The organism is Stenotrophomonas sp. Sm10, from assembly GCF_030985515.1.
Taxonomy (GTDB): domain Bacteria; phylum Pseudomonadota; class Gammaproteobacteria; order Xanthomonadales; family Xanthomonadaceae; genus Stenotrophomonas; species Stenotrophomonas hibiscicola.
The window spans coordinates 55,549-102,282 of the sequence record NZ_JAPTFO010000005.1 but is presented as its reverse complement, the minus strand read 5'-3'; the positions used below and the strand labels follow the sequence as shown (position 1 = coordinate 102,282).

At 66.4% G+C, this 46,734-nt stretch carries 48 protein-coding genes (1 of these 48 only partly in view); 25 read left to right on the top strand and 23 right to left on the bottom strand.

Annotated features, from left to right (window positions below):
- Nucleotides 1-176: 176 nt before the first annotated feature.
- On the bottom strand, nucleotides 177-818 hold the full coding sequence (locus tag O0J15_RS02840) for a hypothetical protein (RefSeq protein WP_019659059.1): 642 nt from the start codon (nucleotides 816-818) through the stop codon (nucleotides 177-179).
- Nucleotides 819-965: 147 nt separating this feature from the next.
- Here O0J15_RS02840 and O0J15_RS02835 point away from each other — a divergent pair, with 147 nt between their 5' ends.
- Nucleotides 966-2,267, top strand: a complete 1,302-nt coding sequence (locus O0J15_RS02835) for an MFS transporter (RefSeq protein WP_019659058.1) — start codon at nucleotides 966-968, stop codon at nucleotides 2,265-2,267.
- Here O0J15_RS02835 and O0J15_RS02830 read toward each other — a convergent pair.
- From O0J15_RS02830 to O0J15_RS02820, 3 genes are all read right to left on the bottom strand, one after another.
- A complete protein-coding gene (locus O0J15_RS02830) occupies nucleotides 2,248-2,709 on the bottom strand; it encodes a bacteriohemerythrin (RefSeq protein ID WP_019659057.1) in 462 nt (153 codons plus the stop codon). The genes O0J15_RS02835 and O0J15_RS02830 overlap by 20 nt on opposite strands.
- Before the next feature lie 86 nt (nucleotides 2,710-2,795).
- Nucleotides 2,796-4,139 carry a diguanylate cyclase gene (locus O0J15_RS02825; protein ID WP_026346917.1) on the bottom strand — a complete coding sequence of 448 codons (1,344 nt, stop codon included), beginning with the start codon at nucleotides 4,137-4,139 and terminating at the stop codon, nucleotides 2,796-2,798.
- A gap of 101 nt (nucleotides 4,140-4,240) precedes the next feature.
- Nucleotides 4,241-5,776: an MASE1 domain-containing protein gene (locus tag O0J15_RS02820; protein WP_021203552.1), complete on the bottom strand. Its 1,536-nt coding sequence runs from the start codon at nucleotides 5,774-5,776 to the stop codon at nucleotides 4,241-4,243.
- Between the two features lie 345 nt (nucleotides 5,777-6,121).
- Between O0J15_RS02820 and O0J15_RS02815 the strand changes: the two genes are divergently transcribed.
- A complete protein-coding gene (locus tag O0J15_RS02815) occupies nucleotides 6,122-6,541 on the top strand; it encodes a hypothetical protein (protein ID WP_227853851.1) in 420 nt (139 codons plus the stop codon).
- Nucleotides 6,542-6,649: 108 nt separating this feature from the next.
- Here the strand turns inward: O0J15_RS02815 and O0J15_RS02810 are convergent, their stop codons facing one another.
- The 3 genes from O0J15_RS02810 to O0J15_RS02800 all read right to left on the bottom strand — a co-directional run bounded on the left by O0J15_RS02810 (nucleotide 6,650) and on the right by O0J15_RS02800 (nucleotide 11,328).
- Complete coding sequence (locus O0J15_RS02810) at nucleotides 6,650-8,239, bottom strand: MASE1 domain-containing protein (protein WP_308305036.1); 1,590 nt, start codon at nucleotides 8,237-8,239, stop codon at nucleotides 6,650-6,652.
- 191 nt (nucleotides 8,240-8,430) lie between these two features.
- Entirely contained in the window at nucleotides 8,431-10,038 is a 1,608-nt protein-coding gene (locus O0J15_RS02805; protein WP_308305035.1) for an MASE1 domain-containing protein, read from the bottom strand.
- 51 nt (nucleotides 10,039-10,089) lie between these two features.
- Nucleotides 10,090-11,328: an FAD-binding oxidoreductase gene (locus tag O0J15_RS02800; protein WP_308305038.1), complete on the bottom strand. Its 1,239-nt coding sequence runs from the start codon at nucleotides 11,326-11,328 to the stop codon at nucleotides 10,090-10,092.
- Nucleotides 11,329-11,528: 200 nt separating this feature from the next.
- Here O0J15_RS02800 and O0J15_RS02795 point away from each other — a divergent pair, with 200 nt between their 5' ends.
- The 3 genes from O0J15_RS02795 to O0J15_RS02785 all read left to right on the top strand — a co-directional run bounded on the left by O0J15_RS02795 (nucleotide 11,529) and on the right by O0J15_RS02785 (nucleotide 14,885).
- Nucleotides 11,529-12,290 (top strand): gamma-glutamyl-gamma-aminobutyrate hydrolase family protein, encoded by a 762-nt coding sequence (locus O0J15_RS02795; protein ID WP_308305034.1) that lies wholly within the window; start codon nucleotides 11,529-11,531, stop codon nucleotides 12,288-12,290.
- Nucleotides 12,287-13,684, top strand: a complete 1,398-nt coding sequence (locus tag O0J15_RS02790; protein WP_021203558.1) for a glutamine synthetase family protein — start codon at nucleotides 12,287-12,289, stop codon at nucleotides 13,682-13,684. The genes O0J15_RS02795 and O0J15_RS02790 overlap by 4 nt, the downstream gene beginning before the upstream one ends.
- Nucleotides 13,685-13,775: 91 nt before the next feature.
- Entirely contained in the window at nucleotides 13,776-14,885 is a 1,110-nt protein-coding gene (locus O0J15_RS02785; protein WP_019659050.1) for a polyamine ABC transporter substrate-binding protein, read from the top strand.
- 38 nt (nucleotides 14,886-14,923) lie between these two features.
- Here the strand turns inward: O0J15_RS02785 and O0J15_RS02780 are convergent, their stop codons facing one another.
- Nucleotides 14,924-16,306 (bottom strand): NAD(P)-binding domain-containing protein, encoded by a 1,383-nt coding sequence (locus O0J15_RS02780; protein WP_308305033.1) that lies wholly within the window; start codon nucleotides 16,304-16,306, stop codon nucleotides 14,924-14,926.
- Between the two features lie 291 nt (nucleotides 16,307-16,597).
- On the opposite strand from O0J15_RS02780, the gene O0J15_RS02775 reads away from it, so the two are divergent.
- From O0J15_RS02775 to O0J15_RS02760, 4 genes are all read left to right on the top strand, one after another.
- Nucleotides 16,598-17,734 (top strand): ABC transporter ATP-binding protein, encoded by a 1,137-nt coding sequence (locus O0J15_RS02775; protein WP_005415926.1) that lies wholly within the window; start codon nucleotides 16,598-16,600, stop codon nucleotides 17,732-17,734.
- Entirely contained in the window at nucleotides 17,731-18,663 is a 933-nt protein-coding gene (locus O0J15_RS02770) for an ABC transporter permease subunit (protein WP_049469494.1), read from the top strand. Before O0J15_RS02775 ends, O0J15_RS02770 begins: the two co-directional genes overlap by 4 nt.
- Nucleotides 18,660-19,502, top strand: coding sequence for an ABC transporter permease subunit (locus O0J15_RS02765; protein WP_021203562.1), 843 nt, complete (start codon nucleotides 18,660-18,662; stop codon nucleotides 19,500-19,502). Before O0J15_RS02770 ends, O0J15_RS02765 begins: the two co-directional genes overlap by 4 nt.
- An 83-nt stretch (nucleotides 19,503-19,585) precedes the next feature.
- A complete protein-coding gene (locus tag O0J15_RS02760) occupies nucleotides 19,586-20,950 on the top strand; it encodes an NAD-dependent succinate-semialdehyde dehydrogenase (RefSeq protein WP_308305032.1) in 1,365 nt (454 codons plus the stop codon).
- A 167-nt stretch (nucleotides 20,951-21,117) separates the two neighbouring features.
- Here the strand turns inward: O0J15_RS02760 and O0J15_RS02755 are convergent, their stop codons facing one another.
- From O0J15_RS02755 to O0J15_RS02720, 8 genes are all read right to left on the bottom strand, one after another.
- Nucleotides 21,118-22,140: a magnesium and cobalt transport protein CorA gene (locus O0J15_RS02755; protein ID WP_134734922.1), complete on the bottom strand. Its 1,023-nt coding sequence runs from the start codon at nucleotides 22,138-22,140 to the stop codon at nucleotides 21,118-21,120.
- Between the two features lie 6 nt (nucleotides 22,141-22,146).
- Entirely contained in the window at nucleotides 22,147-23,397 is a 1,251-nt protein-coding gene (locus O0J15_RS02750; protein WP_019659044.1) for a DUF4105 domain-containing protein, read from the bottom strand.
- A complete protein-coding gene (locus O0J15_RS02745; RefSeq protein ID WP_019659043.1) occupies nucleotides 23,394-24,275 on the bottom strand; it encodes an HlyC/CorC family transporter in 882 nt (293 codons plus the stop codon). Before O0J15_RS02745 ends, O0J15_RS02750 begins: the two co-directional genes overlap by 4 nt.
- Nucleotides 24,276-24,339: 64 nt before the next feature.
- Nucleotides 24,340-24,927 carry a hypothetical protein gene (locus tag O0J15_RS02740; protein WP_209020378.1) on the bottom strand — a complete coding sequence of 196 codons (588 nt, stop codon included), beginning with the start codon at nucleotides 24,925-24,927 and terminating at the stop codon, nucleotides 24,340-24,342.
- On the bottom strand, nucleotides 24,927-25,535 hold the full coding sequence (locus tag O0J15_RS02735; RefSeq protein WP_308305031.1) for a hypothetical protein: 609 nt from the start codon (nucleotides 25,533-25,535) through the stop codon (nucleotides 24,927-24,929). Before O0J15_RS02735 ends, O0J15_RS02740 begins: the two co-directional genes overlap by 1 nt.
- Nucleotides 25,536-25,613: 78 nt before the next feature.
- The gene (locus O0J15_RS02730; protein ID WP_019659040.1) at nucleotides 25,614-26,219 is read right to left on the bottom strand and encodes a hypothetical protein; all 606 of its coding nucleotides are present in this window, start codon (nucleotides 26,217-26,219) and stop codon (nucleotides 25,614-25,616) included.
- Between the two features lie 47 nt (nucleotides 26,220-26,266).
- On the bottom strand, nucleotides 26,267-26,752 hold the full coding sequence (gene ybeY, locus O0J15_RS02725) for an rRNA maturation RNase YbeY (RefSeq protein WP_019659039.1): 486 nt from the start codon (nucleotides 26,750-26,752) through the stop codon (nucleotides 26,267-26,269).
- A complete protein-coding gene (locus tag O0J15_RS02720; RefSeq protein WP_019659038.1) occupies nucleotides 26,749-27,735 on the bottom strand; it encodes a PhoH family protein in 987 nt (328 codons plus the stop codon). The genes ybeY and O0J15_RS02720 overlap by 4 nt, the downstream gene beginning before the upstream one ends.
- A 441-nt stretch (nucleotides 27,736-28,176) precedes the next feature.
- On the opposite strand from O0J15_RS02720, the gene O0J15_RS02715 reads away from it, so the two are divergent.
- The 3 genes from O0J15_RS02715 to O0J15_RS02705 are packed head-to-tail and all read left to right on the top strand — an operon-like array spanning nucleotide 28,177 to nucleotide 31,186.
- Nucleotides 28,177-29,133: an HlyD family secretion protein gene (locus O0J15_RS02715; protein WP_021203568.1), complete on the top strand. Its 957-nt coding sequence runs from the start codon at nucleotides 28,177-28,179 to the stop codon at nucleotides 29,131-29,133.
- A gap of 20 nt (nucleotides 29,134-29,153) precedes the next feature.
- The gene (locus O0J15_RS02710; RefSeq protein ID WP_111097895.1) at nucleotides 29,154-30,077 is read left to right on the top strand and encodes an ABC transporter ATP-binding protein; all 924 of its coding nucleotides are present in this window, start codon (nucleotides 29,154-29,156) and stop codon (nucleotides 30,075-30,077) included.
- Nucleotides 30,074-31,186, top strand: coding sequence for an ABC transporter permease (locus O0J15_RS02705; protein WP_308305030.1), 1,113 nt, complete (start codon nucleotides 30,074-30,076; stop codon nucleotides 31,184-31,186). The genes O0J15_RS02710 and O0J15_RS02705 overlap by 4 nt, the downstream gene beginning before the upstream one ends.
- A gap of 73 nt (nucleotides 31,187-31,259) precedes the next feature.
- Here the strand turns inward: O0J15_RS02705 and miaB are convergent, their stop codons facing one another.
- Nucleotides 31,260-32,678, bottom strand: a complete 1,419-nt coding sequence (gene miaB / locus O0J15_RS02700) for a tRNA (N6-isopentenyl adenosine(37)-C2)-methylthiotransferase MiaB (RefSeq protein WP_308305029.1) — start codon at nucleotides 32,676-32,678, stop codon at nucleotides 31,260-31,262.
- Between the two features lie 206 nt (nucleotides 32,679-32,884).
- A complete protein-coding gene (locus O0J15_RS02695; protein WP_058979542.1) occupies nucleotides 32,885-33,505 on the bottom strand; it encodes a glutathione S-transferase family protein in 621 nt (206 codons plus the stop codon).
- A gap of 80 nt (nucleotides 33,506-33,585) precedes the next feature.
- Between O0J15_RS02695 and O0J15_RS02690 the strand changes: the two genes are divergently transcribed.
- The 7 genes from O0J15_RS02690 (at nucleotide 33,586) to O0J15_RS02660 (ending at nucleotide 39,632) form a co-directional block, all read left to right on the top strand.
- Nucleotides 33,586-34,554 carry a WYL domain-containing protein gene (locus O0J15_RS02690; protein WP_308305028.1) on the top strand — a complete coding sequence of 323 codons (969 nt, stop codon included), beginning with the start codon at nucleotides 33,586-33,588 and terminating at the stop codon, nucleotides 34,552-34,554.
- A gap of 45 nt (nucleotides 34,555-34,599) precedes the next feature.
- A complete protein-coding gene (locus O0J15_RS02685; protein WP_019659031.1) occupies nucleotides 34,600-35,520 on the top strand; it encodes a lytic transglycosylase domain-containing protein in 921 nt (306 codons plus the stop codon).
- A gap of 184 nt (nucleotides 35,521-35,704) precedes the next feature.
- Nucleotides 35,705-36,325, top strand: a complete 621-nt coding sequence (gene petA / locus O0J15_RS02680) for a ubiquinol-cytochrome c reductase iron-sulfur subunit (RefSeq protein WP_004151998.1) — start codon at nucleotides 35,705-35,707, stop codon at nucleotides 36,323-36,325.
- On the top strand, nucleotides 36,325-37,584 hold the full coding sequence (locus O0J15_RS02675; protein ID WP_019659030.1) for a cytochrome bc complex cytochrome b subunit: 1,260 nt from the start codon (nucleotides 36,325-36,327) through the stop codon (nucleotides 37,582-37,584). Before petA ends, O0J15_RS02675 begins: the two co-directional genes overlap by 1 nt.
- Nucleotides 37,577-38,326: a cytochrome c1 gene (locus O0J15_RS02670; protein WP_058979545.1), complete on the top strand. Its 750-nt coding sequence runs from the start codon at nucleotides 37,577-37,579 to the stop codon at nucleotides 38,324-38,326. Before O0J15_RS02675 ends, O0J15_RS02670 begins: the two co-directional genes overlap by 8 nt.
- A 134-nt stretch (nucleotides 38,327-38,460) precedes the next feature.
- Nucleotides 38,461-39,096 (top strand): glutathione S-transferase N-terminal domain-containing protein, encoded by a 636-nt coding sequence (locus O0J15_RS02665; protein WP_021203577.1) that lies wholly within the window; start codon nucleotides 38,461-38,463, stop codon nucleotides 39,094-39,096.
- A gap of 83 nt (nucleotides 39,097-39,179) precedes the next feature.
- Entirely contained in the window at nucleotides 39,180-39,632 is a 453-nt protein-coding gene (locus O0J15_RS02660; RefSeq protein WP_019659028.1) for a ClpXP protease specificity-enhancing factor, read from the top strand.
- Between the two features lie 46 nt (nucleotides 39,633-39,678).
- Here O0J15_RS02660 and O0J15_RS02655 read toward each other — a convergent pair whose 3' ends face one another.
- The 4 genes from O0J15_RS02655 to O0J15_RS02640 all read right to left on the bottom strand — a co-directional run bounded on the left by O0J15_RS02655 (nucleotide 39,679) and on the right by O0J15_RS02640 (nucleotide 42,391).
- Nucleotides 39,679-40,029, bottom strand: coding sequence for a DUF3301 domain-containing protein (locus O0J15_RS02655; RefSeq protein ID WP_049423257.1), 351 nt, complete (start codon nucleotides 40,027-40,029; stop codon nucleotides 39,679-39,681).
- Nucleotides 40,030-40,096: 67 nt separating this feature from the next.
- The gene (locus O0J15_RS02650; protein WP_111097901.1) at nucleotides 40,097-41,098 is read right to left on the bottom strand and encodes a DUF2272 domain-containing protein; all 1,002 of its coding nucleotides are present in this window, start codon (nucleotides 41,096-41,098) and stop codon (nucleotides 40,097-40,099) included.
- 175 nt (nucleotides 41,099-41,273) lie between these two features.
- Nucleotides 41,274-42,125 carry a carboxylating nicotinate-nucleotide diphosphorylase gene (gene nadC / locus O0J15_RS02645; protein ID WP_021203580.1) on the bottom strand — a complete coding sequence of 284 codons (852 nt, stop codon included), beginning with the start codon at nucleotides 42,123-42,125 and terminating at the stop codon, nucleotides 41,274-41,276.
- Nucleotides 42,122-42,391 carry a Trm112 family protein gene (locus tag O0J15_RS02640; RefSeq protein WP_019659024.1) on the bottom strand — a complete coding sequence of 90 codons (270 nt, stop codon included), beginning with the start codon at nucleotides 42,389-42,391 and terminating at the stop codon, nucleotides 42,122-42,124. The genes nadC and O0J15_RS02640 overlap by 4 nt, the downstream gene beginning before the upstream one ends.
- Before the next feature lie 58 nt (nucleotides 42,392-42,449).
- Here O0J15_RS02640 and purE point away from each other — a divergent pair, with 58 nt between their 5' ends.
- The 3 genes from purE (at nucleotide 42,450) to O0J15_RS02625 (ending at nucleotide 44,565) form a co-directional block, all read left to right on the top strand.
- Nucleotides 42,450-42,953 (top strand): 5-(carboxyamino)imidazole ribonucleotide mutase, encoded by a 504-nt coding sequence (purE, locus tag O0J15_RS02635; RefSeq protein ID WP_005412808.1) that lies wholly within the window; start codon nucleotides 42,450-42,452, stop codon nucleotides 42,951-42,953.
- Nucleotides 42,950-44,098, top strand: a complete 1,149-nt coding sequence (locus O0J15_RS02630) for a 5-(carboxyamino)imidazole ribonucleotide synthase (RefSeq protein ID WP_308305027.1) — start codon at nucleotides 42,950-42,952, stop codon at nucleotides 44,096-44,098. The genes purE and O0J15_RS02630 overlap by 4 nt, the downstream gene beginning before the upstream one ends.
- Before the next feature lie 125 nt (nucleotides 44,099-44,223).
- Nucleotides 44,224-44,565, top strand: coding sequence for a carboxymuconolactone decarboxylase family protein (locus tag O0J15_RS02625; protein WP_019659022.1), 342 nt, complete (start codon nucleotides 44,224-44,226; stop codon nucleotides 44,563-44,565).
- Nucleotides 44,566-44,639: 74 nt separating this feature from the next.
- On the opposite strand, the gene O0J15_RS02620 is transcribed toward O0J15_RS02625, so the two are convergent.
- Complete coding sequence (locus tag O0J15_RS02620; RefSeq protein ID WP_058979595.1) at nucleotides 44,640-45,218, bottom strand: superoxide dismutase; 579 nt, start codon at nucleotides 45,216-45,218, stop codon at nucleotides 44,640-44,642.
- 121 nt (nucleotides 45,219-45,339) lie between these two features.
- Here O0J15_RS02620 and grxD point away from each other — a divergent pair, with 121 nt between their 5' ends.
- The 3 genes from grxD to O0J15_RS02605 form a co-directional block, all read left to right on the top strand.
- Nucleotides 45,340-45,660, top strand: coding sequence for a Grx4 family monothiol glutaredoxin (grxD, locus tag O0J15_RS02615; RefSeq protein ID WP_005408852.1), 321 nt, complete (start codon nucleotides 45,340-45,342; stop codon nucleotides 45,658-45,660).
- Nucleotides 45,657-46,433: an SDR family NAD(P)-dependent oxidoreductase gene (locus O0J15_RS02610; protein ID WP_111097902.1), complete on the top strand. Its 777-nt coding sequence runs from the start codon at nucleotides 45,657-45,659 to the stop codon at nucleotides 46,431-46,433. The genes grxD and O0J15_RS02610 overlap by 4 nt, the downstream gene beginning before the upstream one ends.
- A 232-nt stretch (nucleotides 46,434-46,665) precedes the next feature.
- Nucleotides 46,666-46,734, top strand: the beginning of a protein-coding gene (locus tag O0J15_RS02605; protein WP_021203584.1) for a carboxypeptidase regulatory-like domain-containing protein. It continues 3,153 nt past the right edge of the window; 69 of the gene's 3,222 nt are visible here — the first part of the coding sequence; its start codon is at nucleotides 46,666-46,668; the stop codon falls past the right edge of the window.

Genomic DNA, 46,734 nt, shown 5'->3' with positions numbered 1-46,734 from the left:
TGGCCAGAAAGCTGGCCAGGATCGCTTGGGGCGTCTTCAAGAGCGGCCGGGACTTTGACCCGGCCATGCTGAAAGTGGGTCAAGCCTGCTTCCAGCAGGCTTGACCACGAACATAGGATCTCGGCTCTACAAAATGCGAAAAGCCGTCGAGCAAGCTCGACGCCACAGTAATGCGACTACCGGCAACGCGCGCTCACCTGCAGCACCGCCGCACGCAGCATGTCGCGGTCGGCTTCTTCGACGGCGTTCTGGAAATAGTCCATGTCCTGCTTGCCCAGCTGGCACGGGTCGACGATGTAGCCCGGTGGCCACAAACCCAGCAGTTGCGCGACGCCATGCACAATCTGCTCGGGGGTCATCTGCCGACGGATCGGGAAGTAGTTGCGGCGCGCCGCGAATGCCGGGTGTATCTCGCGGCGACCAATAAGACGCGGAGCGACACCCGCAGCGCTGATGCCGTCACCACCGTCGATGCTGCCCGCAGGCAGACTCAGGATCAGTGGCGCCACCGCAGCCGCGTTTTCCGCGGCAGGCTGGGCGCTGTCTGCCTGCGCAACCGGGGCAGGGCGGGGCATCACGGATGCGGCCGGACGCGTCATCTGTGCGGAGGGCAAGGTGGGCTGCTTGGCTACCGGCGTCGGCAGTTCCGGTGGCAGCCAACGCAGCAAGATCCGTGGGCCGTCGTCGCTGCGCAGTTCGATCCGGCCGCTGTCCAGCAGCCACAGAGCAAGCCCGCCATGCACCAGCAGTACCACCAGCCACGCCGCCATCCGCGGCAGCTTCGGCGAATCGGACCACGACAGCGCGACTGCAGTCATCGGCAAAGCGTCCATGCAGGGACCGGTGGCGCAGCCTAGCGGGTGGCCCGAAAAATTCCGTTGGCATCGGTGTCGGCTGAAACCATCGCCCCGTGCGGCCATCGGCCCGTGGCAGAATCGGGCGATCCGCCGTTACCCGTGTTGCCGATGTCGACGATCACCGCTGCCGCGCCGTCCGTGAATTCCCCCCGTCGTGTCCTGCTGGCCAGCCTGATCGGCACCACCATCGAATTCTTCGATTTCTACATCTACGCCACGGCCGCCGTGCTGGTGTTCCCGCACCTGTTCTTCCCGGACAGCAGCGAGCAGGCGGCGCTGCTGCAGTCACTGGCAACGTTCGCGGTCGCGTTCATCGCGCGCCCGGTGGGCTCGGCAGTGTTCGGCCACTTCGGTGACCGTATCGGCCGCAAGGCCACGCTGGTGGCCGCGCTGCTGACCATGGGCCTCTCCACGGTGCTGATCGGCCTGTTGCCCACCCATGCACAGATTGGCCTGTGGGCCCCCGCGTTGCTGGCGCTGTGCCGCTTCGGCCAGGGCCTGGGGCTGGGTGGCGAGTGGGGCGGGGCGGTGCTGCTGGCCACTGAGAACGCTCCGCCGGGCAAGCGCGCCTGGTATGGCATGTTCCCGCAGCTGGGTGCGCCGCTTGGCTTCCTGCTGTCGGCCGGCATTTTCCTGGTGCTCGGCCGCTGCCTGAGCCAGGACGACTTCCTGCAGTGGGGCTGGCGCATTCCGTTCGTGGCCAGCGCGTTGCTGGTCGGCCTCGGCCTGTGGGTGCGCCTGAACATCCACGAGACCCCCGATTTCAGGCAGGCGCTGGAGCGCAAGGCGCCGGTGCGGCTGCCGATGTGGACGGTGCTGCGTGACCACCCGGTGCCGATGCTGCTGGGTACCCTGGGCGCGTTCGCCACCTTCGTGCTGTTCTACCTGATGACCGTGTTCAGCCTCGGCCATGGCACCGCCGTGCTGGGCTACAGCCGCGAGCAGTTCCTGCTGATGCAGATGGCCGGCATGCTGTTCTTCGCGCTGGGCATCCCGCTGTCGGCACGCTATGGCGACCGCTGGGGCACGCGTCGCACCATGATCGTCGCCAGCGTGCTGATTGTCGGCTTCGGCGTGCTGTTCGCACCGCTGTTCCAGCCGCACAGCCCATGGCTGGTCACTGCGTTCCTGTGCCTGGGATTGTTCCTGATGGGGCTGACCTACGGCCCCTGTGGCACCTTCCTGGCCGAAATCTACCCGGTGGAAGTGCGCTACACCGGCGCCTCGCTGTCATTCAACCTGGCCGGCATTCTGGGTGCGGCGCCGGCGCCGTACCTGGCCACCTGGCTGGCGGAACGCTTCGGCCTGGTCGCGGTCGGCTACTACCTGTGCCTGACCGCGGTTGCCACCCTGTGCGCGCTGGTGGCACTGCACCGGCGCGCGCTGCGGCTCAACCAAAGAAGCGCTTGAGCGTGCGACCCAGCCAGCCACCGCCCTGGTGTTCGCGGGCGAACTGGTTCAGGTGCGCCTTGACCTGTTCGGCATAGGCCTGGTCATCACCACGGATATGGTTGAACAGCCAGCGCGAGAGCATGGTCCGTAGTTCGTCGCTGATGTCCTCGCCGGCCTGGAAGCGCATGCGGTATTCCGATACCCGCTTGATGAAGACCTCGTGCACGCGCTTGTGCGCGGCACAGAACGGATAGCCCGCCTCTTCCATCAGCTCTTCCTCGAACGCGAAGTGCGACAGGGTGTAGTCCACCACTTCGTCGATCACTTCACCCACCGCCGCACGCTGCATGCTGGCCTGTGCCACGTGCAGGTGGTTGAGCATCTCGATGATGCGGCGGTGTTGTTGGTCGATCACATCGATGCCGATGTTCAGATCGTCCTGCCAGACCAGTAGTGCCATCCCCCGGCTCCCCTTCATGCGTATGTCGGGGCCGACTGTAGAACTGCCGCGCGGGTGCGGCGTTGATCTGGATCAAGGCGGGCCGGTCAAGGCAGGGCAGGCTCGCGGGGGCGCAGCGGGCTGGCCACCGTGGTGCAGCTGACCCGGTTGCGGCCACCGGCCTTGGCCAGGTACAGCTGGCGGTCGGCCTCGGAGATCAGCCGGTGCAGCGCATCGCGCTGCGGGCGCAGGCAGCACAGGCCGATGCTCACGGTCATGCGCAGGGTAGCGCTGCCGATGTCCACTTCCAGCGCAGCGATGCGCTGGCGCAGTTCCTCGAAGTACAGCAGCGCCTCGTCCTGTTCCATGTCCGGCACCAGCAGGCAGAACTCCTCGCCACCGAAGCGTGCGATCAGGTCCTGGCTGCGTGCATGTGCGGCCACCGCGCCGGCCACCGAGCGCAGCGCATCATCGCCGGCCTCGTGGCCGTGGGTGTCGTTGATGTGCTTGAAGTGGTCGATGTCGATCATCGCCACCGCCACGCACTGGCCATGCAGCTGCAGCTGTGGCAGCTGGCGCTGGCTCTGTTCCAGGAAGAAGCGTCGGTTGGGCAGCCCGGTGAGGAAGTCGCGGGTGGCCAGATCCTGCAGAGTGCCGATCAGCTCCAGCTGGTCCACGTTCTGCGAGACGCGGCAGAAAAACTCCTCGCGCGAGAACGGCTTGCGCAGGAAGTCGTTCGCACCGTTCTTAAGGAAGCGTGGGATCAGCGAGGCATCGGTATTGCCGGAGATGCCGATCACCGCCACCTTGTCGCGCGAGCGCAGGGTACGCAGGCGGCGGGTGAACTCCACGCCCTGCATGCCGGGCATTTCCTGATCGACCACCGCCAGGCGGATTGCCGGATGCGCCTCGATGGCAGCCAGGCCCTCGTTGCCGTCGGCGGCTTCATGCACCTCATGGCCGTACATGCGCAGCAGGGCCGCAGCGTAGCCACGCGCAGACGGCGAATCGTCCACCACCAGCGCGGCGATGCGGCGGTTGCGTTCCAGCCGCTGCACCAGCCACACCAGGTAATCGATGCTGCCGGGGGTGTTCTTCAGCACGTAATCGATGATCTGCTGCTGCAGCACGCGCTTGCGCAGGTCCTCGTCGTACACGCCGCTGACCACCACCGTTGGCAGGTCGCGCTTCAGGAAGAACTCGACCACCGCATCACGGTCGCCGTCGGCCAGCACCAGCCCGGTCAGCACCAGGAACCAGCCGGCACCTTCGCTGAGCAGGCGATCGGCCTCGGCGAGGGTGGAAGCGATCACCACCGGCAGTTCCAGGCGCTGTTCGATGGCTTCGCGCAGCATGCCGGTGAACGCACGGGAATTTTCGACCAGCAGGATCCGCTGTGGCAGGGGATCGGCCAGGTCGCCATCGACGGCGGCCTGCGGCAGGACGGGCATGATGCGGTGGCTCACGAAGGAGGGCTCGGCACGGATAGCGGCGGTTTCGGGTGTAACTTTAGCGGTCCATGGCGGGTGTGTCTGGCGATTTGTAGCTCAGATTAAGGAACGGTCGATGATGGTCTCTGTGTGGGCTCAGATAGCGCGATCCGGAGCCGATTGTGACGGCACTGCACCGCGCCGCCGTAGGGCAGGATTCGGCCAGAGAGTCGTTCAACGGCCTGACTCATGGTGTGAGTCGACAACCCTTGTCTGCGATCGAGCAGGCCCACCACCACGACGATGCCGCGCTGACGTCCGGCAACGCCACAGCGAGCCCGGATGCAGATCTGACCGGATTCCAATTCCAGCAGAATCGATACTGCTTCGATCACGGTGCGGTAGATCGCCAGTTGAAGCTCTACGCTCAACAGGCAGGGGTTGCCGGCAAGGTCATGCACCGTGACGCGATCGCTGTTCTTCCAGACTCCACTTGCGCCACCTGCTTGCAGGGTGACGTAGAGCCCGACTTGCTCCAGTCCGGTCGGATAAACCAGGCTGGCCTGCTCCCGGAAAAGGCGTGAATGCACGGAGGAGGCATGTAGCAGGCTGCTCGCTACCGCGTGGTGGCCTTGGGATTTCAGCCAGTTGACCATCTCGCCGAGCGAGCTGTCCATGCCTTCTCCCAAGTGCTTGAGATGGATGGCCCGTTCACGCAGCTCACGTTCGCTGGTTTGGTGGGAACTGCGTGCCAGACGTAGTGTCGTTTCCTCGGCCAGGCCGCGGGATCGGGCGCGCTGATGGTGATAGCTGATGCTGGAACCGAGCGCAAGCAACGCGACACTCATCACCGCCATGTTCTGTTGGGTGGAAAACGTGCCCAGATCGAACGAGGCCGGCAGGCCGGTGCTGGGGGTGGCGAAATGAAGTGGAAGGTTCAACAGTGGAATCGCGATGGCAGCGCCACGCCATCCATGCATGAAGGTCAAGGTGATGGCGGGCAATGCCGCCAACAGCACAAGGTGCGTACGGGTCGAATGGGCATTCGTCGAAATCAGCTGCATGCATAGCCCCAAGGCCAGCATCAGGGCAATGGCCACGAGGGATGGAACGAGCAACCTCTTCTGCCATGGAGAACCGGAGCGCCGCCGGGCCCAAAGAAGGGCCAGTGGAGCCATGGTGATGATCGCGGCAAAATGACCAAATACCACTCTTTCGGCAGCATCCAGCAGCGTATCTGGGGGAGGAACTGGCCACAGCAGGCGAGAAAGACTCAGGTTGACACCGGTGACCGCAACTGCTGCCGACGTTGAGAGGGACAGCAGCCAGAATCCGGTGGCTGCCTCGGATATGGTTTTTCTCAGATGGAGGTGAACTATCAGCATCGCCATCGGCATCAGCAGCGTGGACGCCAGGATGACCCATTCCAGGCCGTACTCGTCGATCGTAGGGATGCGCAGATATGCAAAGTAGCCCCATTCTCCCAGCAATACATAAGGCCATCGACGTTGTGGAACGATCAAAAGCGCTGCCACCCGGATACCGGCAGGAAGGAAAAACTGGTCCAGGGAAAACTGTCGGGCGGATATGCAGGCAATAGCGTAGGCGGCAGCCAAGAGAAGCCCGGCCGGGTGCACCGGAATGCCGGCTAGTGCCATGTTCTTCACGGCGCTCCATCTCGGATGGGCTGGTACGCGAGCAACGCTCACATTCTCTCGGGGCGGTAACGGTCCAGCGGCGAAAGTAGCGATACTTCGCGGGGTGTGCAACGGTATTGGCAGAAACTCCGCCGTTGTACGTATCCACGTAGGGCGAGTGATGTGAACGGCGGGGTTGTGAGTGGCGCAGGTATGCTGACAGGGAGGCGAATCCTGAGATTGTTCACGTCGCCATGGGACACTCAGGGGATATTGCACTATCTGCCAGGGGCGCGCCTGTGTTGCCTTGATGTTGTCCACCTTTCAATCATGGAGATGCCTGTGAGATTTTCCCGGTTGTCGAAGTTGAGCGCCGCTGCTGCGCTGCTTGTCGTTCCTGCGCTGTCGTTTGCCTGCTGTCCGGGCGGAGGGCAGGGTGTGCCACTGGCAACGGCTGGGTTGGGTGAGAGCCAGCCCGCAGCACTCGATCTGAGTTCAGATCCCGCATGGCTTGTCTACGCATTCGAGCGGGATGGGGTGTCGTACTACCAGGTCAATGATTTGACCGGCCAGGTCAATCTGATCGTTGCCAACATCGAATCGACGTTCTGGGCCTTGCCGGCCGGCAAGACCGTAGCTCGCGTGTCGCTGCCGTCCAAGCCTCTGGCGATACCGAAGAATGCTCGCCGCAGCGTTGTCTTCCGCGGGCCTGATTTTTCTCTGGTCGTCTATGGAGAGGGGCGTGGGGCAGTCTGGTCGGTCGAGCGCGGGGTCAGTAACAAATGACGGGCTGAATACAGGTGGCCTGCCTGTGGCTTGCTTCGCAGAGGGAGGAAACACCTCTACGGGGGCGAGCCACAGGCGTCGCCTGGGCTATTGATCGTCCGCCTGTGATCACTGGCGCGCGGGCGTCTCGCAAATGTCGTTTCGCTTGTATGGAAGTGTTCCGCGCTCGGACTCGCCTGCAGTGTCCAGCAACACCATGGTGATGCGGTGGCCCCGGCATTGCACGCGTCCCGAATAGGCGTGCACGCGTGCAGAGAGTCGATCAATGGCGCTTTCCATGGTTCGCGAGGCGAGTGCGCGATGTCGGTCCAGCAGCGCGACCCTCAGCACGATACCGTGCATGCCTCTATAGCGACCGCAGCGAGCGCTGATCTGGATCTGGCCGGTTTCGTCCTTCAGGAAAAGCGATACGGCTTCGGCAAAGGTGCGATACGCGGCAAGTTGCAGGCCCATGCTCAGCTGGCATGGATCCCCGCCAAGTATCGGACGGACGATCCGATGGCTGGCGTTCCAGGTTTCGCTGAGTCCACCCGCACGCAAGGCGACATAGAGGCCTGCATGCTCGAGCTCCGTGGGATAGACCATACTGGTCAGTTCACGGAATCGCCGTGAGCGTTGCGAGAAGGTGCGGAGCAGGTCAGACGCAGGAACTTCATGGCCATCGGCCTTGAGTTGTTGCACAGTCTCTCCCAGAGCCTCTTCGATGTCATCTGCAATCTGGCGCAGGCCCAGCGCGCGTTCGCGCAGGTCCTGCTCGTTGGCAAGATGCGCCGAGCGCGAGAGTGCATTGACCCGTGATGCTGACATCGCTACAGGTGTGCGCTGATTGTAATGATGGGTGATGCGCGGTCCCAGCGCGATAAGCGCTGTACTGGTGATGGCAATGATCTGCTGGGTGAAGAAGGTGGTCTCGTCGAATGAGCCGGGGAGACCCGTGGTCGGCATGGTCTGGCTGAGGATGATGTTCATCAGCGGAACACCTACAGCGGCCCCCCGCCAACCGTGCATGCAAGTCAGTGCGATGACTGGCAGCACCAGCAACAACTGCAGCGTTGCTCGTGCAGAGTGATCCCCCGTGCCGACCTGGAGCAGCAGAGCGCCCAGCATGCCCAGCGAAGTGAGGGCAGCGATGGTCGGTCGGCGTCGCCAGGTCGTCCAGTCGTAGCCGCTGTGTCGGCGTATCCAGAGCAGCGCCAGGGGCGCGACCGTAAGGATTGCAATGTAGTCGCTGAGCACGTAGAGCATCGCGTTCGTGTAGAACGGCATGCTCGGTGGAGCTGGCCACAGCATGTGAATCAGACCGAGCTTGAGAGAAGTGGCCACCAGCGCAGCGGATGCCGCGATCGAAAGCAACCAGCTTTCGGTGGTGGAAGCTATCAGCTTGTGGTGAAGATGAACGATCAGCGCCACCGCGGGTATGAGGCACGCAGATCCGAAAATGACCCAGGCCATTCCGTAATCTTCAATCATCGGATAGCGCATGTGGGCGAAGTAGGCATACTCGCCAAGGACCAGATACGCCCACATTCGCTTCGGGGTCAGCAAGAGCGCCGCAACACGGATTCCAGCCGGAAGGAAGAACTGATCGACGGAAAGGTGCCAGGTGGCCCAGCACGCGACAGCGTAGAGTACCGCCAGCGCAAGGCCTGCCGGGCGGATACGGAAACTCAGCTCAAAGCCATTTCTCAGCCACTTCAAACGCAAGCCTCCCCTGCTCGTCGAACACTATCGCTGTCCAGTCGATACATGACGCACTCCCTTTAGCGCGACAGTATCGATAGATTCAGATGGGTGCAATCTCACCCTTCTATCCGTGATGCGGACATACGAAAAGGAGACTTGGGGAATGTCACTGCAAGGTTGTGATATTCATCGCATTTTTCACCTGGCTACCAAGAGTGGGGGGCTGTCCCAGGCGGCTTCAGTCCGGCAGGTACACCGGTTCCCCAGACCAAGGCCTCTTCGCCCTGTGATGCATCGGCTGCTTCAATCAGCATCAGCCTGATTCTCCTACGGCCACAATGCAGCGCACCACGATAGGCGGTTATCCGAGCCGATAATTGGGACGTCGCAAGATCGAAGGTTGCCGTTGACAGCGTCTGATGCGGATCCATCGCCGCAACCACAACGACGATGCCGCGGTGACCGGCACGTTGCCCGCAGCGGGCCCGGACCATGAGCTGGCCTTTTTCGCTGCCCAGGAGGATCGAAACCGCTTCGACGATCGAGCGATAGGCTGCCAGTTGCAGACCGGGGCTGAGCTGGCAGGGATCACCCATCCACCTGGGTTGCCCGATTCGATGCGTGGCGTTCCAAGCCTCACGCACCCCACCGGCTTGCAACGCCACATACAAGCCCAGTCGTTCCAGGGCGGCGGGATAGATCATGCTGGCCTGGGCCCGGAACAGGCGTGAATGCACCTCCGAGGTATGCCGCAGGCTGTCAGCCACGGCGTGATGGCCCTGCGCATGCAGCCAGTTCACCATTTCGTTCAGCGACAGGTCCATGCCATCGCCCAACTGGCGCAGATGGGCCGCGCGCTCACGCAGGTCCATTTCGCTGGCCAGATGTGAATTCCGTGCAAGCTGCAGTGCCGCTCTGCCATCTTCCTCGCGCAACCGGTGCTGGTTCTGGAAGTGCGTGATGCGCGCGCCCAGCAACAGCAGGGCGATGCTGGCGATGGCCATGGCCTGCTGGGTAGCGAAGGTCGCCTGATCGAATGACGCCGGGTGGTCCGAAGGGGTGCTCAGGCCAAGGATCATGTTCACGGCGGCGACACCGATGGCCGCACCGCGCCATCCCAGCATGCAGGTCAGGGCGATTGCGGGAATAGGCAGGATCAACAACAACTGCAGCGAGCCTTCGGCCATGATCGAAGTGGGAACGGGCGTCGCCTGCAGGCCAATGACCAGCATGGCTCCGACTGCTCCGACCGTGGCCGCAACAGACCGGGTCGTCCATTTCTCCTCGGCGCGGCGTATCCACAGTAGTGCCAGAGGCGCCAGGATCAGGATGCCAGTGAAATCGCCCAGCGCATAGCGCAGCACGTTGGTGAGAAATGTCTCTTCATGCAACGGTTCCCAGATCAGGTACGAGATGCCCAGGTTGAGCAGGCTGACGACCGTCGCGGCGCATACCGCAATGGAGATCACGCCGAGGATCGTGGTGCGCGCCAGCAGCTTCCGATGCAGGCGCACAATCAGCATCACGGCGGGCATCAGGAACACCGAGGCCAGGATCACCCAGGTCAGGTTGTATTTGCTGATCAGGGGGATGCGCAGATGCGCGAAGTAGGCGTATTCACCCATCAGCAGGTAGGGCCAAAGACGGGGCGGGCACAACAGCAATGCGGCCACCCGCACGCCGGCGGGCAGGAAGAACTGGTCCAGTGACAGCTTGCGCGCACCCCAGCAGGCGACGGCATAGACGAGTGCCAGCGCCAGCCCTTCGGGGCTGACCCGTATCCTCACCAGCAGGCCGTCTTTCCACCACTGCATCCTCGTGCTCCCCCAGCTCCTGCATCGATTATGTGGCTGGGAAGGGTCCCGCTACCACAACGCATCCCGCAGCTTGTACCACGACATCGCCGCCACCAGCAGTGGCGTGCGCAGCAGCCGGCCGCCAGGGAAGGGGGCATGCCGCAGGCGCTGGAACACGTCCAGGCGCTCGCTCTGGCCTGCAATAGCAGCGGCGATCACCTCACCGGCCAGCCCGGCGGCGGCCACCCCATGGCCGGAGAACCCCTGCGCGAAGTACAGATTGCCGTCCAGCCGGCCCCAATGCGGGGCGCGGTTGCGGGTAATGTCTACATAACCGCCCCAGACCTGCTCCAGTGGCACGTCGGCCAGCTGCGGGAACACCTGGTGCATGCGCCGCTGCATCACCCCGCGCAGGCCGGGTGGCGGTAGTGCTGAATAGCTGGCACGGCCACCAAACAGCAGGCGATGGTCGTGGCTGAGACGGAAGTAATCCAGTGCCCAGGCGGTGTCGGCCACGGCCATGTTGTTGCCGATCAGGGCACGGGCGCGTTCGGCACCCAGCGGCGCGCTGGCCCCGATATAGGTGCCGACGGGCATGATCCGCCGTTCCAGCTCGGGCAGCAGGCCCTGCAACCAGGCGTTGCCGGCCACCACCAGATGCGCAGCGCGCACGCTTCCCTGCGCGGTATGCACGGTGGGCTGCGGTCCGCGCTGCACGCGGGTCACTGCGGAGTTCTCATGGATCACCGCGCCGGCCGCACGCGCCGCATCGGCCAGTCCGCGGGCATAGGCCAGGGGCTGCAGATGCGCGCTGAGCGGATCGAACATCGCGGCGCGGTAGCGTGGGCTGTCCAGCTGTGCGCGCAGGGCATCACGGTCCCACCACTGCATGGGGTAGTCGTAGTGGCGTTGCAGATGCTCGCAGTTGGCCTGCAGGTCGCGCTCATGGCGTTCGCGGATGGCGACGCTGGCGTGGCCTTCCACCCAATGACAGTCAATGCCGTGCCGATCGATGCGTGCGCGCATCGCCTGCACCGCGTCGCGTGACCAGTCGAACAGGTGGCGCGCATCATCACGACCGAGCTGACGCTCCAGTTCGTCCACCTCGCAGCCATAGCCGACCAGCGCCTGGCCACCGTTGCGACCGGACGCGCCCCAGCCGATCCGCTGCGCGTCCAGCACCACCACGCGCTGGCCGCGCGTAGCCAGTTCCAGGGCTGCGGTCAGGCCGGTATAGCCGGCGCCCAGCACCGCGACATCGGCCTGCACATCCCCCCGCAACGAGGGCAGGGCGGGCGGTTCGGGCAGGCTGGCGGCATACCAGCTGGGAGGGAAGGCGGCGCTCACCGCAGGCCTCGCGGGCGCAGTGCGGGAGGGGGGAGCGGGGGAGGACGATCAGCATTCACCCGCGTAGTTTCGCCGATGCGTGACAGCCATGGTGTGACGGCGACGACTTGCCGCCTTCGCCGGGCGACGGGTAACGTGTCGGCACGTCAAGGAGTTTTTCCATGCGCCGCCTGCCCTGGGTGGGCCTGCCCACCGACAGTACCGTGCTCGGCCATCACCGCTTCGCGGTGGCCGGCGAGAAGTACGTGCGCGCGCTGGCCGAGGCCGCCGAAGTGACCCCGGTGGTACTGCCGAGCCTGCAGCCTCCTTTGCCGGTTGGCGACTGGCTGCAGGGGCTCGATGGCCTGCTGCTGACCGGTGCGGTCAGCAACATCGAACCGCAGCACTACGAGGGCGGCCGCAGCTGGCCGGGCAATCCGCATGACCCGGCCCGTGATGCCAATGCGTTCGCGTTGCTGCGCGAGGCGCTGGCGCTGGACCTGCCAGTACTGGCGATCTGCCGCGGCTTCCAGGAACTGAACGTCGCGCTGGGTGGCAGCCTGCATCCGCAGGTACACGCGGTGCCTGGCCTGGCTGACCATCGCGAAGACCCGCAGGCGCCGGTGGAGGTGCAGTACGGACCGGCCCACGCGGTTACCCTGGTTGCCGATGGCTGGCTGGCGCAGTGGCACGGCAGCGACCGGGCGCAGGTCAATTCGGTGCACGGGCAGGGCATTGCCCGCCTCGCGCAGGGCCTGCAGGTCGAGGCCGTGGCCGACGATGGGCTGGTCGAAGCGGCACGCAGCCTGCACCATCGTTTCGTGCTCGGCGTACAGTGGCACCCGGAGTGGCGTGTCATGCAGGCGCCGTTCTATCACGCTATTTTCCGTGCGTTCGGCCAGGCTTGCCGGCAGCACCAACAGAACCGACTGGATTCCCGATGAGTTCCCGAACGCGCCCGCGCAAGACGGCCACGCCCCCCGCACCGCAGGAAAGCAGCCTGCTGCGCTGGCTGAAGGAACGGCGCATCACCGAGGTCGAGTGCCTGGTGCCAGACATCACCGGCAACGCGCGCGGCAAGATCATTCCCGCCGACAAGTTCTCGCACGACTACGGTACGCGGCTGCCCGAAGGCATCTTCGCCACCACCGTCACCGGCGAGTTCCCTGATGACTACTACGAGCTGACCTCGCCGTCGGACTCGGACATGATGCTGCGCCCCGATCCGGACACGGTGCGCATGGTGCCGTGGGCGGCCGACGCCACCGCGCAGGTCATCCACGATTGCTACACCAAGAGCGGTGAGCCGCACGAGCTGGCGCCACGCAACGTACTGCGCCGCGTGCTGGCGGCCTACGCCGAGCTGGGCCTGCGCCCGGTGGTGGCGCCGGAGCTTGAGTTCTTCCTGGTGCAGAAGAACACCGACCCGGACTTCCCGCTGCTGCCACCGGCCGGCCGCTCCGGGCGCCCGGAGACCGCGCGGCAGTCGTACTCGATCGACGCGGTCAACGAATTCGACCCGATCCTCGACCTGATGTACGACTACGCCGATGCGATGAAGCTGGACGTGGACACGCTGATCCACGAATCGGGCGCGGCGCAGCTGGAGGTCAACTTCACCCATGCCGATGCGATGGACCTGGCCGACCAGGTATTCCTGTTCAAGCGCACCATGCGCGAGGCGGCGATGCGCCACGGGGTGTACGCCACCTTCCTGGCCAAGCCGATGGAAAACGAGCCGGGCAGTGCCATGCACATCCACCAGAGCCTGGTGCGGATGAGTGACGGCAGCAACGTTTTTGCCGGTGATTCCGATGCCGAGGGCGAGTTCAGCCCAGTGTTCGGCCATTACCTGGGTGGCCTGCAGAAGTACGCGCCGCAGGCGATGGCGTTCTTCGCGCCGAACGTGAACTCGTACCGCCGCCTGGTGTTCGGCGAGGTCTCGCCGAGCAACGTGCACTGGGGCTTCGACAACCGTACCTGCGGGCTGCGCGTGCCGCTGGATACGCCGGAAAACATGCGCGTGGAGAGCCGTTTCGCCGGCTCCGACGCCAACCCGTACCTGGCAATGGCGGCGACCCTGGCCTGCGGCCTGCTCGGCATCCGCGAGCGGCTGGCGCCGGACGCGCCGGTGACCGGCAGCGCGAAGGAACTGGGCTACAACCTGCCGCGCTCGCTGGGCGAGGCGCTGGACGGGCTGGAGCAGTGCAGCGAGCTCCAGGCCCTGCTGGGCGAGCGTTTCTGCCGCGCCTACATCTCGGTCAAGCGCAAGGAATACGAGACCTTTTTCCGCGTCATCAGCTCGTGGGAGCGCGAGTTCCTGCTGCTGAACGTCTGAGCATCTGGAATAGAAAAATCCGCCGCCGGGGGGTAGGCTGGCACCCGTCGCCGGCCCCGCCGGCCCCCCTTCCCGCATTCTGGAGCACCCGATGAAGCTGCGTATCCTCACGCTCGGCCTGGCCTCCGCCATGCTTGCCGCCTGTGGCGGTGGCAACGGCGGCGCGCAGGACAGCCAGGTCCTGAACGTCTACAACTACAGCGATTACATCGCCGAGGACACCATTCCGACCTTCGAGAAGGAGAGCGGGATCAAGGTGACCTACGATGTGTTCGACAGCGATGAGATGGTCGAGACCAAGCTGCTGGCCGGCAACAGCGGCTACGACGTGGTGGTGCCGACGCTGAACTTCTTCGGCCGCCAGATCCAGGCCGGCGTGTTCCTGCCGCTGGACAAGAGCAAGATCCCGAACCTGGCCAACCTCGATCCGGCGGTGATGAAGCGCATCGCCACCCAGGATCCGGGCAACCAGTACGGCGTGCCGTACATGATCGGCACCACCGGCATCGGCTACAACGTGGACATGCTGAAGCAGCGCTTCGGTGGCAGCACCGACATCGCCAACAGCTGGGACCTAGTGTTCAAGCCGGAGAACATCAGCAAGATGAAGGACTGCGGCGTGACCATCCTGGACACGCCGGCCGACATGATCCCGATCGCGCTGCATTACCTGGGCCTGGACCCGCACAGCGGCGACCCGGCCGAACTGCAGAAGGCGGCCGACCTGCTGAAGTCGATCCGCCCGTACGTTCAGAATTTCCACTCCTCGCAGTACGTGGGTTCGCTGGCCAACGGCGGTACCTGCCTGGTGGTCGGCTGGTCCGGTGACATCATCCAGGCCCGCGACCGCGCCGAGGAAGCCAGCAATGGCGTGCACGTGGCCTACTCGATCCCGAAGGAAGGTGCGCCGCAGTGGTTCGACATGCTGGCGATCCCGAAGGACGCCAAGCACCCGGAAGCGGCTTACAGGTTCATCAACTACCTGCTGGAACCGAAGGTCGCTGCGGCCAACACCAACTTCATCCACTACGCCAACCCGATCCCGACCGCAACGCCGCTGGTGGACGAGGCGATCCGCACCGACCCGACCATCTATCCGCCGGCGGATGTCGCCGAGAAGATGTTCACCTACTCGATCAACACGCCGGAGACCGACAAGCTCTACACCCGGCTGTGGACCGAGGTGAAGACCGGCCGCTGAGCCGGTCTGGCGCCGTCGGGCCTTGCCCGGCGGCTCCCTTAACCTGCGCCGAAGCCGGTACTCCCGCTTCGGCCAAGGTGCTGCAGGATGGCCGGCAGCAGGTCGCGTGCGTCGCGGCCGCCGTTGCACAGGAACGACGAACTCATCCGCTGCAGGTTGTGCATGCCGATGAAGAACAGCCCCGGCTGCGGGGAAACACCGAAGTCGCCAAGCGGATAGCCGTGTGCATCCAGCACGCCCTGCACGTCGAGCCAGGGCCACTCGGCGACGAACCCGGTGGCCAGTACCACCGCGCGGATGCCCGCAGCCTTCAGGTCCAGCTTGCATGGGGACGGTTCCGGCTCCCAGTGCAGGTAGACCTCTTCGGGAATGTAGCGGGCATCGTCGGTGCGCGGTTCGGGCCGCGTGGCGTAGTACGCGCTGGCCAGCGAATCGAGATAGGCATATTCGGCCCGCGTCGCCTCGATCGCGGTATGCAGCTGCGGGCGGACATCGGCGAAGCGGGCGGTGTTTCCGCTGAATTCCTGCAACCGGCCCAGCAACCTGATGCCTGCGCGGTGCATCGCCAACAGGCTGATCGAACTGCCCAGGCCGGCGCTTCCCTTGCCGGATATCAGCGGGAACTCCGCAGTGCGGGCCTTGCGCAGCGCGTCCGGCTCGCCTGCCAGTACGGCCGCCGATTGGCTTACGTGTTGATGGATGCGCCCGGCCATGTCCCACCAGGTCATCGAGTCCTTGCCGCGCAGCCGGCGGGTGTGCGAATGCCGCTGGGCCAATGACCAGTACACGCTGCGACCACCGTCGCGCAGGTCCTGGGCGATCTGCGCGCCGGACTGGCCGCCGCCGATGACCAGCACCGCGCCCTCGGGTAGCTGGCCGGGACCGCGGTAGTCGCTGGAGTGCAGCATGGTGAGGCCTGGTGCGGGCGCGAACGGGGCCCGGGGCAACCGCGCCCGGCGGTATTCACCGGTGGCGACCACCACCGCCTGGGCATGGATCAGCCCCCGGCTGCTGTCGATGGCATAACCACCGGACTCGGGCCCGACCCGATGGACCACGCACCCCTCGCTGATCGGCAATGCGCGCTCGTCGGCATAGTCGCGCAGCCGTCGGATCACTTCCGGGGCCCCCATGAACCCTTCCGGGTCATCCCCGGCATAGGCATGGCCATGAAGGGCCATGGTCGCGTTGGCGGTGTTGGTCTGGAACGAATCCCAGCGTCGCCGCCAGCTGGCACCCACGGTTTCGGCCTCCAGCACGCGATGCTCGACGCCGGCCTCCTGCAGGAGCGCGCTGAGCGACAACCCAGCCTGGCCGGCGCCGATGATGACCAGCGGCAGCCGTGCAGGCAGGCAGCCTGGCAGGCGGGGCGGGAAAGGGGAGGGGCTGTCCGGGGAAATCACCAGGGTCGGTCCATGCAAGGCCTAGATCCGGGGCATTGCGCGGGGAATGCCCCGGGCTTTCAATGGATCCCGCTCTGAAAAATGTTGCAGATCGGGCCGCCGCCCGTGGTGTCTGGCCGGGACGGCCGTCCGGGCGTCGAGGAGAGCCCGGGCCTTCCGGCGGACAGGCCGCCATGGCGGGGGAAAACCGACACACCTCGGGAGGCCTGGGCGCGCCAGCGGCCGCTTCCACCCACTGCCGTCATATCCCCTTCGGCCCCCGGCCGTTAGAATGGCCGCCGCTGTCCACCGCCCGCTCCCGGAGCCCCCATGCCCGTTGAAGCCCAGCCGGTAGCCGCCGTCGTCGACACGACCGGTGCGCCCGGCTATCTCTCCATTCGTGATCTGCGCAAGGAATTCGACGGATTCGTCGCCGTCGACGACGTCAACCTGGACGTGCGCAAGGGCGAGATCTTTGCCCTGCTCGGTGGCTCCGGCAGTGGTAAATCGACCCTGCTGCGCTGTCTGGGCGGCTTCGAGACGCCCACCAAGGGCAGCATCACCGTCGATGGCCAGCGCCTGGACGCGCTGCCGCCGTACCAGCGGCCGGTCAACATGATGTTCCAGTCCTATGCGCTGTTCCCGCACATGACGGTCGAGCAGAACATCGCCTTCGGCCTGAAGCAGGATGGCCTGGGCAAGGACGCGATCAGCAAGCGCGTCGGCGAGATGCTCGACCTGGTGCAGATGGGCCACCTGGGCAAGCGCAAGCCGCACCAGCTGTCCGGTGGCCAGCAGCAGCGCGTGGCGCTGGCGCGGTCGCTGGCCAAGGGGCCGAAGCTGCTGCTGCTGGACGAGCCGATGGGCGCGCTGGACAAGAAGCTGCGCTCGCAGATGCAGCTGGAACTGGTCAGCATCATCGAGTCGTCGGGCGTGACCTGCGTGATGGTCACCCACGACCAGGAAGAAGCGATGACCATGGCCACCCGCATCGCGGTGATGGATGCCGGCTGGATCCAGCAGGTCGGCAAGCCGGACGAGGTCTACGAGCAGCCGGCCAACCGCTTCGTCGCCGAGTTCATCGGTTCGGTCAACCTGTTTGACGGGGTGATCGACGAGGACCTGCCCGAGTACGTGACCGTGCGCTCGCCGCTGTTCCCGGCGCCGATCTACATTGCCCATGGCATCACCTGCTATGAAGGGCAGCCGGTCGCGTTCGCGCTGCGCCCGGAGAAGGTGATGATCGGCAAGGACGAGCCGGAAGGGCACACCAACAAGGCGCAGGGCGTGATCGAGGACATCGCCTACTTCGGCAGCCACTCGGTCTATCACGTGCGCCTGCCCAGCGGCGCCAAGGTGCTGGCCAACTTCGCCAACTCGCAGCGCTGGGCCAGTGATGGCTTCACCTGGGGCGACGAGGTGTGGGTGCACTGGCGCGACAACGACGGCGTGGTGCTGACCTCATGAGCGTCGCCGGCCTGAAGCGCTGGCTGCCGGGGCTGCGTGCCACGGTGATCGGCATTCCGTACCTGTGGCTGCTGCTGTTCTTCGCAGTGCCGTTCCTGATCGTGCTGATGATCAGCTTCTCGCTCAGCCGGGTCGGCTCGCCGCCGTATACCTGGCTGCTGCAGTACGCCGACGGCGGTTTCTCGCTGAAGCTGAACCTGGAAAACTACCTGGCGCTGTTCCGCGATTCGATCTATGCCCAGGCGTTCCTGAGCTCGATCAGGATCGCGGCCATCTCCACCTTCCTGACCCTGCTGATCGGCTACCCGATGGCCTATGCCATCGCCCGCCTGTCGCCCGCCGCTCGCAACGTGGCGATGATGCTGGTGGTGCTGCCGTCGTGGACCTCGTTCCTGATCCGCGTGTATGCGTGGAAGGCGATCCTGGACCGCAACGGCCTGCTCGACCAGTTCCTGCAGTTCACCGGCCTGCAGACGCTGATGACGTCGATGGGCCTGCCGAAACTGCAGCTGATCGATACCCCGACCGCCGCCTACATCGGCATCGTCTACTGCTATCTGCCGTTCATGGTGCTGCCGCTGTACGCCAATCTGGTCAAGCATGACCACCGCCTGCTGGAAGCGGCCTACGACCTCGGTGCCAAGCCGTGGCAGGCGTTCCTGCGCATCACCCTGCCGTTGTCGAGGGCGGGCATCATCGCCGGCTGCATGCTGGTGATGATCCCGGCGGTGGGTGAATTCGTGATCCCGGAAATGCTCGGTGGTTCGGAGACACTGATGGTCGGCCGCCAGCTGTGGAACGAGTTCTTCAACAACCGCAACTGGCCAGGCGCGTCGGCGATGGCGGTGGCGATGATCCTGTTGCTGCTGGTGCCGATCCTGCTGTTCAACCGTTCCCAGCAGCGCCTGCTGGAAGGGAAGCAGGCATGAGCCCGCGTACCGCCAAGGGCCTGGGGCTGGGCGTGCTGCTGCTGGGCTTCGCCTTCCTGTACCTGCCGATTCTGCTGTTGATGTTCTATTCGTTCAACAGCTCGCGGCTGGCGATGGTCTGGGCCGGGTTTTCCACCCGCGCCTACAGTGACCTGTTCGCCGACCGCGCGCTGATGGAGGCGATGTGGACCAGCCTGGTGGTGGCGTTCTGGACCGCCTGTACCGCCACCGTGCTGGGCACGCTGGCGGCGATGGTGATGACCCGCTTCAAGCGCTTCCGTGGCAAGCCGCTGTTCGGTGCGCTGGTCACCGCGCCGCTGGTGATGCCGGATGTGATCCTGGGCTTCTCGCTGATGGCGCTGCTGGCCTCGATGGGCGCGATTCCCGGCTTCCCGGCGCGCGGCCTGGCCACCATCTGGATCGCCCACGTCACCTTCACCCTGTGCTTCGTCACCGTGGTGGTGTCTTCGCGCCTGCAGGAAATGGATCTGTCGCTGGAAGAAGCCGCGATGGACCTCGGGGCCAGCCGGCTGACCGTGTTCACCCGCATCACCCTGCCGATCATCGCGCCGGCGCTGGTGGCGGGCTGGCTGCTGGCGTTCACCCTGTCGCTGGATGACGTGGTGGTGGCCAGCTTCGTCGCCACGCCGGGCTCGACCACGCTGCCGATGAAGGTGTTCGCGTCGGTGCGCATGGGCATCAGCCCGAAGATCAATGCACTGGCCACGCTGCTGGTGTCGGCGGTATCGATCGCCGCGGTGATCGGCTGGTACATCAATGCCCGCGCCGAGAAGCGGCGCCAGCGCGACCTGCAGCTGGCGCGGCAGGACAACGGCTGAGTACACGATCCGTCCACTGTGCCGGCAACACCCGGCTCACGGCCGGCGACGCACAATGGGGGTCTTCCAGATGGAGATCCCCCATGACCGTCGAGATCATCGACCCGGCCACCGGCCAGGTGACCTACCGCCATGAACTGATGGGCGCTGCCGACATCGAGCAGCGCCTGCAGGCCGCCGCCGATGCCTTCCCCGGCTGGGCCGAGCGTTCACTGCAGGAACGCGGCGCGATCCTGCGCCAGATCGCGGCGCAGCTGCGCACGCGCCGCGACGACCTACAGCAGGCGATGACGCACGAGATGGGCAAGCTCAAGGCCGAGGCGCTGGCCGAGGTCGATAAGTGCGCGGCGGCCTGCGAGTACTACGCCGACCACGCCGCCGACTATCTCAAGCCGCAGCTGATCGATACCGAAGCCCAGCGCAGCTACGTGCGCTACGAGCCGATCGGCTGCGTGTTCGCGGTGATGCCGTGGAATTTCCCGATCTGGCAGGTGTTCCGTTTCCTCGCCCCGGCGTTCATGGCTGGCAACGTCGCTCTGCTCAAGCACGCCAGCAACGTGCCGCAGTGCGCCGACCTGATCCTGGCGGTGTGCCGTGACGGCGGCCCGCCTGATGGCGTGTTCGACGTGCTGCACATCGACAACGACCAGGCCGCCGACGTGCTGCGCGACGCACGGGTGAAGGCGGTGACGCTGACCGGCAGCGAGCGGGCAGGGCGCTCGATCGCCTCCAATGCCGGCAGCCAGCTGAAGAAGTCGGTGATGGAACTGGGTGGCAGCGATGCCTTCGTGGTGCTCGACGATGCCGACCTCGACAAGACCGTGGCCGCAGCGGTGAAGTCGCGCTTCGACAACAGCGGCCAGACCTGCATCGCGGCCAAGCGGTTCATCGTGGTCGAGGCGGTGGCCGATGAGTTCACCCGTCGCTTTGTGGAGGCGGCGGGCGAGCGCCAGTACGGCGATCCCGATAAGCCTGGCACCACGCTGGCACCGATGGCTCGCGCCGACCTGCGTGACGAACTGCACAAGCAGGTGCAGGCCAGCGTGGCCAAGGGCGCGCGGGTGCTGATCGGTGGTGAGCCGATAGCCGGCACCCATGCCGGCTATCCGGCCACGGTGCTCGACCAGGTCGGCCCGGGCATGCCGGCGTATGACGAGGAGCTGTTCGGGCCGGTGGCCGCGGTGATCCGGGTCAAGGATGAGGCCGAGGCACTGCGCGTGGCCAACGACACCCGCTTCGGCCTGGGCGGCAGCGTGTGGACCGGCGATCCGGTACGCGGCGAGCGCTTCGCGCAGCGCATGGAATGCGGTGCGGCGTTCGTCAACGCCATCGTCAAGAGCGACGCGCGGCTGCCGTTCGGCGGCAGCAAGCAGTCAGGCTTTGGTCGGGAGCTGGCTGACCATGGCATCCATGAGTTCATGAACATCAAGACCGTCTACGTGGCTTGATCCCGAGCGGTAGTGCCGGTCGCTGGCCCGCATTGCCCTGATTGCCGGCCAGCGGCCGGCACTACCAGAAGCGGGTCATGTGCCACCACCAACGGTCGGGGCCTACCGGATTGCGGGGTATCGACGCCCCCCGTGCATGGTGGGTATCGACCGTTGGTCGATACGCGCTACAACCACTTCGCGCGCTTGAACAGCCGGTACAGCCCTACGCAGACGCCGCCCACGCCAACGATCATCAGTGGGTAGGCCCACGGTTGGCTCAGCTCCGGCATGTGGCTGAAGTTCATGCCGTACCAGCTGGTGATCAGCGTCGGCGCCGCCAAGAGTGCGGCCCACGCACCCAGCCGCTTGACCGTCTCGCCCTGCGCCAGTGTCACCAGCGAAAGGTTCACGCTCAGCGCGGTGCCCAGCATCTCACGCAGGGTGTCGATCACATCGCTGATGCGCACCGCATGGTCATGCACGTCACGCACGTACAGCTTCACTTCGTCCGGGATCAGTTCGCCCTGGTAGCGGCGCAGCTGCGCAAGCACGTCCTGCAGTGGCGCCACTGCCATGCGCATCTTGTTCAGTTCGCGCTTGAGCTCGTACAGGCGCACCACGGTGCTGCGCTTGTAATTCTCGGCGAAGATGTCCTTCTCCAGCAGGTCCAGGGTATCGCGGAAGCGGTGCACGATCGGCAGGTAGTTGTCGACCACGAAGTCGGTCACCGCATACAGGCAGTACGACGGGCCCATTTTCAGCAGCTGCGGCTCGCGCTCGACGCGTGCGCGCACTGGCGCGTAGGACAGCGAGGCGCCGTGGCGCACCGTCACCAGGAAGCGCGGGCCGAGGAAGGCATGGGTTTCGCCATACTGGATGCGCTCGTCGACCATCTGCGCGGTGGTCACCACCACGAACAGCGAATTGCCGTAGGCCTCGACCTTGGGCCGCTGGTGTGCGTTGCGCGCGTCTTCGATGGCCAGGTCGTGCAGGCAGAATTCTTCCTGCAGTTTCAGCAGCACATCGTCGTTGGGATCGTACAGGCCGACCCACACGAAGCCATTGCCACTGGCGATGACATCGCTGATGGCGTCCAGGCTGATGTCGTGGCGTTTGCCCTCGTCATCGTAGTGGACGCAGTTGATGACGCAGGTAGGGTTGGCCGAAGCCGGGGCGGAAGCGGAGGCGGGCAATGACATGCCCGCCATCGTGCGTCAGGGCCGTGTTTCGGACAAGTGAGGACGGCGCCCCAGCACCCACGCCAGGGCCGCGTGCACCGGCAGCAGCAGCACGATCCACTGCACGTTGTACTGGGCCTGCAGGCTCAGCCAGTGCAGCACCAGTGCGGCCACCGCCTGTACCGCCAGCAGCCACAACATGATGCTGAACATGCGTCCCGGCAGGCGCCGGCGCAGCAGCGCGATCGCACCGGGCAGCAGCAGCACGGCCAGCGGCGAAAGCAGCAGCAGGTTGCGGTTTGCCCACGCGGCGTAGTGGATGCTGAAGCCCCACAGGAACACCAGCACGCCACCCAACAGAGCGCACAGCAGCCAGAACGGCAGTGCCAGCCCGGCCAGCAGGCGCGGGCGGTTGCGCAGCGCCAGCACGCCAGCGGCGATCACCAGGCCGCACAGCAGCCACGGCCACCAGCGGCGTGCGAACTCCTTCGGCTCCGGATCGATGCGGTGCGGCAACAGTTCCTGTTCGGCCTGCACCAGCGGCCGGCCATCGCTGTTGCGTGCCTGGCGCAGGGCATCGGCCAGGCGCATCGGGACGAACGCTTCCTGCCAGCGCGACAGCGGCTGGTCGGCGAACGGCCCCAGGCCCACATCGAAGCCCAGCCACATCCAGGGTGCCGGCGAGGCCAGACGGACCGATTCACTGCGATAGGTGTTGCCACGCGAGCGCCCCGACAGCTGCGACTGCAGGCCACCACCCAACGCCTTGTCGAGGGTGTCGCGCACCATCGTGGCGCAATTGGCGGTGTAATAGTCGTAGTGGTAGCGCGCGTTTTCCGGCTTGGCCCGCTCGGCCAGGTCAGCGGCCAGCGCACGCGCCTGGTCCGGGCGCAGGTCCAGCCATTGCACGCTGGCACCGCGGCCGGTCTCGTCGTAGTACGACAGGTCCTGTTGCAGCGGCAGCGCCACCAGGTAATACATCATGTCGCCACGTGCGAAGCGGCTGATGAAATCGTCCTCGGAGGGGTCGAAGTAGCCGAAGTTGTACGAGGTTGCGTCGCCGCTGAGCGGATCGACCACCACGATGGCGTCATGGCCGAAGCGTTCGAAGAACACCGTGCCCGGCTGCATGGTCACCACGCCGATGCGCGGAGCAGGGGCTTCAGCGCTGGCCGCGGGCACGGCAGGTGTGGCCGGCGCCGGCTGCGCGAAGGCGGCCAGCGGCAGGGCCATGGCCAACACGTAGAGTGTCAGCCACACCATGAGGATCAGGCCGCGGCGCTTCAAGCGTCGTCCTGCGCGTCCGGCGGCAGCACGGTCACGTGGAAGGCCTGCACCCGGCGCGCATCGGCGCGGGCCACGCGGAACATGAAGCGGTCCAGTGCCAGCTCATCGCCGACTTCCGGCAGATGGCCCACGGCCTCGGTGACCAGGCCACCGATCGTGTCGTAATCCTCGTCGGAGAACATTGCGCCGAAACGCTCGTTGAAGTCGCCGATCGGGGTCAGCGCGTCGACCACGTACTGTCCGTCGGACTGGATGGCGATCTGCGCCGACGGGTCCTCGGCCTCGTCATGCTCGTCGTCGATCTCGCCGACGATCTGTTCCAGCACGTCCTCGATGGTGACCAGGCCGGCGACACCGCCGTACTCGTCGACCACGATGGCCATGTGGTTGCGCGACAGGCGGAACTCCTTCAGCAGCACGTTGAGCTTCTTCGCCTCCGGAATCAGCACTGCCGGGCGCAGCAGCTCGCGTACGTTGGCCGGGCCGTTGTCGGCGACCACGCCGCGCAGCAGGTCCTTGGCCAGCAGGATGCCAAGGATGTCGTCCTTGTTCTCGCCGTGTACCGGGAAGCGTGAATGGCCGGATTCGACCACCTGCTTCATCAGTTCCAGGAAGGGCGCTTCAACCGGCAGCGAGACCATCTGCGAGCGCGAGATCATCACGTCGCCCACGGTCAGCTCGGCCACCGAAATGGCGCCTTCCATCATCTTCAGGGTATCGGCGGCGATCAGGCCTTCTTCCTGCGCGGTGTGCAGGACAGCGACCAGCTCGTCGCGGGTATGGGGTTCGCCGGAGAAGGCGGAGGTCAGGCGTTCAAGCCAGCCGCGCTTCTTTTCACTGTGCTCCGCAGGGGAGCTACTACTGTCGTCTTCTGACATCTCTGGAAAAAAGGCACCCGGCAGGCCGGGCGTTGACCCAAGTCTAGCAGGATGTGACGGCCTGTCAGTGACTGCCGGTGGCCGGGGCTGGGGCGGCCGCGGCCGGCTCCTCCTCGGGCAGGTCCAGGCTGTAGGTGCAGCCGGCCAGGGTCTTGCCCGGGTGGGAGGCCACGGTGGAGACGCTGAGGATGATCGACTCGATCTGGGCCTCGCCGGTCTTCGGGTCGGTCACGTCGCGGCTGACCAGCTCGCGGCCGGCCATGAACTTGCCGTCCTGGTCGTAGCCGGTCTCCAATTCCAGCCGTTTGGCCAGCGGGCGTGGGTCGGCCTGGTCGAGGACGGCCATGACGCTGGCGCCGGCCACCGCCACCCGATCGGTCTGTTGGCCGAACACGGTGATCGGGCTGGCCAGCCGGAACTCGCTCATGAACTGGTTGCCCTGCGGCAGCGGCTGCAGGCCCTGGGCCACGGCCTTCAGCGGATCGGCCAGCAGCGGCGCCAGCGCGGCCTGCTCGGCCACGCCCTGGCGGCATTCGATCAGGGCCGGCAGGTCAAGACTGGAGGCGAGGGCCGAAGGCACCGCAAAGGCACACAGCAGGGGCAGGCAGCAACGCAGGGACACGGGCGGTTTCCGCAGGCGAAGGGCACCCATCATAGCTCCGGTGAGCGCCTGAACAGCCCGCTGAGAAGGCGCAGGAAACCGGTCATCGCCCGCCGCACGACCATCAGTGAGAGGGTAAGCACGACCGCGAGCATGGTGATCTGCATCGATTGCCCCGCGATGCGCACCACCGCCGGCCACAGGCCCGGGCTGGTCAGCCAGGGCAACATTTCCGATGCGGCTGTCCTGGCCACTTTCACGTAGATCACGGCCAGCACGAACAGCACCAGCAACGAGGTGCGGCTGGCATGGAAGAACGGAAGCGCGTTGACCGGCCTGCCAAGCCGCTGCTGCAGCAGCGTTCGCCACAGCACCGGCAGGGTCAAGGCACCGACCAGTATCAGCACCATCGACGTTTCCCACAGCCCGGGCAGGTGGACGGGTTCTGCTCTACCCGTGAGGTGTGGGCCGATCATGCCGGTCGCCAGCCCGGCCAGCAGGCACAAGGGCGAGAGCAGGGCCAGGCTGCGCAGCAGCCAGTGCCTGCCGCTGGGGTCGCGGGCGCTGATGCGGCGCACGGTGTACGCGCCCAGCACCAGCAGGCCTGCGAACAGGCCCGCACTCTTTGCAATCGCCGTGAAGCTGTTTCCCGAGGTCATCCTTGGTTTCCTTGTGCCGCCATGCCAGGCGGCAAACAATTGCGCAGCGCGCGGACCGGCACCTGCAGCCCGGCTGGGTCAGGGCGATCGGCGCTGCGATGCCGCTGGGTACCAGCGCAGCCTGACCGGGTAGCCCAGCAGCGCCTGCAGGTGGTCGCGCACGGTCGCCGCCGTTGCGCGCGCGCCAGCGGTATCCCGGAGTTCCAGCTCCAGTTCACCGGTCATGACGTCCAGGCCATAGCCGGTCAGACCGGGCAGCTGCGGGATGAACCAGCCCTGCTGCGCCTGAAGACGGCGCTGCATCTCCGCTTCGGTCATTGAAGCGCCGATGATATAGCGCACGCGTTGCGGGCCGTCCGCCCCTGGATGGGTCTCATCCGCCTCGGAGGCTGGGCCAGTCAATCGCACGACGACGGTCCAACCCGTCGCATTGTCCACCCACATGCCGGCCAGGCGTGCCGCGTGGCGCGCCCTCAAGCGTTCCATCAATGCGTGCTGCTGCGCCTCGGCGACCGCCTGGCGGGCCGTCTGTTGGCTGACGTCAAAGAAGGCCTGCACCTCGGCGACTTTGGCGGCAATGTCGGCCGCGCTGTCGCTGGCCGGGAACGGCGACGGTCGTTCCCGGTCGGGGTCGATGCCCGGGGCAGTGGTTACCTGCAGAAGAGCGGCGATGAGTGCGGGCAACAGCGCGATGGGGTTGTCCTCCGTGATGAACCCGGTGTGCGTGGTCGTCAGCGCTCGCCGGCGTAGGGATCGGCGATGCCGAGCTCGGCCAGGATGTCGCGCTCCAGCTGTTCCATCGCCTCGGCTTCCTTGTCGTCCTCGTGGTCCCAGCCAAGCAGGTGCAGCACGCCGTGCACGGTCAGGTGCGCGTAATGGGCGTTGAGCGCCTTGCCCTGTTCGTCGGCTTCGCGGGCCACCACCGGTGCGCAGATCACCAGGTCGCCGAGCAGTGGAAACTTGACGCCCTTGGGCAGGCCTTCGGGCACTTCGGCCGGGAAGCTGAGCACGTTGGTGGCGTAGTCCTTGCCACGGTAATGGCGGTTCAGCGACTGGCCTTCCTTGGCATCGACCACGCGGATGGCCAGATCGGCCTCGCGGATGCGGCCCTTCAACGCAGCGGCCACCCACTTGCGAAAGCTCACGGCCGCCGGCAGGCCGGCACGCGGCAGGGCATAACTGACGGCGACGTCCAGTCGCACGGGACCACGGGTCATGGCGTCGCTCCAGGCTGGATCTGATGCAGGTCGCGGCGGTCGTAGGCGCTGACGATGCGCGCGACCAGCGGGTGGCGGACCACGTCGCGGGATTCGAAGAAGGTGAAGCTGACGCCCTCGACTTCACGCAGCACATCGATGGCGTCGCGCAGACCGGATTTCACGTGCTTGGGCAGGTCGGTCTGGGTCAGGTCACCGGTGACCACCGCGGTGGAGCCGTAGCCCAGGCGGGTCAGGAACATCTTCATCTGTTCGATGGTGGTGTTCTGTGCTTCGTCCAGGATCACGAATGCATCGTTGAGCGTGCGGCCGCGCATGTAGGCCAGCGGCGCGATCTCGATGACGTTCTTCTCCAGCAGCTTGACCACCTTCTCCACGCCCATCATCTCGTACAGGGCGTCGTACAACGGTCGCAGGTAGGGATCGACTTTCTGGCTCAGGTCGCCTGGAAGGAAGCCCAGCTTCTCGCCGGCTTCCACCGCGGGGCGCACCAGGATCAGGCGCTGCACCCGCGATTCGTTCAGTGCTTCGACCGCGCTGGCCACGGCCAGGAAGGTCTTGCCGGTACCGGCCGGGCCGATGCCGAAGTTGATGTCGTGGGTGGCGATCTGGTGCAGGTAGCGGGACTGATTGGCGCCACGGCCACGTACCGTACCGCGCTTGACCTTGATCGCGACCTCCTGCGCTTCGTAGGAGCGTTCGGCGATCTGCTCGACATTGGCCTGCGCCAGGCGCAGATGGATGGCGTGGTTGTCAAAGACGGTCTCGCCGGCTTCGGCGTACAGCGCTTCAACCAGCTTCTGCGCCTCCACGATGGCTTCATTGGGCCCGCTGATGCGGAACACGAAGCCACGGTTTGCGATCTCCACGCCGAGCTTCAGCTCGATCTGGCGCAGGTGCCCGTCGAAGGGGCCGCACAGGTTGGCCAATCGCTCGTTGTCTTCCGGCGACAGGGTGAAGTCTCGATGATCGATGCTTTTCATTGCTTGGGGTGGGGCGGGTTCGCCGTCCACCGCGATGGACTTGGGATGACAAGGTTACGCGCGTACCGGGCATGCGGCCAGCAGCGGGCCGATACGCGGTTTTCCACACCCGGTGTGGACGGGGGGCGCGAAAACCTGTGGATAGGCCTTCGCAGTGCTTGTGCCACAAGGCGTATGAGGCGGTGGTGAAAAAACCGTCACAGCCGGCCGGCTCCTGTGACGGCAGCGCATCTTCCGCTGCCAGGCACCCAGTACGGCCGCCCCCGTTCGGTTCTCCACACCAGCTGTGGAATGATGCTGAATCAAGCTGTGGATAGGTGGAGAGGAGCCTTGCAGCAAAAGGCTCGCCCGTACGTGGCGAAAAAACCGTCAGGGCTGATCGGAATCATTGAGGGTGCACGGGGCAGCTGGCACCGTGTCGCCGTCGCAGGAGGGGATGGTATGGGCATCGGCAACGGGATGCGTGGACTCGGGCTGGCGGCCATCGGCCTGCTGGCAGGCTGTGGGCAGTCAACGCCAACGGCGCTGGGCACACTGGAGTGGGACCGGATCACGGTGCCGGCGCCGGCGGCCGAGGTGATCGCCACGTTGGAGGTGCGCGAGGGCCAGCGGGTCAAGGCCGGGGCCGTGCTGATGCAGCTCGACCCCGCCCGCGGCGACGCGCAGTTCGCGGTGGCGCAGGCCGACACGGCGCGCGCGCAGGCCCAGCTGGAAGAGCTGAAGCTCGGCCCGCGGCAGGAACAGATCGCACAGGCCCAGGCACAACTGGCCGCGTTGCGCGCGCAGTCTGCTGAAGCCACTGCCTACTATCGGCGCGTGCAACCATTGGCACGCCAGCGCCTGATCGCCGCCGCCGAGCTGGACCGTGCACGGGCGGCCGCCGGCAATGCCGCGGCCAGCGTGCGTGCCGCCGAGCAGGCCTGGCTGGAACGGGTGCACGGCAGTCGCGCGCAGGACATCGCCCAGGGCCAGGCGGCCGCCGACGCCGCACAGGCGCAGCAGGTGGTGCAGGGCGTCAACCTGCAGAAGCTGCAGCTGCGCGCACCGCGCGATGGCGTGATCGATGCCTTGCCGTACCGGCAGGGTGACCAGGCACCGATCGGGGCGCCACTGGCGGTGCTGCTGGTTGGCGAGCGCCCCTATGCGCGCGTCTACCTGCCGCAGCCGCTGCGCCTGCAGGTCAAGGTCGGTCAGCCGGCGCAGATACAGCTGGAGGGAGGGCGCACCGTACTGAAGGGCCATGTGCGCGCGATCCGCAGCGAGCCTTCATTCACCCCGTACTACGCACTGACCGGCGATGACGTCGAGCGCCTGAGCTACCTCGCCGAGATCGAAGTGGATGAAGCCAGCGACATGCAGACGCTTCCGGCCGGGCTGCCGGTGCAGGTGCGCTTCTGAACACCGGTGCGGACATCGCAGTGCATGCGCAGGGCCTGACCCGCCGCTTCGGCGATCTGCTGGCCGTGGACAAGGTCGACCTGACCGTGCCCCGTGGCCAGGTCTATGGTTTCCTGGGCCCGAACGGGTCGGGCAAGTCGACCACCATCCGCATGCTGTGCGGCCTGCTGGAACCCAGTGCGGGGCAGATCGAGGTGCTGGGCCTGGCGGTTCCCGAGCAGGCCGAAGCACTGCGCCGGCGCATCGGCTACATGACCCAGCGCTTCTCGCTGTACGAAGACCTATCGGTACGCGAGAACCTGGAATTCCTCGCCGCCATCCAGGGCCTGCCGCGCAACCAGGCCCGGCAACGGGTCGATGCGCTGCTGCAGCAGTACCGGTTGCAGGACCGGCAGCCGCAGCTGGCCGGTACGCTCAGCGGCGGGCAGAAGCAGCGCCTGGCCCTGGCCGGCGCCGTGGTGCATTCGCCCGAACTGCTGTTCCTGGACGAGCCGACCAGCGCGGTCGACCCGGAGTCACGCCGCGACTTCTGGGAGGCCCTGTTTGAACTTGCCGACGCCGGTACCACCGTGCTGGTCTCGACCCACTACATGGACGAAGCCGAGCGCTGCCACCGGCTGGCTATTCTTGATCGTGGCGCGCTGGTCGCCGATGGCACGCCGGCCGAACTGTGTGCGCAGCTGGACGGCCGCACGCTGCAGGTCACGTCATCGCAGCCACGCCAGGCCAGCCGCGTGCTGGCCGAGCTGCCCGGCGTGCTGAGCGTGGCGCAGATCGGCACCCATCTGCGCGTGCTGTGCAATGAGGGCGTAGCGGATGTCGCAGTGCTGCGGCGCGCGCTGGCCAGCGCCGACCCGCAAGCGCATATCGAAACCGTAGCGCCGAACCTGGAAGACGTGTTCGTCGCCGCCACCCGCGGCCGTGGCCGGGAGCCGGCGGCATGAACCTGCGCCGGCTGTGGGCGATCGTGCTCAAGGAGCTGCGGCAGCTGCGCCGCGACCGCATCACGCTGGCGATGATCGTCGGCATTCCGGTGATGCAGCTGCTGCTGTTCGGGTATGCGATCAACCTCAACCTGCGCCACCTCGATGCCGGTGTCGCCGACCAGGACAACAGCGCCGCCTCTCGCGCGCTGGTGCAGGACATGGTCGCTACCGGCGTGATCACGCCGCGCAGCGAGGCGTACACGCCCGACCAACTGATGCAGGCGCTGCGCCGTGGCGAGATCAGTGTCGGCATCGTGGTGCCGGCCGACTTCGAGCGTCGCCGCTTCGACGGTCGCGAAGCAGTGCAGGTGCTGGTCGATGGCAGCGACACCGTGGTGCAGAGTGCGGCGATCCAGCTGGCGCAGGTGCCACTGGATACGCGCCCGACCAGCAATACGCGGCCGCTGCGCGAAGGCAGCATTGCCGGTGGCCAGGTCAGCGTGACCAGTTTCTACAACCCGCAACGGCGCTCGGCGGTGAACATCGTGCCCGGCCTGATCGGGGTGATCCTGACCATGACCCTGGTGATGTTCACGGCGGTGGCGGTGGTGCGCGAACGCGAGCGCGGCAACATGGAACTGCTGATCGCCACGCCGGTATCGCGCAGCGAACTGATGGTCGGCAAGGTGCTGCCCTATGCAGCGATCGGTCTGCTGCAGACCACGCTGGTGCTGGTGCTGGGCACCTGGCTGTTCCAGGTGCCGATTCGCGGCAGCCTGCTCGACATCTACCTGGCCGCGGTGCTGCTGGTGCTGGCCAACTTGGCGCTGGGCCTGCTGATCTCCACGCGCGCGCGTTCGCAGTTCCAGGCGATGCAGATGACCCTGTTCCTGTTCCTGCCGTCGATCCTGCTGTCGGGCTTCATGTTCCCGTTCGCCGGCATGCCGCGGCCGGTGCAGTGGCTGGCCGAAGTGCTGCCGCTGACCCACTTCCTGCGCCTGGTGCGCGGCATCATGCTGCGCGGCGCCTCGCTGTGGGAGCTGTGGCACGACGCACTGGCGCTGCTGGCCTTCATCGTGGTGATGATGACGCTGGCGATCCTGCGTTTCCGCAAGCGCCTGGATTGAGGCCTGCCATTCGGTAGTGCCGGCCGCTGGCCGGCATCATTTCCGGTAGGTGCCGACCGTTGGTCGGCACACCTTATTCCGCCACCACGCGCCCGCGCAGCGAATTGGTCAGCGCTTCGGTGATCACCACATCCACGAACTGCCCGATCAGGCGCGCAGGCGCCGGGAAATTCACCGACCGCATGTTCTCGGTCTTGCCGGTCAGCTCGTTCGGGTTCTTGCGCGACGGCCCTTCCACCAGCACGGTCTGCACCGTGCCCACCATCTTCTGGGAGATGCTGGCGGCGTGCGCATTGATGCGCTCCTGCAGGCGCGACAGGCGCGCGTGCTTCTCCGCATCGCTGATCGTGTCCTCCAGGTCGGCCGCTGGCGTGCCCGGGCGGCGCGAATAGATGAAGGAGAAGCTGTGGTCGAAGCCGATGTCTTCGATCAGCTTCATGGTCTTCTCGAAGTCGGCATCGGTCTCGCCGGGGAAGCCGACGATGAAGTCCGAGCTGATTGAAATGTCCGGGCGCACCGCACGCAGCTTGCGGATCTTCGACTTGAATTCCAGCGCGGTGTAGCCGCGCTTCATCGCCGACAGCACGCGGTCGCTGCCGGCCTGCACCGGCAGGTGCAGGAAGTTGGCCAGCTGCGGAACGTCGCGGAACGCATCGATCAGCGAATCGCTGAACTCGAGCGGGTGCGAGGTGGTGAAGCGGATGCGGCCGACCCCATCGATCTCGGCGATGGTGCGGATCAGCAGGCCAAGGTCGGCAAACTCACCGTCTCCATACGGGCCGCGATAGGCGTTGACGTTCTGGCCGAGCAGGTTGATCTCGCGCACGCCCTGCGCGGCGAGCTGCGCCACTTCCACCACCACGTCCTCGAACGGGCGGCTGACTTCGGTGCCGCGGGTGTAAGGCACCACGCAGAACGAGCAGTACTTGGAACAGCCTTCCATGATCGACACGAACGCCGAGGCACCTTCGGCGCGTGGCTCGGGCAGGCGGTCGAACTTCTCGATCTCGGGGAAGCTGATGTCCACCTGCGGGCGCTTCTGCTCGCGGCGTGCGCGGATCAGTTCCGGCAGGCGATGCAGGGTCTGCGGACCGAACACAAGGTCCACGAACGGGGCGCGCTTGATGATCGCTTCGCCTTCCTGCGAGGCCACGCAGCCGCCCACGCCGATGATGACCTCGCGGCCCTTGTTCTTCAGGCCCTTCCACACGCCGAGTTGGCTGAACACCTTCTCCTGCGCCTTCTCGCGGATGGAGCAGGTGTTGACCAGGATGACGTCGGCGTCGTCCGGGCTGTCGGTCAGTTCCAGGCCATCGCTGGCGGCAAGTACGTCGGCCATCTTGGCCGAGTCGTACTCGTTCATCTGGCAACCGTGGGTCTTGATGTACAGCTTGCCCTTGACCTGGTCAGGCTTGCGCGGACCAGCGGGCAGGGCAACGAGCGGGGTACCGCCCGGCGTGACGGGCGGAAAGACGTCTGGCGTCCCGGTCATGGCGCTTAATCCATTCGGGTGGCGGGAAAGCGGGCAATTCTACCCGCATCCCGCGCCAGCCGCCGCGCCCTTGTAGAGCCGAGCCCACGCTCGGCTGCTCTTCCCGCTTCCCATGGGGCAGCCTGGCATGGCCTGGCTCTACTGAAGCCAGCCGAGCGTGGGCTCGGCTCTACAAGGAAAGCCGGCCGGGGCTGCTCCGGCGCTGCTTATGCCGCTGCCAGCTCCGCATCGATCTGCCGCGAACGGTCGAAGGCGGTCATCGCGCTCATCCGCGCAATGTAATCAGCCGTGGCCGGCGCAGGCTGCACCAGGCCGAAGGCCGTGGTCCAGGCCAGCGCATTGCCCCACAGCACATCGGCGGCACTCATCGTCCCGCCGAGCAGGTAGGGACCCTGTGCCAGCTGGGCCTCGACCACCTGCAGCACGGTGTCCGCATCGTTGTACGGTGACATCAGGCGCGGCGGTGGCTCGCGGTGCATCGCCTTGTCGATCATCGCTGGCTCGAAGCAGGCGCCGTAGAAGGCCATCCAGCGAAGGTAGGGCCCGCGCAGGGCGTCGCCGATCGGCGGTGCCAGCCCGGCTTCCGGATACAGGTCGGCCAGGTACAGATAAATGGCGACCTGCTCGGTCACCAGTGCGCCGTTGTGGACGATGGCCGGCACCTTGCCCATCGGGTTGATGGCCAGATAGGCCGGAGCCAGGTTGGCGCCGGCTTTCAGGTCCAGCACCTGCATGCGGTAGTCGGCACCCAGCGCTTCGAGCAGAGCCACGGCGCCGCTCGAGCGGGATCGGGCGGCGTGATACAGGGTGATCTGGCGTGAGGTCATGGCATTGCTCCTTGCGGTGGGTGGTGAACTGGAAGCCATCCTGGGGCACTATTGCGGACGACTTCTGTCCTCGATTCTTCATGCGCCATACCGCCCATCGACTGCTGCGCCTGATCGCCCTGCTGCAGGCCCGCCGCCAGTGGTCCGGGGCTGAGCTGGCCGAGCGCATGGGCGTGGACCGGCGCAGCATCCGCCGCGATATCGAGCGCCTGCGCGAGCTGGGCTACCCGGTCCACGCCTCGTCAGGGGTGGGCGGCGGCTACCAGCTCGGGGCGGGGGCGCCGGTATTGCCGATGCTGCTGGACGAGGAGGAGGCAACCACCCTGGCCATCGCCCTGCGTGCCGCGTCTGCGACCGTCGCCGGCATCGACGACACTGCGCGGGGCCTGTTGTCCAAGCTCGACCCGCTGGTGCCGACCCGCCGCCGCCGGCAGGCCGGGGAGGTGCATGCGGCGACGGCCACCCTGGCCGACCTTCCGTCCACCGACGCACGCCTGCTCGGACGGCTGGCCCAGCACTGTCGGCAGGCGTCGCGGCTGGCCTTCGAATACCGCAGTGCGCAGGACGCGGTCACCCAGCGCGAGGTCGAGGCCCAGCACCTGGTCAATTACGGGCGGCGCTGGTATCTGCTTGCCTGGGACCTGGGGCGGCAGGACTGGCGCACTCTGCGCGTGGACCGCATGGGTGCCGTACGTGAGTGCTCCGAGCCGGGCCTGCACCGGCGCACGCCAGCCCCTCCGGACGTGATGGTGCGGCAGGCGGTCAGCCAGGCGCCGTTCGCACTGCAGGCCATCGTCCGCCTGGCCGGCAGCCGCACCGAGCTGGAAGGGCGCATCCCACCGTGGTGTGGTGTGCTGGAGGCTGATGGTGTCGGCCATTGCCTGTTGCGCATGGGCGCCGAGAGCCGCGGCATGATGCTGGCGCAGATCCTCAGCCTGGACCGGGTGCCGGTGGCGTTGTGGACCACACCGCCGGGCCTGCGCGATGAGCTGGCACAGCGTTTGGCCGGATTGGGCCAGGTGCTGGCTGTGCCGCCGGTCACAGGCTGAGCCACGTCGCTTGGCAAGCCCCGGCGAAGCTGGGACACTCGCGGCATGAAGGGGATACTGGGGACAACGGCGATCATCATCGCTGCGCTGACCGCTGCGCCGGCCAGCGCCGGCACCCTGTACAAGTGCCAGGGTGCCGACGGGGTCACCAGCTACGTGAGCAAGCGAGTGGCCGGCGCGCGCTGCAGCAGCATCAGCTACAGCCGCGATACCCGGCCGGCACCGCGCCCTGTGGTGGTCGCGCCGAAGCCTGCGCCGACCACGGTGGCCAGCATCGAACGCAATCCGGTCGCCGTGGCGGCCAGCGCCGCTGCGCCCACTGCGGTCGCGTCGACGCCTGCTGCCCCCGCGCCTGCTGCGGCACCGACGGCCTCGCGGGCCGGGCGGATGGTCAGCGGCCAGGTCTATTCCTTCATGAAGGATGGGGTGCGCCACTACACCAGTGCGCGGCCAACCCAGGTCGCCAACCTCGGCCCGGTGCGTACGATCCGCTACAGTTTCATGGAGCGCTGCTATGCCTGTGGCGTCAACCCACGCGTGGACTTCGGTTCGGTGCGCTTGAACACCACCGCGTTCCAGACCGAGATCACCTCGGCCGCACGCGAGTTCGGCGTCGAAGAAGCCGTGGTGCGCGCCATCATCCACGCCGAGTCGGCCTACAACCCGACCGCGCTCAGCCGCGCCGGCGCGCAGGGCCTGATGCAGCTGATGCCGCCGACCGCGGCCCGCTTCGGGGTCAGCGATTCCTATGATGCCGGGCAGAACATCCGCGGTGGCGTGCAGTATCTTGCGTGGTTGCTGAAGCGCTTCAATGGCGACCTGACCCTGGCTGCGGCCGGCTACAACGCCGGCGAGGGCGCGGTCGACCGCCACGGTGGCGTGCCGCCCTACAGCGAGACGCAGTACTACGTGCGCCGGGTCGGGCAGCTGGCCGAGCGTTACCGCACCGCCCTGAGTCACCAGTAGGTGCCGACCGTTGGTCGGCACTCCCTTGAACAAGTGGGTGCCGACTGTCAGTCGGCACTCCTTGCAAAGAGCGTTGTGTGGCGCGCGACGGTTCCGCTACACTCGACCGCGATTCAATGCGGCTCTGGCCCCCACCGGATCCGCTGGCAGCCTTAAAGCTACCTAATCAATATCGGAGTGCCGGATGGCCAACGATGGGGTACACGATCCAGTCAACACCGGACGTCGGCGTTTTCTTTCTGCCACCACAGCCGTGGTGGGCGCCGTCGGCGTCGGATTCACCGCCGTTCCTTTCATCAAATCCTGGAACCCCAGTGCCCGCGCCAAGCTTGCCGGCGCACCGGTGGTGGCCGATATCAGCGCCCTGCAGGAAGGCCAACGCCTGATCGTGGAATGGCGTGGCCAGCCGATCTGGATCGTCAAGCGGTCCAAGGCCATCCTCGATGCGCTGCATGGGCTGGACGGCCGTCTCAAGGACCCCGAGTCCGGCGAGAAGGACCAGCAGCCGGACTACGTGCTGAAGCAGAACCCCGAACTGCGCTCGATCAAGCCGGACATCTCCGTACTGGTCGGCCTGTGCACGCACCTGGGCTGCTCGCCGGAAATGGTCGCCGAAATCCGGCCTGAGCCCTACGACCCGCAGTGGAAGGGCGGCTACTTCTGCCCCTGCCACAAGTCGCGCTTCGACATGTCCGGACGCGTCTTCAAGGACGTGCCGGCGCCGATCAACCTGAAGGTGCCCGCGCACCATTACCAGGACGACAACACCATCATCATCGGTGTCGATCCGCAGGGGGCTGCCTGATGGCCAATATCCTCAGCCGTACCGCCAGCGGCGTGGCCGACTGGGTCAATGCCCGCGCGCCGGGCCTGATGCCGGTCTATCGCAAGCATGTGAGCGAGTACTACGCGCCGAAGAACTTCAACATCTGGTACTACTTCGGTTCGCTGGCGCTGCTGGTGCTGGTCAACCAGATCGTCACCGGCATCTTCCTGACGATGCACTACAAGACCAGCGCCGCCGAGGCGTTCGGCTCCATCGAGTACATCATGCGGGACGTGGAGTGGGGCTGGCTGATCCGCTACATGCACTCCACGGGTGCCTCGCTGTTCTTCATCGTGGTCTACCTGCACATGTTCCGTGGCCTGCTGTACGGCAGTTACCAGAAGCCACGCGAGCTGGTGTGGATCCTCGGCATGCTGATCTACCTGGTGTTGATGGCCGAAGCCTTCATGGGCTACGTGCTGCCGTGGGGCCAGATGTCGTTCTGGGGCGCCAAGGTGATCATCTCGCTGTTCGGTGCCATACCGGTGATCGGCAACGGCCTGACCGAGTGGATCATGGGCGATTACCTGCCCAGTGACGCCACGCTCAACCGCTTCTTCGCGCTGCATGTCATCGCCTTGCCGCTGGTGCTGTTGCTGCTGGTGGTACTGCACCTGGGCGCGCTGCACGAAGTGGGTTCGAACAACCCCGATGGCGTGGAGATCAAGAAGGGGCCGAAGGGCAACCGCTGGTCGCCGAACGCTCCGGCCGACGGTATTCCGTTCCACCCGTACTACACGCTCAAGGATGGTGTAGGCGCCGGCTTCCTGCTGATCATCGCCGCCTTCATCATTTTCTTCGCGCCTGGTTTCGGCGGCCTGTTCCTGGAGCACGACAACTTCACCGAGGCCAACCGCCTGGTCACCCCGGAGCACATCAAGCCGGTCTGGTACTACACGCCGTACTACGCGATGTTGCGCGTAGTGCCGAACAAGCTCGGTGGCGTGCTGGTGATGTTCTCGGCCATCGCGATCCTGTTCCTGGTGCCGTGGCTGGACAAGGCGAAGGTGAAATCGGTGCGCTACCGCGGCTGGATCTCGAGGGTGATGCTGGGCGTGCTGGCGGTGTGCTTCGTGTGGCTGGGCGTGATCGGCTCCGGCCCGGGCACCGACGTGCATGAAACCTACATCGGGCGGGTGCTGACCTTCCTGTACTTCGCCTTCTTCATCACCATGCCGCTATGGACACGGTTGGACAAGACCAAGCCGGTACCGGAGAGGGTGACCACGCATGACTGAGCGCTGGATGGTCCGGCTGGCCCTGGCGGCCACCCTGATGCTGGGCAGTTTCCTGGCCTCCGCCGCCGAGGGCGGCACCAAGCTGCTGCAGGCCGGCAACGATCTGGGTGACCGCGCCTCGCTGCAGCGCGGCGCACAGTTGTACATGAACTACTGCTCCGGCTGCCATGCGCTGAAGTACCTGCGCTATTCGCGGATGGCGCAGGACCTGGGCCTGACCGAGGAAGAGGTGATGAACAACCTCAACTTCACCGGCTCGGCGATCGGCGACCCGATCCCGGTGGCGATGCCCAAGGAGAACGCGGAGAAGTGGTTCGGCAAGATGCCGCCGGATCTCAGCCTGATCGCGCGCGTGCGCGGCAGCGACTGGGTCTACACCTACCTCAAGTCGTTCTACCTGGACAGCAGCCGGCCGCTGGGCTGGAACAACGCGCTGTTCGCCAACGCCTCCATGCCGAACCCGCTGTGGGAGATGCAGGGCCTGCAGCACGCCGTGCATGGCAAGGCCGAAGGCCCCGGCATGGACCCGCCGGTGACCGGCCTGAAGATTGAAACGCCGGGATCGGTGGATGCCGGGCAGTACGACCAGGCGGTGCGCGACATCACCAACTTCCTCGAATACGCCGGCGAGCCGGCCGCGCTCAAGCGCCAGCAGCTGGGCGTGTGGGTGATCCTGTTCCTGGCCCTGCTGACCTTCCTGCTGTACCTGCTGAAGAAGGAATACTGGAAGGACGTCCACTGATTCGGCCGCCGGCCATCGCACGGGCCTATTGGCTTTTGTGATGGTCGGTTGCACACTCGGGGAGGAGTCGACCGTCGGCACGGTGCCGGCGGCGCCGATGCGGCAGGCGGTCTCCTGTCGTGGGAGAGCCTTTGATGGCGGCGAGCGTACGCATGCGCAATACACTGACGCTGTTTTCCTCGAACGACGATGTGCTGTGCCACCGGGTGCGCCTGGTCCTGGCGGCCAAGGGCGTCACCTTCGACTTCGTTCCGGTCGATCCGCAGAACCCGCCCGAAGACCTGATCGATCTCAATCCGTACCACTCGGTGCCGACCCTGGTGGAGCGCGAGCTGGTGCTCTACGCCGCGTCGGTGGTGAGCGAGTACCTGGACGAGCGCTACCCGCATCCGCCGCTGATGCCGGTCGATCCGCTGTCGCGTGCGCGCATCCGCCTGGCGATGCTGCGCATCGAGCACGACTGGGTGCCGCAGGTGCAGGCCATCCAGCTGGGCAACAAGACCCAGGCCGAGGCCGGGCGCAAGCGCCTGAAGGAACTGCTGACCGCCTCGCTGCCGCTGTTCAAGGCCAGCAAGTTCTTCCTCAACCCGGAAATGAGCCTGGCCGACTGCGCCATGGCCCCGATCATCTGGCGGCTGCAATCGCTGGATGTGCCACTTCCGAAGGATGGCAAGGCGATTGAGGACTACGGTAACCGCATCTTCCGCCACCCCGGTTTCGTCCGCAGCCTGACCGAGCAGGAAAAGAAGCTGCGCGACCTGCCGGCCTGATCCGGCCCGCGTTACCCGTCTGCACGCCGACCGGCGTGCAGGCGATCCGCCCCGGCGGGGCGCCGGGCGCGTACACTTCACGCATGACCGAAGACTTCTTCCACATGACCAGCCACCGCCCGTACCTGCTGCGGGCGCTGGTGGAATGGATCAACGACAACCAGCTGACCCCGCACATCCTGGTCGACGCCGGCGTTCCCGGCGTGCAGGTGCCGCCTTCGGCGGTCAAGGATGGCCGGGTCGTGCTCAACATCGCCGAACGTGCCGTCGTACGGCTGATGATCGACAACGAGATGGTGAGCTTCTCGGCGCGCTTCTCCGGTACCAGCTACCCGGTGCAGGTGCCGATCAGCGCCGTGCTGGCGGTCTATGCCCGCGAGACCGGGCAGGGCATGGCGCTGCCGGATGATATCCCGGGCAGCGAAACCGCGCCGACCAGCGACGAACTGCTGCACGAGGAAGGCACGCCGCCGGACGATACGCCGCCAGCCAGCCCGCCGCCGAAGGGGCGGCCGAACCTGCGCGTGGTCAAGTAACCAAGTAACGGTGGGTGCCGACCGTTGGTCGGCACGCCTTCAGCCCTTACACATCCTCGGCATCCTCCGCATCCGGCCGGATCTGGCTGATCCGCGCCGCGCCGGGGCCGGTGAACGAGATCAACTGGTCGCCACGCAGCACCATGCGACCCACGTGGCGATCGATGCCATCGTAGGAATACTCGAACTTGAAGGTGCGCTCGAACCCAAGCCGGCCATCCTCGCCGCGCGAGAGGCGCAGGCCGGTGGCGTGCACCGCCTGATCCAGCCATTGCACATCAGCTGCGCGGCAGGCATTGCGGCCCAATTCAACGGCGCGCTCTGCGGCCGAGCGTGCCGCGTTCCAGAAGAAGTAGATGATTCCGCCGGCAATCAGCAACAGCAGCAGGGTAGGCATGGCGTCAGCCGTCAGAGGTCGATCCCGCAAAGATGGCGGCGAACGCGCGCTGGATCAAGCGCCGCACTCACCGCCGCGGCTGCGGTTCGCTGGACACCGGCTGCGCGGGCACGATGATCGGTTGCGGTGCCGGAGTGGGCTGCATCGGCGTCGCAGTGGGCGAGGGCATCACCAGCGGTGAGGTTGCAGTCAGCTGCAGCAGGGCTGCCCAGTCCTGGCGGTTGAAGCTGCATTCGTCCTCGCGCCCTGGCGTGCAGCTCGGGTCGATGCCGGTGCTGTTGCGTTCGCGCGCCGGTGGCAGCTTGATCAGCCCGGTGCGGTCCAGCGGCAGCAGCCGCATCGCTACGGTGTTCATCACGTTGCCACCGACCAGGTACAGGGTCTGGTCGCCCCCCAGGTTGGCGGCCACCACCACTTCGCAATGCGACTTCCAGTGGCCCACCGAGCCGTTGCCCAGCGCCTGCACCAGCCCGCTGTAGCTGAGCGTGGTGCTGCGGTCGCGCAGGAAGCACAGCAGGTCGCCCGGCGCGGGTTTGGCCGTGGCCGGGTCGACCAGCCGGTACGGCACGCCCGAGGGGCCGCCCTGGTATGCGGCACGGATGTAGTCGATGTGGCGAGGCGAGGTATTGAAGCCAGGAACGCCGGACTGCACCATTACCCAGGAGATGAACGCGGCCGACCACGGGTTGTCGATCAGGAACGCGCGGCAGTCACTGTCGGTGTAGCGCGTGCCCAGCGGTGCCAGGCAGCTGCTGGCGCCGGCGATGCTGCCCATCGCGTTGAGCGTGCCGCTGTTTCGCCAGTAGCCAGCCACGCGCTGCCAGGCGATCAGTCCGTTGTCGGCCAGGTGATCGCTTTCGGCCTCGGTGACGCTGAGGCTGGCGGCACGGCCTTCACGATCGATGAAGGGCCGGTACCAGAGCCGGTGCTCATTGCAGGCGGTGTTGCGGATGGCCACCGCCAACGGACTCAGGCCGAAGCGGGGCGGAACATCGCAGGCTTCGGCGGCCGCTGCGGACAACGGCGCTGCGGCCAGCAGCAGGCAGGCAGGCAAGAGCATCCGGCGCATGCACGGCTCCTGTGGGGGATGCCGGCAGCGTCGCAGAGGCGGCCGTAGCCGAGCCGTGAAGGCGTTCCGGTCGTGCAGAGCCGAGCCCACGCTCGGCTCATCGCGCAAAGCGGGTGCAGGGCGCGCCGCAGATCGAGAAGCAGCCGAGCGTAGGCTCGACAACGTCCCGCAGGCCTCAAGCCGGCGGCGGGCCCAGCTTCAGCGACAGATCGATGGCCTGCACATGCTTGGTCAGCCCGCCGATGGAGATGCAGTCCACGCCGTCTTCGGCGATCGAACGCAGGCCGCCCAGGCCGACGCTGCCGGAGACTTCCAGTGGAATGCGGCCGGCCGTGATGCGTACGGCTTCGCGACGCAGGTCGGGGCTGAAGTCGTCCAGCAGGATGCGTTCGCACCCGGCTTCCAACGCCTGGCGCAGCTGCGCCAGGTCTTCGACCTCTACCACCAGCGGCAGCGCAGGCCACTGCCGGCGTGCGGCGGCCACCGCTGCGGCCAGCGAACCGGCGGCACGGATATGGTTCTCCTTCAGCATCACCGTGTCGTACAGGCCGAAGCGGTGGTTCTCGCCACCGCCGCAGCGCACCGCGTACTTCTGCGCCAGGCGCAGGCCGGGCAGGGTCTTGCGGGTGTCGAGGATGCGCGTGCCGGTACCGGCCACTGCCGCTACGTAGCGGGCGGTGGTGGTGGCGGTGCCGGACAGCGTCTGCAGGAAATTCAGAGAGGTGCGCTCGGCACTGACCAGACTGCGGCTGCGCCCGTGCAGCAGGGCCAGCACGGTGCCGGCAGTGACCGGGTCACCTTCGGAGACACGCCATTCGATGCGCACCTCCGGGTCGAGTGCGCGGTGGGTGGCGTCGAACCAGGGGCGACCGGCGATCACTCCGTCCTGCTTGCACAGCAGGTAAGCGCTGTCGGCCTGGTCGGGCAGCAGCGCAGCGGTGACGTCGCCGCTGCCCAGGTCCTCGGCCAGCGCACGCGCGACATCGGCGGCGACAACGGCCGCGTCCGGCGTCGGCAGCGCGCTCATGCGGCCGGGAAGTCGGCGATCTGGGCGGTGGGAATGGCTTCCTCGGCCAGCAGCACCGGAATGCCATCGTCCACGCGGAAGACCTGCTTGCGGTCGCGGGTGACCAGTGCCTCGCGCAGCGGCTGCGCCAGCGGGTTGCCATCGGCCTTGGTCACCGCGCCGGCGGAAATGGCCTTGTTGAGGGCTTCCAGGCCCTTGCCATCCAGCAGGGACAGGGGCTGGCGGGTGTCCGGCGACACCAGCAGGTCGAGCAGCTTGCGATCCATGGTTCTTCGTCTTGCGTGGAAGATGGCTAGAATACGTCTTTAAGGCAGGTGACGGCCAATGACCCCCAACCCGATCGCGCCGCTTGTCGGCATCGTCATGGGTTCCCGTTCCGACTGGGAAACCATGCAGCACGCCGCCCAGAAGCTTGAAGCCCTGGGTGTTCCGTTCGAAGTGAAGGTGGTGTCCGCGCATCGGACGCCGGATGTGTTGTTCAGTTACGCCGAGCAGGCGGGCCCGCGTGGCCTGCGGGCCATCATCGCCGGTGCAGGCGGGGCCGCGCACCTGCCGGGCATGATCGCTGCCAAGACCGCCGTGCCGGTGCTGGGTGTGCCGGTGCAGTCCAAGGCCCTCAACGGCATGGATTCGCTGCTGTCGATCGTGCAGATGCCGGCCGGTATCCCGGTCGCCACCTTTGCCATCGGCAACGCCGGCGCCTCCAACGCCGCGCTGTTCGCCGCTGCGATGCTGGCCAGCGACCAGCCGGCGATCGGCCAGGCGCTCGATGCCTTCCGTGCACGCCAGACCGAAGACGTGATGGCCCACGACGATCCGCGCCAATGAGTCTGACCGTCGGCATCCTGGGCGGCGGCCAGCTCGCCCGCATGATGGTCCTGGCCGGTGCGCCGCTGGGGCTGCGCTTCGAACTGTATGACCCGGCCGCTGATGCCTGCAGCGGCCCGCTGGCGCCGCTCACCGTGGGCGCCTTCGATGACCGCCAGGCCCTGGCGGACTTCGCTGCCAAGGTCGATGTGGTCACCTTCGATTTCGAGAATGTGCCGGCCGACAGTGCGCAGTGGCTGGCCGACCGCGTGCCGGTCTACCCGCCGCCGTCGGCGCTGGCTGTCGCACAGGACCGGCTCAGCGAGAAGACCCTGTTCCAGCAGCTGGGCATTCCGCTGCCGGCCTTCGCCGATATCCGCAGCCGCGACGAACTGGCCGCCAAGGCCGCCGAATTCGGCCTGCCGTGCATCCTCAAAACCCGTCGCCTCGGCTATGACGGCAAGGGCCAGTTCCGCCTGCGCAACGAGGCCGACATCGATGCCGCGTGGGATGCGCTGGGTGCACAGGTCGAGCGTACCGGCCTGATCCTGGAAGGCTTCGTGGCCTTCCAGCGCGAAGTCAGCGTGGTTGCCGTGCGTGGCCGCGATGGCAGCTTCGAGGCCTGGCCGGTCACCGGCAACTGGCATGTCGACGGCGTGCTGTCGGCCAGCGTGGCCCCGGCCGTGCTGTCCGACACCGAGCAGCAGGCCGCGATCGGCTATGCCCGCCGCGTTGCCGAGCACCTGCAGTACGTCGGCGTGTTCGCGCTGGAGCTGTTCTGCCGCGATGGCGAACTGCTGGCCAACGAGATGGCGCCGCGCGTGCACAACTCCGGCCACTGGACCATCGAAGGCAGCGAAACCTCGCAGTTCGAGAATCACCTGCGCGCCGTGCTGGGCCTGCCGCTGGGCAGCACCCGCATGCTGGGTCACGCCTGCATGCTGAACTGGCTGGGCGTGATGCCCGACCCGGCACCGGTACTGGCCCAGGCCAGCGGCCACTGGCACGACTACGGCAAGGAGCCGCGCGGGGGCCGCAAGGTCGGCCACGCCACGTTGCGCGACGATGATGCCGCTGCATTGGCCGATGCGCTGGATCAGGTTGGCCTGGAACTGGACCGCCAGGCCCAGGTGGCGCCGGCGGTACACGCGCTGCGCAATAGCTGAGCCCGGGCGTGCCGGCCAATGGCCGGCACAACCTTGTATGCCTGCAACGGTGTGGCGCGCCGGTGCAGGCATCGGCGCACCATTGCCGGTGGTAGCGTGGAGCTCCTTTCACAGGAGTCACGACCATGCTCGACTGGAATGCCTACCGCAAGGAACTGAAGGGCCGTATCGGCGAGATCGGCAAGCTCTCGCCGGACACGGTCAAGGGCTACGCGACCCTGGCCAATGCCGGCGCCCAGACCAACCATCTGGATGCCAAGACCCGCGAACTGATCGCGCTGGCAGTGGCGGTGACCACCCGCTGCGATGGCTGCATCACCGTACATGTGGATGCAGCGCTGAAGCATGGCGCCAGCCGCGAGGAAATCGCCGAAGCACTGGGCGTGGCGGTGTCGCTCAATGCAGGCGCCGCGCTGGTGTATTCGGCACGGGTGATGGACGCGGTGGCCGCGCACGAGAACGCGTGAAGCGTGATCTGTAGAGCCGAGCCCATGCTCGGCTGGCCGGACAGCAGCCGAGCATGGGCTCGGCTCTACAGGGGTCAGCGCAGCTGGCTTTCGGCGAATTCCCAGTTGACCAGCTGCCAGAAGGCGTCCAGGTAACGCGCCCGGTCATTCTGGTACTCGGTGTAGTAGGCGTGCTCCCATACATCGCAGCACAGCAGCGGGGTGCTTTCGCCGGTCAGCGGCGTGCCGGCGTTGCGGGTGGCCTGGATGCCGAGCTGGCCACCGGGGTGCTGCACCAGCCATACCCAGCCCGAGCCGAACAGGCCCAACGCCGTGCGGTTGAACTCCTCGCGCAGGCGCTGCGCGTCACCGAACTGGCGCTTGACCAGCTCGCCCAATCGGCCCTGCGGCTCGCCGCCGCCGCGCGGCCGCAGGCACTGCCAATAGAAGCCGTGGTTCCAGGCCTGGGCGGCCGCATCGAACAGCCTGCCCTGGGCGTGGCGGACGATCTCATCCAGCGACGCTTCCTCCCACTCGGTGCCGAGGATGCCGGCGTTGACGGCATCCACATAGGCGCGATGGTGGCGGCCGTGGTGCAGTTCCACGGTCTGTGCGGACAGGTGCGGCTGCAGGGAGCCGGGAAGGTAGGGCAGGGCAGGCAATTCAACAGGCATGGACAGGTTCGTGGCCAGAGGGGCGGCGGCAGCCGGTTCCATCCGCTTACAATGGCGGCTACCGTGGGCAGTCTAGCCGACCACCGCGGTCGGTTTGTCCGGCGAAGCAAGGAGTGTGGTTGTGGCGGTAATGCAGCAAATCCAGGCCGAGGTCGATCGTTACCCGCTCGTGCTGTTCATGAAGGGCACCCCGCAATACCCGATGTGCGGCTTCTCCAGCCGCGCGGTACAGGCGTTGATGGCGGCCGGCGCGGTCACCCTGCGCACCGTCAACGTGCTGGAAGAACCCGAGATCCGCGCCAACCTGCCGCGCTTTTCCAACCTGCCGACCTTCCCGCAGCTGTTCATCAACGGTGAGTTGATTGGTGGCTGTGACATTGTCCTGGAGTTGTTCGAAGCCGGCGAGCTCAAGCGCATCGTCGAAGAGGCGACCCAGGGATGAGTGCCTGGCCATCGACGTCACCGGCCGACGGGGCGCTCGATGGCCGCCCGTTGCAGGATCGCGTAGTGCTGGTCGCCGGTGCCGGTGGCGGATTGGGTAGTGCGGCGGCAGTGGCTGCTGCGGCCGCCGGTGCCACCGTGGTCCTGCTGGGCCGCAAGCCGCGCCGCCTGGACCGTGTCTACGCCCAGGTGCAGGCGGTCGGCCCGGAGCCGCTGCTGTATCCACTGGACCTGGAAGGCGCGGGCCCCGACGACTATGCCGAGCTGGCCCAGGCCCTGCAGCGCGAGCTGGGGCGATTGGACGGCCTGCTGGTCTGTGCCGCTCACTTCCCTGGCCTGACCCCGTTTGAACTGGCCGACCCGGCCAGTTTCGCCCGCGCGGTGCACGTCACCCTGACCGCGCCGGCCTGGCTGGCCCAGGCCTGCCTGCCGCTGCTGCGGCAGCGTGAAGATGCGGCGCTGGTGTTTGCGGTCGATGCTCCCGAACGGGTGGGGCAGGCTTACTGGGGCGGTTATGGCGTGGCCCAGCATGGCCTGCGTGGCCTGATCGCCAGCCTTCACGACGAACTCGGCCGCAGCCCGGTACGGGTCAGTGGCCTGTACCCCGGTCCGCTGCGCACAGCCCTGCGGGCCCGGGCCTATTCCGTTGATCAGGACCCGGCCGCCCAAGGCCCGGAAGCCGCAGCGGCAGCGGCGGTGACCCTGTTGTCCGGCGCTGGCGCCGCCTGGCGGGGCAAGATTCTCGATGCCAGCGAGGCGCCCCCTGCGGAGTGAGTGCCGGGGAAAGACGGAGTGAAGAACCCGTCACGATTGCGTTGCGAACCGGTGCCGTTTGTCGCACAACCGTCACATTGATGGCGTAGCGTGTTAATCTAGTGTTAACCGTTAGGGCTGCCTTCAGCCGAGCGGTAGGGAACCCCAGATAACTCTCCGATCAGCCACCCGCAGGGCTGCTTGGATGCGCTTTTTTTCCGCCATCGCCAACTCGCATCGAGGCTACCGAAAAATGACCCACCCACTCCGGATGTCCAAGCTTACCCTTGGTCTCGTGGCTGCACTTGCTGCCGCTCCCGCC

Coding starts and splice junctions, on each gene's coding strand:
- O0J15_RS02840 (WP_019659059.1), bottom strand. CDS start 818: ATGACTGCAGTCGCGCTGTCGTGGTCCGATTCGCCGAAGCTGCCGCGG.
- O0J15_RS02835 (WP_019659058.1), top strand. CDS start 966: ATGTCGACGATCACCGCTGCCGCGCCGTCCGTGAATTCCCCCCGTCGT.
- O0J15_RS02830 (WP_019659057.1), bottom strand. CDS start 2,709: ATGGCACTACTGGTCTGGCAGGACGATCTGAACATCGGCATCGATGTG.
- O0J15_RS02825 (WP_026346917.1), bottom strand. CDS start 4,139: ATGCCCGTCCTGCCGCAGGCCGCCGTCGATGGCGACCTGGCCGATCCC.
- O0J15_RS02820 (WP_021203552.1), bottom strand. CDS start 5,776: ATGGCACTAGCCGGCATTCCGGTGCACCCGGCCGGGCTTCTCTTGGCT.
- O0J15_RS02805 (WP_308305035.1), bottom strand. CDS start 10,038: ATGCAGTGGTGGAAAGACGGCCTGCTGGTGAGGATACGGGTCAGCCCC.
- O0J15_RS02795 (WP_308305034.1), top strand. CDS start 11,529: ATGCGCCGCCTGCCCTGGGTGGGCCTGCCCACCGACAGTACCGTGCTC.
- O0J15_RS02790 (WP_021203558.1), top strand. CDS start 12,287: ATGAGTTCCCGAACGCGCCCGCGCAAGACGGCCACGCCCCCCGCACCG.
- O0J15_RS02785 (WP_019659050.1), top strand. CDS start 13,776: ATGAAGCTGCGTATCCTCACGCTCGGCCTGGCCTCCGCCATGCTTGCC.
- O0J15_RS02775 (WP_005415926.1), top strand. CDS start 16,598: ATGCCCGTTGAAGCCCAGCCGGTAGCCGCCGTCGTCGACACGACCGGT.
- O0J15_RS02770 (WP_049469494.1), top strand. CDS start 17,731: ATGAGCGTCGCCGGCCTGAAGCGCTGGCTGCCGGGGCTGCGTGCCACG.
- O0J15_RS02765 (WP_021203562.1), top strand. CDS start 18,660: ATGAGCCCGCGTACCGCCAAGGGCCTGGGGCTGGGCGTGCTGCTGCTG.
- O0J15_RS02760 (WP_308305032.1), top strand. CDS start 19,586: ATGACCGTCGAGATCATCGACCCGGCCACCGGCCAGGTGACCTACCGC.
- O0J15_RS02755 (WP_134734922.1), bottom strand. CDS start 22,140: ATGGCGGGCATGTCATTGCCCGCCTCCGCTTCCGCCCCGGCTTCGGCC.
- O0J15_RS02745 (WP_019659043.1), bottom strand. CDS start 24,275: ATGTCAGAAGACGACAGTAGTAGCTCCCCTGCGGAGCACAGTGAAAAG.
- O0J15_RS02740 (WP_209020378.1), bottom strand. CDS start 24,927: ATGGGTGCCCTTCGCCTGCGGAAACCGCCCGTGTCCCTGCGTTGCTGC.
- O0J15_RS02735 (WP_308305031.1), bottom strand. CDS start 25,535: ATGACCTCGGGAAACAGCTTCACGGCGATTGCAAAGAGTGCGGGCCTG.
- ybeY (WP_019659039.1), bottom strand. CDS start 26,752: ATGACCCGTGGTCCCGTGCGACTGGACGTCGCCGTCAGTTATGCCCTG.
- O0J15_RS02720 (WP_019659038.1), bottom strand. CDS start 27,735: ATGAAAAGCATCGATCATCGAGACTTCACCCTGTCGCCGGAAGACAAC.
- O0J15_RS02715 (WP_021203568.1), top strand. CDS start 28,177: ATGGGCATCGGCAACGGGATGCGTGGACTCGGGCTGGCGGCCATCGGC.
- O0J15_RS02705 (WP_308305030.1), top strand. CDS start 30,074: ATGAACCTGCGCCGGCTGTGGGCGATCGTGCTCAAGGAGCTGCGGCAG.
- miaB (WP_308305029.1), bottom strand. CDS start 32,678: ATGACCGGGACGCCAGACGTCTTTCCGCCCGTCACGCCGGGCGGTACC.
- O0J15_RS02695 (WP_058979542.1), bottom strand. CDS start 33,505: ATGACCTCACGCCAGATCACCCTGTATCACGCCGCCCGATCCCGCTCG.
- O0J15_RS02690 (WP_308305028.1), top strand. CDS start 33,586: ATGCGCCATACCGCCCATCGACTGCTGCGCCTGATCGCCCTGCTGCAG.
- O0J15_RS02685 (WP_019659031.1), top strand. CDS start 34,600: ATGAAGGGGATACTGGGGACAACGGCGATCATCATCGCTGCGCTGACC.
- petA (WP_004151998.1), top strand. CDS start 35,705: ATGGCCAACGATGGGGTACACGATCCAGTCAACACCGGACGTCGGCGT.
- O0J15_RS02675 (WP_019659030.1), top strand. CDS start 36,325: ATGGCCAATATCCTCAGCCGTACCGCCAGCGGCGTGGCCGACTGGGTC.
- O0J15_RS02670 (WP_058979545.1), top strand. CDS start 37,577: ATGACTGAGCGCTGGATGGTCCGGCTGGCCCTGGCGGCCACCCTGATG.
- O0J15_RS02665 (WP_021203577.1), top strand. CDS start 38,461: ATGGCGGCGAGCGTACGCATGCGCAATACACTGACGCTGTTTTCCTCG.
- O0J15_RS02660 (WP_019659028.1), top strand. CDS start 39,180: ATGACCGAAGACTTCTTCCACATGACCAGCCACCGCCCGTACCTGCTG.
- O0J15_RS02655 (WP_049423257.1), bottom strand. CDS start 40,029: ATGCCTACCCTGCTGCTGTTGCTGATTGCCGGCGGAATCATCTACTTC.
- O0J15_RS02650 (WP_111097901.1), bottom strand. CDS start 41,098: ATGCGCCGGATGCTCTTGCCTGCCTGCCTGCTGCTGGCCGCAGCGCCG.
- nadC (WP_021203580.1), bottom strand. CDS start 42,125: ATGAGCGCGCTGCCGACGCCGGACGCGGCCGTTGTCGCCGCCGATGTC.
- O0J15_RS02640 (WP_019659024.1), bottom strand. CDS start 42,391: ATGGATCGCAAGCTGCTCGACCTGCTGGTGTCGCCGGACACCCGCCAG.
- purE (WP_005412808.1), top strand. CDS start 42,450: ATGACCCCCAACCCGATCGCGCCGCTTGTCGGCATCGTCATGGGTTCC.
- O0J15_RS02630 (WP_308305027.1), top strand. CDS start 42,950: ATGAGTCTGACCGTCGGCATCCTGGGCGGCGGCCAGCTCGCCCGCATG.
- O0J15_RS02625 (WP_019659022.1), top strand. CDS start 44,224: ATGCTCGACTGGAATGCCTACCGCAAGGAACTGAAGGGCCGTATCGGC.
- O0J15_RS02620 (WP_058979595.1), bottom strand. CDS start 45,218: ATGCCTGTTGAATTGCCTGCCCTGCCCTACCTTCCCGGCTCCCTGCAG.
- O0J15_RS02610 (WP_111097902.1), top strand. CDS start 45,657: ATGAGTGCCTGGCCATCGACGTCACCGGCCGACGGGGCGCTCGATGGC.